Source organism: Streptomyces sp. NPDC050743 (assembly GCF_044456925.1).
GTDB lineage: Bacteria > Actinomycetota > Actinomycetes > Streptomycetales > Streptomycetaceae > Streptomyces.
The window spans coordinates 1-55,439 of sequence record NZ_JBITGJ010000052.1; the positions used below are offsets into that span (position 1 = coordinate 1).

53 protein-coding genes and 1 tRNA gene (2 of these 54 only partly in view) are annotated in these 55,439 nt (G+C 71.7%); 36 read left to right on the plus strand and 18 right to left on the minus strand.

Annotated elements, in window-relative coordinates:
* Positions 1–139 precede the first annotated feature (139 nt).
* Complete coding sequence (locus ACIBJF_RS34520; RefSeq protein ID WP_399179739.1) at positions 140–721, minus strand: 5-formyltetrahydrofolate cyclo-ligase; 582 nt, start codon at positions 719–721, stop codon at positions 140–142.
* A gap of 133 nt (positions 722–854) precedes the next feature.
* Here ACIBJF_RS34520 and galU point away from each other — a divergent pair, with 133 nt between their 5' ends.
* The 7 genes from galU (at position 855) to ACIBJF_RS34555 (ending at position 6,402) form a co-directional block, all read left to right on the plus strand.
* Positions 855–1,766: a UTP--glucose-1-phosphate uridylyltransferase GalU gene (gene galU, locus ACIBJF_RS34525; RefSeq protein WP_351807274.1), complete on the plus strand. Its 912-nt coding sequence runs from the start codon at positions 855–857 to the stop codon at positions 1,764–1,766.
* The gene (gene glp / locus ACIBJF_RS34530) at positions 1,763–3,085 is read left to right on the plus strand and encodes a gephyrin-like molybdotransferase Glp (protein ID WP_399179740.1); all 1,323 of its coding nucleotides are present in this window, start codon (positions 1,763–1,765) and stop codon (positions 3,083–3,085) included. Before galU ends, glp begins: the two co-directional genes overlap by 4 nt.
* 137 nt (positions 3,086–3,222) lie before the next feature.
* Complete coding sequence (moaC, locus tag ACIBJF_RS34535; protein WP_351807276.1) at positions 3,223–3,735, plus strand: cyclic pyranopterin monophosphate synthase MoaC; 513 nt, start codon at positions 3,223–3,225, stop codon at positions 3,733–3,735.
* On the plus strand, positions 3,732–4,232 hold the full coding sequence (locus ACIBJF_RS34540) for a molybdenum cofactor biosynthesis protein B (protein ID WP_399179742.1): 501 nt from the start codon (positions 3,732–3,734) through the stop codon (positions 4,230–4,232). Before moaC ends, ACIBJF_RS34540 begins: the two co-directional genes overlap by 4 nt.
* Before the next feature lie 20 nt (positions 4,233–4,252).
* Positions 4,253–4,876: a GNAT family N-acetyltransferase gene (locus tag ACIBJF_RS34545; RefSeq protein WP_399179744.1), complete on the plus strand. Its 624-nt coding sequence runs from the start codon at positions 4,253–4,255 to the stop codon at positions 4,874–4,876.
* A gap of 173 nt (positions 4,877–5,049) precedes the next feature.
* A complete protein-coding gene (glpR, locus tag ACIBJF_RS34550; protein ID WP_399179746.1) occupies positions 5,050–6,237 on the plus strand; it encodes a gephyrin-like molybdotransferase receptor GlpR in 1,188 nt (395 codons plus the stop codon).
* Between the two features lie 91 nt (positions 6,238–6,328).
* Positions 6,329–6,402: transfer RNA gene (locus tag ACIBJF_RS34555), tRNA-Ala, on the plus strand.
* 49 nt (positions 6,403–6,451) lie between these two features.
* On the opposite strand, the gene ACIBJF_RS34560 is transcribed toward ACIBJF_RS34555, so the two are convergent.
* Positions 6,452–6,928, minus strand: a complete 477-nt coding sequence (locus ACIBJF_RS34560) for a GNAT family N-acetyltransferase (protein WP_399179748.1) — start codon at positions 6,926–6,928, stop codon at positions 6,452–6,454.
* Between the two features lie 79 nt (positions 6,929–7,007).
* Between ACIBJF_RS34560 and ACIBJF_RS34565 the strand changes: the two genes are divergently transcribed.
* Positions 7,008–7,811, plus strand: coding sequence for an exodeoxyribonuclease III (locus tag ACIBJF_RS34565; protein WP_399179750.1), 804 nt, complete (start codon positions 7,008–7,010; stop codon positions 7,809–7,811).
* Here the strand turns inward: ACIBJF_RS34565 and ACIBJF_RS34570 are convergent.
* On the minus strand, positions 7,808–8,428 hold the full coding sequence (locus ACIBJF_RS34570; RefSeq protein WP_399179828.1) for a MerR family transcriptional regulator: 621 nt from the start codon (positions 8,426–8,428) through the stop codon (positions 7,808–7,810). The two genes, ACIBJF_RS34565 and ACIBJF_RS34570, sit on opposite strands and share 4 nt — an antisense overlap.
* 201 nt (positions 8,429–8,629) lie before the next feature.
* Between ACIBJF_RS34570 and ACIBJF_RS34575 the strand changes: the two genes are divergently transcribed.
* The 4 genes from ACIBJF_RS34575 to ACIBJF_RS34590 all read left to right on the plus strand — a co-directional run bounded on the left by ACIBJF_RS34575 (position 8,630) and on the right by ACIBJF_RS34590 (position 12,363).
* Positions 8,630–10,201 (plus strand): flavin-containing monooxygenase, encoded by a 1,572-nt coding sequence (locus ACIBJF_RS34575; RefSeq protein WP_399179751.1) that lies wholly within the window; start codon positions 8,630–8,632, stop codon positions 10,199–10,201.
* Positions 10,198–11,163, plus strand: coding sequence for an alpha/beta fold hydrolase (locus ACIBJF_RS34580; RefSeq protein ID WP_399179753.1), 966 nt, complete (start codon positions 10,198–10,200; stop codon positions 11,161–11,163). Before ACIBJF_RS34575 ends, ACIBJF_RS34580 begins: the two co-directional genes overlap by 4 nt.
* The gene (locus ACIBJF_RS34585) at positions 11,160–12,044 is read left to right on the plus strand and encodes an SDR family oxidoreductase (RefSeq protein ID WP_399179755.1); all 885 of its coding nucleotides are present in this window, start codon (positions 11,160–11,162) and stop codon (positions 12,042–12,044) included. Before ACIBJF_RS34580 ends, ACIBJF_RS34585 begins: the two co-directional genes overlap by 4 nt.
* Positions 12,045–12,138: 94 nt before the next feature.
* Positions 12,139–12,363, plus strand: a complete 225-nt coding sequence (locus ACIBJF_RS34590; RefSeq protein WP_399179756.1) for a hypothetical protein — start codon at positions 12,139–12,141, stop codon at positions 12,361–12,363.
* A 150-nt stretch (positions 12,364–12,513) separates the two neighbouring features.
* Here ACIBJF_RS34590 and ACIBJF_RS34595 read toward each other — a convergent pair whose 3' ends face one another.
* Positions 12,514–15,933, minus strand: coding sequence for a S41 family peptidase (locus tag ACIBJF_RS34595; protein WP_399179758.1), 3,420 nt, complete (start codon positions 15,931–15,933; stop codon positions 12,514–12,516).
* 172 nt (positions 15,934–16,105) lie between these two features.
* On the opposite strand from ACIBJF_RS34595, the gene ACIBJF_RS34600 reads away from it, so the two are divergent.
* The 6 genes from ACIBJF_RS34600 to ACIBJF_RS34625 all read left to right on the plus strand — a co-directional run bounded on the left by ACIBJF_RS34600 (position 16,106) and on the right by ACIBJF_RS34625 (position 21,852).
* Positions 16,106–16,753, plus strand: coding sequence for a TetR/AcrR family transcriptional regulator (locus ACIBJF_RS34600; RefSeq protein ID WP_399179759.1), 648 nt, complete (start codon positions 16,106–16,108; stop codon positions 16,751–16,753).
* A 109-nt stretch (positions 16,754–16,862) separates the two neighbouring features.
* Positions 16,863–19,088, plus strand: a complete 2,226-nt coding sequence (locus tag ACIBJF_RS34605) for an MMPL family transporter (RefSeq protein WP_399179760.1) — start codon at positions 16,863–16,865, stop codon at positions 19,086–19,088.
* Between the two features lie 128 nt (positions 19,089–19,216).
* Positions 19,217–19,732 (plus strand): YbaK/EbsC family protein, encoded by a 516-nt coding sequence (locus tag ACIBJF_RS34610; RefSeq protein WP_351807290.1) that lies wholly within the window; start codon positions 19,217–19,219, stop codon positions 19,730–19,732.
* A complete protein-coding gene (locus tag ACIBJF_RS34615) occupies positions 19,729–20,574 on the plus strand; it encodes an EamA family transporter (protein WP_399179762.1) in 846 nt (281 codons plus the stop codon). The genes ACIBJF_RS34610 and ACIBJF_RS34615 overlap by 4 nt, the downstream gene beginning before the upstream one ends.
* Before the next feature lie 57 nt (positions 20,575–20,631).
* A complete protein-coding gene (locus tag ACIBJF_RS34620; RefSeq protein ID WP_399179764.1) occupies positions 20,632–21,522 on the plus strand; it encodes an NAD(P)-dependent oxidoreductase in 891 nt (296 codons plus the stop codon).
* Between the two features lie 54 nt (positions 21,523–21,576).
* Positions 21,577–21,852, plus strand: coding sequence for a DUF1876 domain-containing protein (locus ACIBJF_RS34625; RefSeq protein ID WP_351206064.1), 276 nt, complete (start codon positions 21,577–21,579; stop codon positions 21,850–21,852).
* A 72-nt stretch (positions 21,853–21,924) separates the two neighbouring features.
* On the opposite strand, the gene ACIBJF_RS34630 is transcribed toward ACIBJF_RS34625, so the two are convergent.
* The 6 genes from ACIBJF_RS34630 to ACIBJF_RS34655 form a co-directional block, all read right to left on the minus strand.
* On the minus strand, positions 21,925–23,094 hold the full coding sequence (locus tag ACIBJF_RS34630) for a serine hydrolase domain-containing protein (protein WP_399179830.1): 1,170 nt from the start codon (positions 23,092–23,094) through the stop codon (positions 21,925–21,927).
* An 83-nt stretch (positions 23,095–23,177) separates the two neighbouring features.
* Positions 23,178–23,624, minus strand: a complete 447-nt coding sequence (locus ACIBJF_RS34635) for an organic hydroperoxide resistance protein (RefSeq protein WP_399179766.1) — start codon at positions 23,622–23,624, stop codon at positions 23,178–23,180.
* 128 nt (positions 23,625–23,752) lie between these two features.
* The gene (locus ACIBJF_RS34640; protein ID WP_399179767.1) at positions 23,753–24,220 is read right to left on the minus strand and encodes a MarR family winged helix-turn-helix transcriptional regulator; all 468 of its coding nucleotides are present in this window, start codon (positions 24,218–24,220) and stop codon (positions 23,753–23,755) included.
* A complete protein-coding gene (locus ACIBJF_RS34645) occupies positions 24,217–24,975 on the minus strand; it encodes an energy-coupling factor ABC transporter ATP-binding protein (protein ID WP_399179769.1) in 759 nt (252 codons plus the stop codon). The genes ACIBJF_RS34640 and ACIBJF_RS34645 overlap by 4 nt, the downstream gene beginning before the upstream one ends.
* Complete coding sequence (cbiQ, locus tag ACIBJF_RS34650) at positions 24,963–25,724, minus strand: cobalt ECF transporter T component CbiQ (RefSeq protein WP_399179770.1); 762 nt, start codon at positions 25,722–25,724, stop codon at positions 24,963–24,965. Before cbiQ ends, ACIBJF_RS34645 begins: the two co-directional genes overlap by 13 nt.
* 1 nt (position 25,725) lies before the next feature.
* Complete coding sequence (locus tag ACIBJF_RS34655) at positions 25,726–26,781, minus strand: energy-coupling factor ABC transporter permease (RefSeq protein WP_399179772.1); 1,056 nt, start codon at positions 26,779–26,781, stop codon at positions 25,726–25,728.
* 168 nt (positions 26,782–26,949) lie between these two features.
* Between ACIBJF_RS34655 and ACIBJF_RS34660 the strand changes: the two genes are divergently transcribed.
* A complete protein-coding gene (locus ACIBJF_RS34660) occupies positions 26,950–27,288 on the plus strand; it encodes an SsgA family sporulation/cell division regulator (protein ID WP_399179774.1) in 339 nt (112 codons plus the stop codon).
* Here ACIBJF_RS34660 and ACIBJF_RS34665 read toward each other — a convergent pair whose 3' ends face one another.
* Positions 27,289–28,950 carry a penicillin-binding transpeptidase domain-containing protein gene (locus ACIBJF_RS34665; protein ID WP_399179776.1) on the minus strand — a complete coding sequence of 554 codons (1,662 nt, stop codon included), beginning with the start codon at positions 28,948–28,950 and terminating at the stop codon, positions 27,289–27,291.
* A gap of 454 nt (positions 28,951–29,404) precedes the next feature.
* On the opposite strand from ACIBJF_RS34665, the gene ACIBJF_RS34670 reads away from it, so the two are divergent.
* Positions 29,405–30,514 carry a PP2C family protein-serine/threonine phosphatase gene (locus ACIBJF_RS34670; RefSeq protein ID WP_399179778.1) on the plus strand — a complete coding sequence of 370 codons (1,110 nt, stop codon included), beginning with the start codon at positions 29,405–29,407 and terminating at the stop codon, positions 30,512–30,514.
* A gap of 288 nt (positions 30,515–30,802) precedes the next feature.
* Here ACIBJF_RS34670 and ACIBJF_RS34675 read toward each other — a convergent pair whose 3' ends face one another.
* Positions 30,803–32,551, minus strand: a complete 1,749-nt coding sequence (locus ACIBJF_RS34675) for a dolichyl-phosphate-mannose--protein mannosyltransferase (protein WP_399179780.1) — start codon at positions 32,549–32,551, stop codon at positions 30,803–30,805.
* 135 nt (positions 32,552–32,686) lie between these two features.
* Between ACIBJF_RS34675 and rsmI the strand changes: the two genes are divergently transcribed.
* The 6 genes from rsmI to ACIBJF_RS34705 all read left to right on the plus strand — a co-directional run bounded on the left by rsmI (position 32,687) and on the right by ACIBJF_RS34705 (position 38,671).
* The gene (rsmI, locus tag ACIBJF_RS34680) at positions 32,687–33,535 is read left to right on the plus strand and encodes a 16S rRNA (cytidine(1402)-2'-O)-methyltransferase (protein WP_399179782.1); all 849 of its coding nucleotides are present in this window, start codon (positions 32,687–32,689) and stop codon (positions 33,533–33,535) included.
* Positions 33,536–33,867: 332 nt separating this feature from the next.
* On the plus strand, positions 33,868–34,269 hold the full coding sequence (locus ACIBJF_RS34685; RefSeq protein WP_399179784.1) for a hypothetical protein: 402 nt from the start codon (positions 33,868–33,870) through the stop codon (positions 34,267–34,269).
* Between the two features lie 47 nt (positions 34,270–34,316).
* Complete coding sequence (locus tag ACIBJF_RS34690; RefSeq protein WP_399179785.1) at positions 34,317–35,213, plus strand: TatD family hydrolase; 897 nt, start codon at positions 34,317–34,319, stop codon at positions 35,211–35,213.
* Positions 35,214–35,368: 155 nt separating this feature from the next.
* The gene (locus ACIBJF_RS34695; protein WP_399179787.1) at positions 35,369–36,805 is read left to right on the plus strand and encodes a ubiquitin-like domain-containing protein; all 1,437 of its coding nucleotides are present in this window, start codon (positions 35,369–35,371) and stop codon (positions 36,803–36,805) included.
* An 82-nt stretch (positions 36,806–36,887) separates the two neighbouring features.
* Positions 36,888–37,781, plus strand: a complete 894-nt coding sequence (gene rsmA, locus ACIBJF_RS34700) for a 16S rRNA (adenine(1518)-N(6)/adenine(1519)-N(6))-dimethyltransferase RsmA (protein ID WP_399179789.1) — start codon at positions 36,888–36,890, stop codon at positions 37,779–37,781.
* Positions 37,778–38,671, plus strand: coding sequence for a 4-(cytidine 5'-diphospho)-2-C-methyl-D-erythritol kinase (locus ACIBJF_RS34705; RefSeq protein ID WP_399179791.1), 894 nt, complete (start codon positions 37,778–37,780; stop codon positions 38,669–38,671). Before rsmA ends, ACIBJF_RS34705 begins: the two co-directional genes overlap by 4 nt.
* A 3-nt stretch (positions 38,672–38,674) precedes the next feature.
* On the opposite strand, the gene ACIBJF_RS34710 is transcribed toward ACIBJF_RS34705, so the two are convergent.
* On the minus strand, positions 38,675–39,280 hold the full coding sequence (locus tag ACIBJF_RS34710) for a Uma2 family endonuclease (protein ID WP_399179793.1): 606 nt from the start codon (positions 39,278–39,280) through the stop codon (positions 38,675–38,677).
* Between the two features lie 144 nt (positions 39,281–39,424).
* On the opposite strand from ACIBJF_RS34710, the gene ACIBJF_RS34715 reads away from it, so the two are divergent.
* The 4 genes from ACIBJF_RS34715 (at position 39,425) to ACIBJF_RS34730 (ending at position 46,389) form a co-directional block, all read left to right on the plus strand.
* Entirely contained in the window at positions 39,425–41,233 is a 1,809-nt protein-coding gene (locus tag ACIBJF_RS34715) for an ABC-F family ATP-binding cassette domain-containing protein (protein WP_399179795.1), read from the plus strand.
* A 528-nt stretch (positions 41,234–41,761) separates the two neighbouring features.
* Entirely contained in the window at positions 41,762–43,564 is a 1,803-nt protein-coding gene (locus ACIBJF_RS34720; protein WP_399179797.1) for a PQQ-binding-like beta-propeller repeat protein, read from the plus strand.
* An 81-nt stretch (positions 43,565–43,645) separates the two neighbouring features.
* Positions 43,646–45,481, plus strand: coding sequence for a PQQ-binding-like beta-propeller repeat protein (locus tag ACIBJF_RS34725; RefSeq protein ID WP_399179799.1), 1,836 nt, complete (start codon positions 43,646–43,648; stop codon positions 45,479–45,481).
* A gap of 224 nt (positions 45,482–45,705) precedes the next feature.
* Positions 45,706–46,389, plus strand: coding sequence for a LuxR C-terminal-related transcriptional regulator (locus ACIBJF_RS34730; RefSeq protein WP_399179801.1), 684 nt, complete (start codon positions 45,706–45,708; stop codon positions 46,387–46,389).
* A gap of 231 nt (positions 46,390–46,620) precedes the next feature.
* On the opposite strand, the gene ACIBJF_RS34735 is transcribed toward ACIBJF_RS34730, so the two are convergent.
* Positions 46,621–46,965 (minus strand): hypothetical protein, encoded by a 345-nt coding sequence (locus tag ACIBJF_RS34735; protein ID WP_399179802.1) that lies wholly within the window; start codon positions 46,963–46,965, stop codon positions 46,621–46,623.
* Between the two features lie 21 nt (positions 46,966–46,986).
* Positions 46,987–48,678: a sodium:solute symporter family protein gene (locus ACIBJF_RS34740; RefSeq protein WP_399179804.1), complete on the minus strand. Its 1,692-nt coding sequence runs from the start codon at positions 48,676–48,678 to the stop codon at positions 46,987–46,989.
* Positions 48,679–48,858: 180 nt separating this feature from the next.
* Here ACIBJF_RS34740 and galT point away from each other — a divergent pair, with 180 nt between their 5' ends.
* The 3 genes from galT to galK are packed head-to-tail and all read left to right on the plus strand — an operon-like array spanning position 48,859 to position 52,033.
* A complete protein-coding gene (gene galT, locus ACIBJF_RS34745; RefSeq protein WP_399179806.1) occupies positions 48,859–49,920 on the plus strand; it encodes a galactose-1-phosphate uridylyltransferase in 1,062 nt (353 codons plus the stop codon).
* Positions 49,917–50,879, plus strand: a complete 963-nt coding sequence (gene galE / locus ACIBJF_RS34750; protein WP_399179807.1) for a UDP-glucose 4-epimerase GalE — start codon at positions 49,917–49,919, stop codon at positions 50,877–50,879. The genes galT and galE overlap by 4 nt, the downstream gene beginning before the upstream one ends.
* Complete coding sequence (gene galK, locus ACIBJF_RS34755; RefSeq protein WP_399179809.1) at positions 50,879–52,033, plus strand: galactokinase; 1,155 nt, start codon at positions 50,879–50,881, stop codon at positions 52,031–52,033. The genes galE and galK overlap by 1 nt, the downstream gene beginning before the upstream one ends.
* Positions 52,034–52,100: 67 nt before the next feature.
* On the opposite strand, the gene ACIBJF_RS34760 is transcribed toward galK, so the two are convergent.
* A complete protein-coding gene (locus ACIBJF_RS34760; protein WP_399179811.1) occupies positions 52,101–52,520 on the minus strand; it encodes a hypothetical protein in 420 nt (139 codons plus the stop codon).
* A gap of 449 nt (positions 52,521–52,969) precedes the next feature.
* On the opposite strand from ACIBJF_RS34760, the gene ACIBJF_RS34765 reads away from it, so the two are divergent.
* Positions 52,970–53,743, plus strand: a complete 774-nt coding sequence (locus ACIBJF_RS34765) for a LuxR C-terminal-related transcriptional regulator (RefSeq protein ID WP_399179812.1) — start codon at positions 52,970–52,972, stop codon at positions 53,741–53,743.
* Here ACIBJF_RS34765 and tamR read toward each other — a convergent pair.
* On the minus strand, positions 53,702–54,199 hold the full coding sequence (gene tamR / locus ACIBJF_RS34770) for a MarR family transcriptional regulator TamR (RefSeq protein ID WP_365726829.1): 498 nt from the start codon (positions 54,197–54,199) through the stop codon (positions 53,702–53,704). The genes ACIBJF_RS34765 and tamR overlap by 42 nt on opposite strands.
* Before the next feature lie 88 nt (positions 54,200–54,287).
* Here tamR and ACIBJF_RS34775 point away from each other — a divergent pair, with 88 nt between their 5' ends.
* Positions 54,288–55,112 (plus strand): trans-aconitate 2-methyltransferase, encoded by an 825-nt coding sequence (locus ACIBJF_RS34775; RefSeq protein ID WP_399179814.1) that lies wholly within the window; start codon positions 54,288–54,290, stop codon positions 55,110–55,112.
* Positions 55,113–55,114: 2 nt separating this feature from the next.
* Positions 55,115–55,439: the 5' portion of a VOC family protein gene (locus tag ACIBJF_RS34780; RefSeq protein ID WP_399179817.1), read on the plus strand. 35 nt of this gene lie beyond the right edge of the window; 325 of the gene's 360 nt are visible here — the first part of the coding sequence; it begins with the start codon at positions 55,115–55,117; its stop codon lies beyond the right edge, outside the window.
* Positions 55,423–55,439 carry the 3' portion of a hypothetical protein gene (locus tag ACIBJF_RS34785; protein ID WP_399179819.1) on the minus strand. The gene runs 451 nt beyond the window's last position, so the window shows 17 of its 468 coding nt (coding positions 452–468); the start codon falls outside the window, past its right edge; its stop codon occupies positions 55,423–55,425. The two genes, ACIBJF_RS34780 and ACIBJF_RS34785, sit on opposite strands and share 52 nt — an antisense overlap.

The following is a 55,439-nucleotide window of genomic DNA, read 5'->3' on the forward strand; positions in this document are numbered from 1 at the left end:
GGGCCGGGGGGGTTCGCGCCAAGGGGGGCGCCCCCCCCCCCCCGCCCCCCCGGGCCCAAACCGCGGGCCCCCCCCCCCCCACCCCGCCCCCCCCCCCCCGGCGGGGGGGGGGGCCCGATCCGGTTTCCGGCCTGTCCCGTCAGGCGCCCGGGAAGCGGCGGACGCCGGAGGGCGTCACCACGGCGTGCACGGGCTTGTCGTGCGCCTCCGCCGGGACCTGCGCGACGACCTCCGTGTCGTACAACAGCACCACGAGCCGGGGGTGTGCGCCCGCGCGTTCCAGACGGGCCAGCACGCGGTCGTACGACCCTCCGCCGCGCCCCAGTCGCATCCCGCGCGCGTCGACCGCGAGCCCGGGCAGCAGGACGACGTCCGCGACCGTCACGGCGTCCGCGCCCAGACGCGCGCCGGAGGGTTCGAAAAGCGCCATTTTCCCGCCGTGTTGGACCCGCGCGAGGGAGCCCGGGCCGGCGTACTCGCCCCAGTCGAGGTCGTTGTCGGGCAGGAGCGCGGGCAGCAGCACCCGCACGCCCCGCGCGCGCAGTGCGTCCAGCAGCGCCCGGGTGCCGGGCTCGCTCCCCACGGAGACGTACGCCGCCACCGTGCGCGCGTGCGCCAGCTCGGGCAGCTCCAGGGCGCGCTCCGCCAGCGCGCGGCCCGTCTCGTCGACGTCATCCTCCGGCAACCTGTTCCTCACCGAGAGGAGCTCTCGCCGCAACATTCGCTTGTCAGGCTCGCTCGCGCGTCCGTCGTGTTCCACGGGTCGTTCTCGCACCCTTCTTGAATGCCGTCATAAAGGGTCAACCAACCGGAGCCACAGATTCCCCACAAAGGCACCGGATAAGGTTGCGGGCATGACTCAGTCGCACCCCAGGATCAGCAAGGCTGTCATTCCCGCAGCAGGTCTCGGCACCCGGTTCCTGCCGGCCACGAAGGCCACTCCCAAGGAGATGCTGCCGGTCGTCGACAAGCCCGCGATCCAGTACGTGGTCGAGGAGGCCGTGTCGGCGGGGCTCGACGACGTCCTCATGATCACCGGACGCAACAAGCGCCCCCTCGAGGACCACTTCGACCGCAACTACGAGCTGGAATCGGCGCTGGAGAAGAAGGGCGACGCCGAACGGCTCGCGAAGGTGCAGGAGTCGAGTGACCTGGCGACCATGCACTACGTGCGCCAGGGCGACCCCAGGGGCCTCGGTCACGCCGTCCTGTGCGCCGCCCCCCACGTCGGTCACGAGCCCTTCGCGGTGCTCCTGGGCGACGACCTGATCGACCCGCGCGACCCGCTCCTGCAGCGCATGATCGAGGTCCAGGAGCAGCACGGCGGCAGTGTGATCGCCCTCATGGAGGTCGCGCCCGAGCAGATCCACCTCTACGGCTGCGCGGCCGTGGAGACGACGGCCGACGGTGACGTCGTACGGATCACCGGCCTGGTCGAGAAGCCGGAACCGGCGGACGCCCCCTCGAACTACGCGATCATCGGCCGCTACGTCCTCGACCCGCACATCTTCGACATACTCCGCAAGACCGAGCCCGGCCGCGGCGGCGAGATCCAGCTCACCGACGCCCTCCAGCAGCTCGCGGCGGACGAGAAGGTCGGCGGACCGGTGCACGGCGTCGTCTTCAAGGGCCGCCGCTATGACACCGGCGACCGTGGCGACTATCTGCGTGCCATTGTCAGACTCGCGTGCGAACGTGAAGACCTGGGCCCGGACTTCCGGACCTGGCTTCGCAGTTACGTAGCCGAGGAGATGCAGCAATCTTGAGCAGCGCCGCGACCCGCCCCGCCGGCCCGGACGACCTGTGGTCGGTGGACGAGCACCTGGAGGACATCCTCTCGACCGTCCGCCCCCTCGAACCCATCGAGCTGCAACTGCTCGACGCCCAGGGCTGCGTCCTGGTCGACGACGTCACGGTGCCGGTGTCCCTGCCGCCGTTCGACAACAGCTCCATGGACGGGTACGCGGTGCGGGTCGCGGACGTGGCGGGCGCCAGCGAGGAGTTCCCGGCCGCCCTGGAGGTCGTCGGCGACGTCGCCGCGGGCGCGGCCCATCCGGTCCGGGTCGGCCCCGGCCAGGCCGCCCGCATCATGACCGGCGCCCCGCTGCCGCCCGGTGCCGAGGCCGTCGTCCCGGTGGAGTGGACCGACGGCGGGCTCGGCGAGGGCCCGGCGAGCGGGATGCGGGCGCGCAGCCTGGCCCCGGAGGGCGCCGAGGGACACGTGCGCGTGCACCGCCCCGCCGAGCCACGCGCGCACGTGCGCGCCAAGGGCAGCGACGTGAAGGCCGGTGACCGCGCCCTGGAGGCCGGGACGATCCTCGGCCCGCCGCAGATCGCGCTGCTGGCCGCGATCGGCCGCGGCACGGTACGCGTGCGCCCGCGCCCGCGCGTGGTCGTGCTGTCCACCGGCAGCGAACTCGTGCAGCCCGGCGAGGAACTGGGCCGCGGCCAGATCTACGACTCCAACAGCTTCGCCCTCACCGCCGCCGCGCGGGACGCCGGCGCCATCGCCTACCGGGTGGGCGCCGTCGCCGACGACGCCGAGACTCTCCGCTCCACCATCGAGGACCAGCTCGTCCGCGCCGACCTCATGGTCACCACGGGCGGGGTGAGCGTCGGGGCGTACGACGTCGTCAAGGAGGCGCTGTCGTACGCCGGCGACGAGGACGAGGCGGGTAGCGGCGTGGAGTTCCGCAAACTCGCCATGCAGCCCGGCAAGCCCCAGGGCTTCGGCTCCATCGGCCCCGACCACACACCGCTGCTGGCCCTGCCGGGCAACCCCGTGTCGTCGTACGTCTCCTTCGAACTGTTCGTCCGACCGGCCATCCGCACCCTGATGGGCCTCACGGACGTGCACCGGCCCCGTGTCCGGGCCACCCTGACGACCGACGAGGCGCTGCGTTCGCCCAAGGGGCGCCGGCAGTTCCTGCGCGGTGCGTACGGCGACGGCGAGGTGACCCCCGTGGGCGGCGCCGGCTCGCACCTCATCGCGGCGCTGGCGCACGCCGACGCGCTGATCGTCGTCCCCGAGGACGTGGAGTCCGTCGAGCCCGGCACCGAGGTGGAGGTCGTCCTGCTCGGCTGAGGCACGCGCGCGTGAGCGTGCGAGGGGCCCGACGGGGGTCCTGGGCCGGTGCCTGCGCGGACATGGCGGTACCGTGTCGCGCACAACAGGCCCGCGCACCGCACCGCGCCGGGCCCGGACCGGGAGCGGCACACAGCATGACTGAGTCTTTCCGGGGGGAGACCCCCGGACCCTCTGCGCAGGACGGACTGACGCACATCGACGAGGCGGGCGCGGCCCGCATGGTCGACGTGTCCGGGAAGGACGTCACCGCGCGCACCGCCCGCGCCAGCGGCCGTGTCCTGGTCTCGCCGCGCGTGGTCGAGCTGCTGCGCGGCGAGGGGATGCCCAAGGGGGACGCCCTGGCCACGGCGCGTATCGCCGGGATCATGGGCGCCAAGCGGACCCCGGACCTGATCCCGCTGTGTCACCCGTTGTCGGTGTCGGGTGTGAAACTGGACCTGTCGGTCGCGGACGACGCCGTGGAGATCCAGGCCACCGTGAAGACGACGGACCGTACGGGCGTCGAGATGGAGGCCCTCACCGCCGTGACGGTCGCCGCGCTCACCGTGATCGACATGGTCAAGGCGGTCGACAAGGGAGCGGTCATCACGGACGTGCGGGTGGAGCAGAAGACGGGCGGCAAGTCGGGCGACTGGAGCCGGGCATGACCTACCGGGCTCTGGTGGTCACCGCCTCCAACAGGGCTGCTGCGGGCGTCTACGAGGACAAGGGCGGCCCCTTGGTCGCGGACGGCCTGAAGAGCCTCGGGTTCGACGTCGACGGCCCGCAGGTGGTCCCGGACGGGGACCCCGTCGAGGCGGCCCTGCGCGCGGCAGTCGACGCCGGCTACGACGCGGTCGTCACCACCGGCGGCACCGGGATATCGCCCACCGACCGCACGCCCGAGGCGACCCGCGCGGTCATCGACTACGAGGTGCCGGGCATCGCGGAGGCCATCCGGGCGTACGGGCGCGAGAAGGTTCCCACCGCGGCGCTCTCCCGGGGCCTTGCCGGGGTGGCGGGCCGGACCCTGATCGTCAATCTGCCGGGTTCCACGGGCGGCGTGAAGGACGGCCTCGCCGTGCTGGAGCCCCTGCTGGTCCATGCCGTCGACCAGATCCGCGGCGGCGACCACCCCGGACCCAGCAGCGGGGGTGCGAGCTGAACAGCCCTTCCTGGCCTGTCGTGCTGGCGGACGGCGATGTCGTCCTCCGGCCGATAAGGCTGCGCGACCAGCGGGTCTGGCGCGAGGTGAACCGGCGCAACCGGGACTGGCTGCGCCCCTGGGAGGCGACGATTCCGCCGCCCACGCCGAGCGGGCCGGTCGCGCACCGGCCGACCTACCGCCAGATGGTCCGGCACCTGCGGTCCGAGGCCAACGCGGGCCGGATGCTGCCGTTCGTCATCGAGTACCAGGGGCGGCTCGTCGGCCAGCTGACGGTCGCGGGGATCACCTGGGGATCGATGTGCTCGGGGCATGTCGGCTACTGGGTGGACGAGGCGGTGGCCGGGCGCGGGGTGATGCCCACGGCCGTCGCGCTCGTGGTGGACCACTGTTTCCGCACCGTCGGACTGCACCGCATCGAGGTCTGCATTCGGCCCGAGAACCGGCCCAGCCGCCGGGTCGTGGAGAAACTGGGATTCCGCGAGGAGGGGCTCCGGCCGCGCTATCTGCACATCGACGGCGCCTGGCGCGACCATCTGGTCTTCGCGCTCACCGCGGAAGAGGTGCCCGACGGTTTGCTCGCGCGGTGGCAGCGGGCACGCTCCCAACAGCTGCGGCAGAAACCCCAGAGCACCGGAAATTGAATATGTGTTCGAAATTGATCGGTTGTTGACCGTCTCAGGGGCATTGAATTCCCACCTGGGGCGGTCCGCTGATCGCATGGGTCGCAAAAAAAGCTGGAAATATCAGCCGGATCGTGCGACACACCGACGCAATTGGCGGATGGCCTCATGCAAACCCCTCTACGGTGTGAGATGTGAGCAGCAGCGGCCTCATCTACGCAGTCATTGTCGGGGCCTGGGCCGCCTACTTGGTGCCGATGTGGCTCCGTAGGCAGGACGAGCTGAACGAGGCCCGTCCGACGGAACGCTTCAGCACCGCCATCCGGCTGCTGTCCGGACGGGCGGGAATGGAGCGCCGGTACGCCAAGGACCTGCGGGCACGCTCCGCCCAGGAGGGGGAGCCGGACACCGGCGACCCGGACGCCGTCACCGACTCGGTGGACGTCCGGGCCTTCGCCATGCCTCCGACCCGCCGTCAGGCGCCCGCCGACCCCGAACCCGAGGCGTCCGGGAGGACGGAACCGGCACGAGAACCCGACGCCGCTCCGGCGCGCAACTCCGGCTCCGTACCCGCGCAGAAGCGGGTGCCGTCCGCGCGCCAGGCGTCCTCCGCGCAGGCGGCCGCAGCACGCGCCCGGCGCTCGAAGGTCCTCGCGCGCCGCAGGCGCACCACCGTGGTTCTCTTCCTCGCCTTCACGCTGGGTGCGATCGTCGCCGCCGTCGGCGGGCTCGCCTTGCTGTGGGCACCCGCCGGGCCGGCCGTGCTGCTCAGCGCGTACATCGCCTACCTGCGCTCCCAGGAACGCCGTCGCTTCGCTTACCAGATGGACCGCCGGCGCGCCGAGATGGCCGCCCAGCGGCTGCGGGAGCGCGAGCGCCAGCCGCGCCGCCGCGCGCCCCTCGACGCGGGACCCGGCGCGGACGAATCGGAGGAAGCCCCTCAGGCCCAGACGGACACCGGGCTGGCCGCACTCGCCGCGGACCGGCGCGCCCTCGTCGAGCAGACGGACCACGCCGAGTGGGTCGACCAGCAGCGCGAGCGGCAGCGGCGGCCCGGCGGGGACAGCTGGGACCCGGTGCCGGTGCCCCTGCCGACGTACGTGACCGCGCCGGTCGCGCCCCGTGCCACGTCCGACGTGGATCTGGGGGCGCCCGACACCTGGAGTTCGGCGCGTTCCAGCTCGGTCGCGCCGGAGCAGGAGGCGAGCCGCACGCGGGAGCCCGGGGCGGACGAGCAGGCGCGCGCGTCCGGGGACAAGCCGGCCGGCGGCCGCAGTGACGCGCGCCGCACGGCCTCCGCGCGCCGGTCGCGCGAGCGCGGGCGCACCCCCCTGTTCGATCAGTACGAGGACGGCGACCGTCCGCGCGCGGCCAACGAGTGACGCCCGCCACACTTCCGGAAGACGCGCTGACCAGTCAGGGAGCGGATTTCCAAGCACCCCGATCGGGATGCTAAAGTTTCACTCGTTGCAAGGGCCTGTGGCGCAGTCCGGTAGCGCACCTCGTTCGCATCGAGGGGGCCAGGGGTTCAAATCCCCTCAGGTCCACGCAGCATGAAGCCCCAGTCGGCGAAAGCCGGCTGGGGCTTCATCGTGTCTACAGCTTCTTCGCGAAGCAGCGGCTCTCCTCGTGGTGGCGGTAGTAGCCGAACTTGGCGCACGGCTCGTAGCCGCCGGCGGTGTACAGGGCGATGGCCTCCGGCTGCTTGGTCCCGGTCTCCAGGACCATGCGGACACGGCCCGCCGCGCGTGCGTCCTCCTCCAGGGCGGCGAGGATCCGGCGGGCCAGGCCGCGGCCGCGCATCTCCGCTATGACGAACATCCGCTTCAGCTCGGCGTCGCCGTCCTCGTTGCCCTCCCCGTTGCGATCCTGGCTGCGCCAGCCCCCGGAGGCCACGGGGCGGTCGAACTCGTCGTACGCGATCAGATAGACGCCGTGGGGCGGGTCGAAGTCCGTCGTGTCGAGGACGGTGGCGTCGCCGTCGTCGCCGTACCGCTCGGCGTACTCGGCCTGGACCTCGTCGTTGAGCTTCACGGCGTCGGGGTGATCGAAACGAACGCGGCGTATATTCATGCTGGGTATCGTACTTCTATGCAGTCGGTGGGGCCTCGGGCTTTGAGAGCTCCGACCAGTGTGCCGGTATCGTGCCGGGGTGCTGACTGTGACCTCGGTTAATGTGAACGGGCTGCGAGCCGCCGCCAAGAAGGGCTTTGTGGAGTGGCTCGCGCAGACTGAAGCGGACGTCGTCTGCCTGCAGGAGGTGCGCGCCGAGCCGCACCAGCTGCCCGAGGAGGTGCGGCAGCCCGACGGCTGGCACGTCGTGCACGCCCCCGCCGCCGCCAAGGGCCGTGCGGGCGTCTCCCTCTACACCCGGCGCGAGCCCGACCGCGTCCGGGTCGGCTTCGGCTCGGCCGAGTTCGACGGCAGTGGCCGCTACGTCGAGGCCGACCTGCCCGGCGTCACGGTCGCCTCCCTCTATCTGCCCTCCGGCGAGGTCGGCACCGAGCGCCAGGACGAGAAGGTCCGCTTCATGGGCGAGTTCCTCGCTCACCTCAAGACACTGCGCGAGCGGGCCGCCGCCGACGGGCGCGAGGTGGTCGTCTGCGGCGACTGGAACATCGCCCACCAGCAGGCCGACCTCAAGAACTGGCGCGGCAACACCAAGAACTCCGGCTTCCTGCCCGAGGAACGGCAGTGGCTCGGGCAGGTGTTCGCGGCGGAGGACGGCGGCTACGTCGACGTCGTACGGGCCCTGCACCCGGACGTCGAGGGTCCGTACACCTGGTGGTCGTACCGGGGGCGGGCTTTCGACAACGACTCGGGTTGGCGCATCGACTACCAGGTCGCCACGCCCCATCTCGCCGGGAAGGCGGTCAAGGGCTTCGTCGAGCGCGCGGCCACCCACGCCGAGCGCTGGTCCGACCACGCGCCCGTGACGGTCGTCTACGACCTCTAGTCCCGCTTGCTGATCCGCCGGTCCAGCGCCAGCGAAAGTTCCGCCTCCACCACGCTCCGGGCCAGCGGGCGCAGGCGGTGGAGGTCCTCCTCGGGGGCGTGGCGGAGGACCAGGTCGGTGAAGAGCGCGGCCAGGGCGTCGGCGTGTTCGCGGACGCGGGCGCCGGCCGTGAGGACCTCGGCGAGCGGGATGCCCTCGCGGACCAGGGCGGAGGAGACGTCCAGCAGGCGGCGGCTGATGTGGACGATCTCGTCGCCGTCGGTGCCCAGATAGCCCAGTTCCATGGCGGCGGCGAGGTTCTCGGGGGTGACCTCCCCCTCGAAGCGGGCGGCGAGTTCCTCCGGGGTGAGGCGGACCGGCTCCTCCTCGGTGGGGGTGCCGACGCCGACCAGGTCGGCGACGTTGCGGCCCTGGTCGAGGGCTTCGGCGAGTTCCGCGATGCCGTTGAGGGTGTGGCCGCGTTCCAGTAGCGCGGCGATGGTGCGCAGACGGGCCAGATGGTGGTCGTCGTACCAGGCGATACGGCCCTCGCGGCGGGGCGGCGGGATCAGCTTGCGCTCGCGGTAGAAGCGCAGCGTGCGCACGGTGATGCCGGCCAGCCGCGCCAGCTCCTCCATGCGGTACTCGCGCCGTGCCCGCGGCCGTACCTCCGGGTGTTCCGCCGGGTGTTCTGCGTCCTCTGCCACGCCCGCAGCCTATGTTGTACCGCCGGTAACTTTCCTTCCCCCGACCCCTACCGCTCGGTACGGAGCTGCTCTACAGTCCCACTGCGCCAGTGTTCACTGGCAGAATCCAAGGCGATGCGTGGAGGCTTCGGGATGGCCGAGCACGAGCATGTACGGGTGGCGGTGATCGGGTCCGGGTTCGGCGGCCTGGGGGCCGCCGTGCGGCTGCGCCGCGAAGGGATCACCGACTTCGTCGTCCTGGAGCGGGCGGACAGCGTCGGCGGCACCTGGCGGGACAACAGTTACCCGGGGTGCGCCTGTGACGTGCCCTCCCACCTGTACTCCTTCTCCTTCGCACCCAACCCCGAATGGCCGCGCACCTTCTCCGGGCAGGAGCACATCCGCGCCTACCTGGAACACGTCACCGACCTCTTCGGACTGCGCCCGCACATCCGCTTCGGCTCCGAGGTCAAGCTGATGAGCTGGGACAACGACAACCTGCGCTGGAACATCGAGACCACGCGCGGGTCACTCACCGCCGACGTGGTCGTCTCCGCCACGGGGCCGCTGTCCGACCCGAAGATCCCCGAGATCCCGGGCCTGGCGTCCTTCCCGGGCAAGGTGTTCCACTCCGCCCGCTGGGACCACGACTACGACCTGCGCGGCAAGCGCGTCGCGATGATCGGCACCGGCGCCTCCGCCATCCAGATCGTGCCCTCCATCCAGCCGCGGGTCGGCCGGCTCACCCTCTTCCAGCGCACCCCGCCCTGGGTGATGCCCCGCATGGACCGCGCCATCAGCGGTGCCGAGCGCCGGCTGCACCGGTTCGTGCCCTTCACCACCCAGCTCAGGCGCGGCCTGCTGTGGGGCATCCGGGAGCTGCAGGTCCAGGCGTTCACCAAGCACCCCGACGAACTCGGCCTGGTCGAGCAGCTCGCCAAGCGCAACATGGCCCGCGCCATCAAGGACCCGGCCCTGCGCGCCAAACTCACCCCCGACTACCGCATCGGCTGCAAGCGGATCCTGCTGTCCAGCGCGTACTACCCGGCGCTGGCCAAACCGAACGTGGACGTCGTCGCCAGCGGGCTCAGCGAGATCCGCGGATCGACCGTCGTCGCGGCCGACGGCACCGAGACCGAGGTCGACGCGATCATCTTCGGTACCGGCTTCCACGTCACGGACATGCCGATCGCCGAGCGCGTGGTCGGGGCGGAGGGCATCACCCTCGCCGAGTCCTGGAAGAACGGCATGCAGGCGCTGCGCGGCGCCGCGGCCGCCGGTTTCCCGAACTGGATGACGATCATCGGACCCAACACCGGCCTCGGGAACTCCTCCATGATCCTCATGATCGAGTCCCAGCTGAACTACATGGCCGACTATCTGCGGCAGCTGGACGTCCTCGGCGGCCGTACGGCCCTCGATGCCCGGCCCACGGCCGTCGAGGACTGGAACCGCAAGGTCCAGGAGCGCATGAAGCGCACCGTGTGGAACACCGGCGGCTGCACCAGCTGGTACCTGGACGCGAGCGGCCGCAACACCACCATCTGGCCCGGTACGACGTCCGAGTTCCGGCGCACGACCCGGCGGGTGGACCTGGGGGAGTACGAGGTCATCCGCAAGACCGGCAAGACCGACGGCAAGCCGGCCGGTACGGCCGTGCAGAAGGCCGGTACGGCCGTGGAGAAGACGGTGGCCGCCGTGCCGCAGAGCGAGGGCGCCGCATGAGCCGGCTCGCCTCCGTGACCCCCGGACCGTACGCACCGCCCACCCCTTCCCGCGAACTCACCGTCGTCTCCGCCGACGGCGCGCGGCTGCACGTCGAGGTGCACGGCCCCGAGAACGCGCCACCCGTCGTCCTCTCCCACGGCTGGACCTGCTCGACCGCCTTCTGGGCGGCGCAGATACGGGATCTGGCGACCGACCACCGTGTGATCGCGTACGACCAGAGGGGGCACGGGCGCAGTCCCGCGAGCCCCGCGTGCACCACCCACGCGCTGGCGGACGACCTGGAGGCGGTGCTCGCGCAGACGCTCACGCCCGGAGAGAAGGCGCTGATCGTCGGCCACTCCATGGGCGGGATGACCGTCATGGCCGCGGCCACGCGCCCCCGCTTCCGTGACCACGCCGCCGCCGTCCTGCTGTGCAGCACCGGCAGCTCGCGACTGGTGCCGGAGGCGCGCGTGGTGCCGCTTGGCGCCGGGCGCGTGCGCACCTGGATCACCGGGCGCATTCTCGGCTCGCGCGCCCCGCTCGGACCGGTCACGCCGGTCGCGATGCGCATCCTCAAGTACGCCACCATGGGCGCCGGTTCGGCACCGCACATGGTGGAGGCGTGCGCGCGGATCGTGCACGCCTGTCCGCGCGCCGTACGTCACGCCTGGGCGCGTGTGCTCGAGGCGCTCGATCTCGACCACGGCGTACGGGAGTTGCACGCGCCCACCGCGATCGTGCACGGCGCGTCCGACCGGCTCACGCCCCCCGTGCACGCCCGCGCGCTGGTCGCCGCGCTGCCGCACTGCGTCGGCCTGACCGAGCTGGCAGGCGTGGGCCACATGACCCCGATCGAGGCTCCCGACCTGGTGACCAGGAGGATCCGGGAACTCGTCACCGCATACGTCACCGTCACGGGAGCCGATCCCGCGGACGAGCACGGTTCCACCCCGGCGCAGATCAAGGAGGGCGCATGAGCAGGGTCAGCCTCGAAGGACAGGTCGCGGTCGTCACCGGAGCGGCACGCGGTGTCGGTGAGCTGCTGGCGCGCAAGCTCTCCGCGCGCGGCGCGAAGGTCGCGCTGGTCGGCCTGGAGGAGGAGGCGCTCAAGGACGTCTCCTCGCGCCTGCACAGCGACAGCGCCTACTGGTACGCCGACGTCACCGACCACGAGACGATGAGCCGGGTCGCGCAGGAGGTGAAGGCGCGGTTCGGGAAGGTCGACATCGTGGTCGCCAACGCCGGTGTGGCGACGGGCGGTCCGTTCGTCGACTCCGATCCGCAGGCCTGGCGGCGGGTGATCGAGGTCAACCTGATCGGTTCGGCGGTGACCGCGCGGGCGTTCCTGCCGGTGCTGGTGGAGAGCCGGGGCTATCTGCTCCAGGTCGCCTCGCTCGCCGCGATCACGCCGGCGCCGATGATGACGGCGTACTGCGCGTCCAAGTCGGGCGTGGAGGCGTACGCGCACAGTCTGCGCGCCGAGGTCGGCTACCAGGGCGTGCGCGTCGGTGTCGCGTACCTGTCCTGGACCGACACCGACATGGTGCGCGGCGCCGACCAGGACGAGGTCATGCGCGAGCTGCGGCAGCGGCTGCCGTGGCCGTCCAACAAGACCTACCCGCTGGGGCCGGCGGTGGACCGGCTGGTCGCCGGGATCGAGCGGCGCTCGGCGCATGTGTACGGGCAGTGGTGGCTGCGCGGCATGCAGGGCGTGCGCGGTTATCTGCCGGCGCTCATCGGGACGGTCGGGCAGCGCGAGATGAAGCGGTTCGCGCCCCGTCTTCAGGGGATGCGCTCCGGACTCGTCGGTGCAGGTGGGGCGGCCGACGAGGCTGCGCGCGCTACGCACCGTGACTGATCCACATGCGTTCCGTGGTCGCCCGTGTGAATCTGGTCGAGGCCCCACTGAGGGGCCGAATTCTCCACCTCACCCACCACGGGAGTGAACCCACATGGGTATGAAGGACAAGGCCAACGACTGGCAGGAACAGGGCAAGCAGAAGCTCGGCGAGGCCCGTGAGCGGGCCGGCCAGCGTGGCCAGCAGCAGCCCCCGCGTGGTCAGCAGCAGCCGCAGCGTGGCCAGCAGCAGCCCCAGCGCGGTCGCGAGAACATGCGCGACATCGAGGACACGGAAGCGGAGATGGAAGACCGCTTCGACCGGGACTACGACGCGTAGCCGCTGCGTTCGGCTTCGGCCGGTTCGGCGTGGGGCGCCCTTCTTCGTGGAGGGTGCCCTGCGCCTTTGTCCGGGGGCGTTTCGATGCTTTGGCGCGTACGGCTGCGTGGGGGCTTGTCGCGCAGTTCCCCGCGCCCCCCAATTGCCCGGTCACTCGGCCCGTGGCGGCAGATCGGGGCGGGAGCGGTCGGGGACGTCGCTGTAGTCGGGGGGGATGGCGGCCGGGTTGGATTCCAGGAGCTCCAGGGCGAGTTGGACCGCGTCGGTCAGCTGGGCGTGGCGGCCTTCCGCCCAGTCCAGGGGGGTGCGCATGATCTCCAGGTCGGGGGTGACGCCGTGGTTCTCCACGGACCAGCCGTAGGCGTCGAACCAGGCCGCGTTCATCGGGACCGTGATGACGGTGCCGTCGCCCAGCCGGTGCCGGCCGGTCATGCCGACCACGCCGCCCCAGGTGCGCTGGCCGACCACCGGGCCCAGTTTCAGCAGCTTGAAGGCGGCCGTGATCATGTCGCCGTCCGAGGAGGTCGCCTCGTCGGCGAGGGCGACCACCGGGCCCCTCGGCGCGTTCGAGGTGTACGACACCGGCTGCGCGTCCCGCGTCAGGTCCCAGCCCAGGATCGTCCGGGTCAGCTTCTCGATGACGAGTTCGCTGATGTGCCCGCCGGCGTTGCCGCGCACGTCCACGATCAGGGCGGGCCGGGACACCTCCATGCGCAGGTCGCGGTTGAACTGGGCCCAGCCGGAGCCGCCCATGTCAGGGATGTGCAGGTAGCCGCACTTGCCGCCGCTGAACTCCCGTACGACCTCGCGGCGTTTGGCGACCCAGTCCTGGTAGCGCAGCGGCCGTTCGTCGATGAGCGGGACGACGGCGACCCGGCGGGCCCGGCCCGGCTCGCCTTGTGCCGGGAGGAACGTCAGCTCCACGGTCGTCCCTCCGGAGCCGGCGAGCAGCGGATACGGACCGGTCACCGGATCGACCGGGCGGCCGTCGACGTGGGTGAGGACCGCGCCCTCGCGGATGCCGGTGCCGGCCAGCGGTGAGCGGGCCTTGGAGTCGGAGGAGTCGCCGGGCAGGATGCGTTTGACGACCCAGACCCCGTCCCGGCGCACGAAGTTGGTGCCGAGCAGGCCCTGCCAGCGCTGGTAGTGGGGCGGGCCCTCGTTGCGGCGGGCGGCGGTGACGTAGGCGTGCGAGGTGCCCAGTTCGCCGAGGACCTCCCGCAGGAGATCGGCGAACTCGTCGGGGGAGGCGACCCGTTCGACGAGGGGGCGGTACTGGTCGAGCACCGCGTCCCAGTCGATGCCGCACATGCCCGGGTCCCAGAAGTAGGCGCGGATGATCCGGCCCGCCTCGTCGAAGGCCTGGCGCCACTCGGCGAGCGGGTCGACCACGTGCAGGATGCGGCGCAGGTCGATCCAGACGGTCGTGTCGCTGTCGCCCATCTCCGTGGCGGGCACCGCGCGCAGGTCGCCCTCGTCCACCACGACCAGCCGGGTGCCGTCGCCGCTGACCGCGAACCAGTCGAGGTGGTCGACCAGTTCGGACTTCTTCGCCTTGGCGAGGTTGAAGTACTCCAGGGTCGGACGGCCGCTGATGTCGGCCGGGTTGGCGAAGGTCTCGCCGAGCGCGCCGGAGATCGGCCAGCGCAGCCAGACCAGTCCGCCGCCGGCGACCGGGCACAGCGCGGAGTACTTGGAGGCGATCACCGGGAACGGCGTGACCCGCATCGCCAGGCCCTCCACCTCCACGGTCACCGTGCCGGCCTCGCCCGTCTCCTCCTCGACCGGATCGAGCCCGCCGGCCGCCGGACGGCCCTCGGGGTTCAGGGCGAAGGGGGACGGGGTCGCCGAGTTCAGCGGCACGAGGTACGGGCGGCAGCCGAGCGGGAAGGACAGGTCGCCGGTGTGGACGTCGTACACCGGGTCGAAGCCGCGCCAGGAGAGGAAGGCGAGATAGCGGCCGTCGCGGGTGAAGACGGGGTTCTCGTCCTCGAAGCGGCCGTTGGTCACGTCCACGATCAGCCGGTCCTTGATGCGGGCCAGCTTGATCTGGCGCAGGGAGCGGCCGATGCCCGGGTGGGACCACGCGAGCCAGGCGCCGTCCGGGGAGAAGGCGAGGTCGCGCACGGGGCCGTTGATGGACCGGATCAGCTCGGTGACCCGGCCGCCGGCGGCTTCGGCGGACGCGGCGCCCTGGCTTTCGGTGGCTTGCGCGGGTCCACCGGCCTGTTCGTCGGCCGTCTCGTCATCGCTGCTCGCCGCACCCTGAGCGGCGCTCCCCGCAACCTCCCCCTCCCCCTGGCCCTGGCCCTCGGCCTCTTCCTCCCCGTCCCCCTCCTCCGCCACGTCGATCAGCAGCAGTCGCCCGTCGTGCGAGGCGACCGCCAGCCGTTCGCCCTCGGGATCGCAGGCCATCTCCAGGACGCGGCCCATCAGGCCGCCGGCCAGCCGGCGGGGCGCACGGTCGCCGGTCGCGCGGGGGAGCTGGGCGATCTCGACGGCGTCCTCGCCCTCGGCGTCCGTCACATACGCCACCTGGCCGGTCGTGCCCAGCATCTCCGGCAGCCGTACCCGTACGCCGGGCGTGTCGGTGATCGTACGGGCGGGGCCGTCGCGGTGGGTGAGCCAGTACAGGCTGCCGCGTACGACGACGGCGCTGGCCCGGCCGGTCTCGTCCACGGAGATGCCGTCGACGTTCTGCGCGGCCGGCACGTGGTAGCGGCGGCGCCCGGTGGCCGGCCCGGCCAGGCGGATGTCCAGCTTGCGCGGTACGGCGCCCGGGGAGAAGTCGTCCACCAGCCACAGATCGCCCGCGCACTGGTAGACCACCCGTGTGCCGTCGCCGGCGGCGTGCCGGGCGTAGAAGGCGTCGTGGTCGGTGTGGCGGCGCAGGTCGGTGCCGTCGTACGCGCAGGAGTAGAGGTTGCCGACGCCCTCGTGGTCGGAGAGGAAGGCGATGCGGCCCGCGACGAACATGGGGCAGGCCAGATGCCCCTCGATGTCGGGCAGCAGGCGCTGCCCGTGCAGCCAGAGGCGGCCCATGGCGCCGCCCCGGTACCGCTTCCAGGAGGCCGGCTCGTGCGGCGGGGTGCCGGTGAGCAGCAGGGTCTTGTGGACGCCGTCGATGTCGGCGACCTGGATGTCGGCGACCGGTCCCCAGGGCAGTTTGCGGCCGGGGTCGCCGTCGGTGGACACCTTGTAGGCCCAGGTGAAGTACGAGAAGGGCTCGCCGTGGGAGGCGACGGCGAGGATGTCGCACTTCCCCTCCTCGTCGGGGGGCGTCCAGCCGCAGACCTGTGTGTCGGTGCTGCCCCAGTACGTCAGCTGCCGTGCGGGGCCGCCCTCGACGCCGACGAGGTGGATCTCGGGGACGAGACTGCGCCAGCTGGTGAACGCGATCCGGCTGCCGTCGGGGGAGAAGCGCGGGTGCCCGTCCTTCGTACGGTCCGCCGTGAGCCGCCAGGCCCGGCCCGGGGCGTCGAGTGGGGCAAGCCAGACGTCGTCCTCGGCCACGAAGCACACCAGGTCGCCGCTGAGGTGGGGGAAGCGCAGATAGCTCACCCTCCCCATGCTTTTCCGCCCGCTGGGGCCCAGCAACTTGTGCGGCTCCCGCGGTCGCGGACTTATGCGCCGCTCACGTTCGTGACCCAACACACGTACGAAACGGTTTCGTTTCGCATGCTCTCAGGGTATGTTCATGGTGGTACGAAGCAGGAAGCTCCGGAGCGGGAAGGTGAGTGGCATGACCGAGGTCGCATCCAAGGGCGCGGCGTCAGCCGCTCCGGGGGAGCCGGTGCTTGCACCGGGGCGTCGCAGCCGGATCACGCCCGAGCGCGAGGCCGAGCTGTACGAGGCCGTGCTCGACCTGCTCCGGGAGGTCGGCTACGACGCGCTCACCATGGACGCCGTCGCCGCCCGCACCCGGTCCAGCAAGGCCACGCTCTACCGCCAGTGGGGCGGCAAGGCCGAGCTGGTCGCGAAGGCGGTGCGGCACAACAAGCCGGGCGGCTCCGCCGACGGGGTCGACACCGGGTCGCTCAGAGGCGATCTGCACGCCCTCACCCTGCGTTCCGACGACTGCGAGATGGAGCAGAACTCCGCGCTGATGCGGGGCCTGGCGATGGCCGTCCACGGCAATCCCGACCTGCTGAAGGCGTTCAAGGCACATCTCATCGAGCCGGAGCTCGCGGAGTTCCGCCGGGTGCTGCAGCGGGCGATCGACCGGGGCGAGGTCCGTGCGGACAACCCCGCGATCGACTACGTGATGCACATGATGATCGGCGGGTTCGCCGCCCGCTCGCTCATCGACGCACAGCCGCCCACGCAGGCCTTCCTCCTGTCGTACATCGACGCCGTGGTCCTCCCCGCCCTCGGCGTCACCACCAGCTGACCACCCTCTGGTCCCCGAGCAAGCCCACCATCTGACGTCACCGCTCACGTCGTCGGGCTGATCACCCCTGCCCTGATGAACCCCACGACCTGACCGGGAGTACGCCTCCGTGGCCACGTTTCTGTACAAACTCGGCCGTCTCGCCTTCCGGCGACGGCACTTCGTCGCCCTCCTGTGGGTCGCGCTGCTCACCCTGGCCGGGGTGGGCGCCGCCTCCGCGCCGCCCGCCGGCAGCACCTCCTTCTCCATCCCCGGCACCGAGGCCCAGAAGGCCTTCGACCTGCTGGAACAACGCTTCCCCGGCATGAGCGCCGACGGCGCCACCGCCCGCGTGGTCTTCAAGGCGCCCGGCGGCGAGAAGATGACCGACCACGACAACAAGGCGGCCGTCGAGAAGACGGTCAAGGAGCTGCGCAGCGGCTCCGAGGTCGTCTCCGTCGCCGACCCCTACGCCGGGCACGCCGTCAGCGGGAACGGCACGATCGCCTACGCCTCGGTGAAGTACAAGGTCTCCGGCATGGAGCTGGAGGACTCCTCCAAGGACGCCCTGAAGGAGGCCGCCCAGCACGCGCGCGACGCCGGGCTGACCGTCGAGATCGGCGGTGACGCGCTCACCGCGACCCCGGAGACCGGCTCCAGCGAGGTCATCGGCATCGGGATCGCCGCCGTCGTCCTCGTCATCACCTTCGGCTCGCTGCTCGCGGCCGGATTCCCGCTGCTCACCGCCCTCATCGGCGTCGGCATCGGCGTCTCCGCCATCACCGCGCTCGCCAGCGCCCTGGACCTCGGCTCCACGACCTCCACCCTGGCGTCGATGATCGGCCTGGCCGTCGGCATCGACTACGCCCTCTTCATCGTCTCCCGCTACCGCGCCGAACTGGCCGAGGGCCGCGAGCGCGAGGAAGCGGCCGGACGCGCCGTCGGCACGGCGGGCTCGGCGGTGGTCTTCGCCGGACTCACCGTCGTCATCGCCCTGGTCGGCCTGTCGGTCGTCAACATCCCGATGCTGACCAAGATGGGCGTCGCCGCGGCCGGCGCCGTCGCCATCGCCGTCCTGATCGCGCTGACACTGATCCCGGCGCTGCTCGGCTACGCGGGCCGCAAGGTCAAGCCGGCGGGTGAGAAGAGCAAGCTGCTGGGCGGCGGCCGCAGGCCGAAGAAGCCCGGCCGCCCCAACATGGGCACCCGCTGGGCGAGCTTCGTCGTACGGCGCCCGGTCGCCGTCCTGCTGCTCGGCGTGCTCGGCCTCGGCACGGCGGCGATCCCGGCCACCTCCCTGGAACTGGGCCTGCCCGACGACGGCTCCCAGCCCACCTCCACCACCCAGCGCCGCGCCTACGACCTGCTCTCCGAAGGCTTCGGGCCGGGCTTCAACGGCCCCCTGATGGTCGTGGTCGACGCCAAGGACAGCGCCCATCCCAAGCAGGCGTTCACCGAGGTCGGCGACCAGATCAAGGGCCTGAAGGACGTCGTCACCCTCACCCCGGCCGTGCCCAACAAGGCCGGCGACACCGCGACGATCACCGTCGTACCCAAGTCCAAGCCGTCCTCGAAGACGACCGAGGACCTGGTGCACGCCATCCGTGACAAGGGCGCGGACATCGCCGCGAAGACCGACTCCACGGTCCTGGTCACCGGATCCACGGCGATGAACATCGACGTCTCGCAGAAGCTGAACGACGCGCTCCTGCCCTACCTCGCGCTGGTGGTCGGCCTGGCCTTCCTGCTGCTGATCGTGGTCTTCCGCTCGGTCCTCGTCCCGCTGAAGGCGGCCCTCGGCTTCCTGCTCAGCGTGCTCGCGGCCCTCGGCGCGGTCGTCGCGGTCTTCCAGTGGGGCTGGCTGTCGGGCCTGATGAACGTCGAGCAGACCGGCCCGGTCATGTCGATGATGCCGATCTTCATGGTGGGTGTCGTCTTCGGCCTCGCGATGGACTACGAGGTCTTCCTCGTGACCCGGATGCGGGAGGCGTTCGTGCACGGCGAGAAGCCCAGCCAGGCCGTGGTCACCGGCTTCAGGCACGGCGCACGGGTCGTGACCGCCGCCGCCGTCATCATGATCGCCGTCTTCTCCGGCTTCATCGGCTCCAGCGAGGCGATGGTCAAGATGATCGGCTTCGGCCTCGCGATCGCCGTGTTCTTCGACGCGTTCATCGTCCGCATGGCCATCGTCCCGGCGGTCCTCGCCCTGCTCGGCAAGCGGGCCTGGTGGCTGCCCAAGTGGCTCGACCGCGCCCTGCCCAACGTGGACGTCGAGGGCGAGGGCCTGCGTACGCGGTCCGCCGCGGCCGGCAAGGACGCCGACCCCGACGAGGAGAGGGAGCTGGTACGGGCCTGACGTACCGCTCCTGAGTCAGAGCGGCCGGTGAGGGTGCCCGTGGGGACGGGGCTGCACCCTCACCGGCTTTCCGTTCCCGCTCGAAAACCTCGTGAGCGGGCCTCGGACGATGGCGTAGCGTGCCCGGCATGACGACGACAGCCGCCACTGACGCCGACGAGTCCGGAGCCCACCCCCGTTTCGCCGAAGCCCTGCGCGCCCTCGGGCTCGCGGACCTGCTGGCCCACACCAGGAGGTTCCCGGAGGCCACCCGGACCGCCCCCGAGGCCGCCGCGGCCATCGGGTGCGAACTCAGCCAGATCTGCAAGTCGCTGATCTTCGCCGCCGACGGGGTGCCCGTGCTGGTCCTCATGGACGGGGCCTCGCGCGTGGACGTGGAGCGGGTGCGGGAGGAACTCGGCGCCGGCGAGGTCACCCGGGCCGGTGCCGGGGTCGTACGCGAGACCACCGGGTACGCCATCGGCGGCGTGCCGCCCTTCGGGCACCGCACCCGCACACGGGTCCTCGCCGACCGTTCGCTGCTCGCCCACGACGTGGTGTGGGCGGCCGCCGGAACACCGCACACCGTCTTCCCGATCGAGCCGAAGGCACTGGTGGCCCACGCCGGTGCCGACCTGGTGGACGTGCGCGAGCAGACCGCGTGACGCCGCTCGTCACGGCCGCCGTGCTGCTCGCCGCCGTGACCCACGCCAGCTGGAACGCCATCGCGCACCGGATCACCGACAAACTGGTCGGCTTCACCCTGATCTCCGGGGGCGGGATGCTGATCGGGCTCGCGATCGCGCCGTTCGTGGCCTTCCCGGCGGGGGCCGCCTGGCCGTATCTGCTGGCCTCGGCGGTCGTCCACATCGCCTACTACGCGCTGCTGATGACCTCCTTCCGGCTCGGCGACTTCGGGCAGGCGTACCCCATCGCGCGCGGCAGCGCCCCGCTCGTGGTCACCGTGCTCGCCGCCGTGTTCGCGCACGAGGTGCCCGGCGACCGGGCGCTGGCCGGGATCGCCGTGTCCTGCGTGGGCCTCATCGGCGTCAGCCTGTGGGGGCTGCGCGGAAGCCGGCCGAACTGGGCGGCGATCGGCGCGGCCCTCGCGACCGGCCTGACGATCGCGGCGTACACGGTCATCGACGGCCTGGGCGTACGTGCCGCGCACTCACCGCTCGGGTACATCGCCTGGCTCATGGCCCTCGAAGGAGTGGTGATCCCGGCCTGGATGTGCGCACGCGCGCGTGCCGACACCGTCCGGCTGCTCCGGCCGTACGCCGCCCTCGGCCTGATCGGCGCCGCCCTGTCCGTCACCGCTTACGCCCTGGTCCTGTGGGCCCAGACCCGCGCCGAACTCGCCCCGATCGCCGCCCTGCGCGAGTCCTCGATCATCGTCGGGGCCGCGATCGGCGCGGTCTTCTTCAAGGAGCGTTTCGGCGCGCCTCGGATCGCGGCGGCCGGGCTGCTGGTGGTGGGCATCGGGTTGATGATGCATGCGGGGTGAGCGGGTAGCCCGGTAGGGAGAACCACTGGGCAGGAACCGGACGACAGGGAGCCGTCAATGACCGACAAGCCGACCGTCAGCGTGCTGGGCACCGGCATCATGGGGGCCGCGATGGCCCGGAACCTGTGCCACGCCGGGCTGGAGGTCCGGGCGTGGAACCGCACGCGGGAGAAGGCCGAGCCGCTCGCCGCGGACGGCGCGCGGATCGCCGGCACCCCCGCGGAGGCCGTCGAGGGCGCCGACGTCGTCCTGACCATGCTGTACGACGGCAACACCGTCCTGGACGTCATGCGCGAGGCCGCGCCGGCGCTGCGGCCCGGCACGGTGTGGGCGCAGTGCACCACCGCCGGGATCGAGCTGGTCACCGACCTGGCCGCCTTCGCCGATGAGCACGGACTCGTCTTCTACGACGCACCCGTCCTCGGTACCAGGCAGCCCGCCGAGGCCGGTCAGCTGATCGTGCTGGCCGCCGGGCCGCAGGAGGGGCGGCGGACGGTCGCGCCCGTCTTCGACGCGGTCGGCGCGAAGACCATGTGGACCGGGTCCGACGGCGGCGCGGGCAGCGCCAGCCGGCTGAAGCTGGTCGCCAACAGCTGGGTGCTCGCGGTCACCGCGGCGGGCGGCGAGGTCCTCGCCCTCTCCCGGGCCCTCGGCGTGGACCCGCAAGGGTTCTTCGACCTCATCGAGGGCGGTCCGCTCGACATGGGGTACCTGCGGGCCAAGGCCGCGCTGGTGCTCGACGGCGAGCTGACCCCGCCGTCGTTCGCCGTGGCCACCGCCGAGAAGGACGCCCGGCTCATCGTGCAGGCGGGCGAGCGCGGCGGCGTACGGCTGGACGTCGCCGCCGCGGCGGCGCAGCGGTTCGCCCGCGCCGCCGCCCAGGGGCACGCGCACGAGGACATGGCCGCCGCGTACTTCGCCAGCTTCGAGGACCAGGCGTCGACATGACGGGCCGGGGTACCGGGCGCACCCTGGAAGCAAGGGTTTTCGGAGGTGATCGTCATGATGCACACCGCTGTGGGATGGCACGTCGAGCTTGAGTTCAAGGAGGACGATCAGCACACGAAGGCGGCGGCTTTGGTGCGCTTGCCCGACGGAAGCGAGGTACGGGCGCACGGCCACGCGACGCGGCACCGCGTCGACTCCAACCAGCCAAGGGTCGGCGAGGAGATCGCCGGCGCACGTGCCCTCAACGAACTGGCCATGCAACTGCTGACCAAGGCACACGACGAGATCGACGCGGCGTCCGGACGGACCTCGCACACGATCAACGTGTGACAGCGCGCGTGCGCCCAGGAGCTCGCTCCGGGGCGCACGATCCTGCGTGAGCGCCCCCGCGAGCGTGAGCGCCTATGCGAGCGCCGTGCGCACCGCCCGCACCAGCGCCTGCGCCCGCGGGTCCGCCGTCACGCTCTTCCGGAAGCCGTTGGTGACATAGCCGAAGGCGATGCCGGTCTCCGGGTCGGCGAACGCGAGGGCGCCGCCCCGGCCCGGATGCCCGAACGAACCGGGCGAGAGCAGGGGGGACGCCGCGCCGTGCAGCATGTAGCCGAGACCGAACCGTGTTCCGACCACCAGGACCCGGTCCGGACCGGCGGACTGCTCGGCGCGGGCCAGTTCCCTCGTCTGCGGGGTGAACAGCCGGGCGCCGCCGTCCACCTCGCCGATCAGCGAGGCGTAGAAGCGGGCCAGCCCGTCGGCGGTGGCGATGCCGTTGGAGGCGGGCAGGGCGGCCGCGCGGTAGGCGGGGTCGTTCTCGTCGGGCAGCGGGGTGATCGCCGCGAACGCGCGCCGGGTCAGCGACTCCGGGTCGGCGTAGGCCTCGGCCACCGCGCGCTTGGGACGGGTCCTCAGGCCACCCGCTGCCTCGGGAGGCTCGACCGGGCCGACGCGGCCCACGCGCGCGTGCTCCGACTCCGGCAGGCCGAGCCACAGGTCCGCGCCGACGGGGCCGGCGATCTCCTCCGCCAGCCACTCGCCGACCGGGCGGCCGGTGATCCGCCGGATCAGTTCGCCGGTGAGCCAGCTGTAGGTCTGGGCGTGGTAGCCGTGGTCCGTGCCCGGCTCCCACACGGGTGCCTGCGCGGCGACGGCCGCGGCGCCCAGGTCGGGGTCGGCGGCCTCGGCGGGGGTCAGCGGGCGGTCCAGCACGGGCACGCCCGCGCGGTGGGCGAGCAGGTGCCGGACGAGGGTGTGCTCCTTGCCGGCCGCCTTGTACTCGGGCCAGTACGCGCCGACCGGGGCGTCCAGGTCCAGTTCGCCGCGCTGGTGCAGGAGCAGCAGCGCGGCGGCGACGACACCCTTGGTCGCCGAGCGCACGATCTGCGCGGTCCCGTGCTGCCACGGGGCGCCGCCGGCCGTGCCGTCGACGTCCTTCGTTCCGGCCCACAGGTCGACGACCTTGTGGCCGTCCTGGTAGACGGCGACGGCCGCGCCGCGCTCGCCGAGCAGCGCGAAGTTCGCTGCGAACGCCTCCCTGACCGGCTCGAAGCCCTCGGCCACTGTGCCGTTCACGTCCACGCCCGCCGTCCCTTCGGTCACTGTCCCATCGCCTGCGACAGTGCGTGCAACACCGGCTGCGCGCCTGTGATTCCTCGGTGGGATCAGCCCAGCAGGATCGTTACATCGATGTTGCCGCGCGTGGCGTTGGAGTACGGGCAGACCTCGTGCGCGGCGTCCACCAGCCGGGCCGCCACGTCCGGGTCCAGCACCGGCAGGGAGACGCTGAGGGCGACCGCGAGGCCGTAGCCGCGCGTCCGGTTCGGGCCGATGCCGACCTTGGCGGCCACCGTGGAGCCGGTCAGGTCATAGCCCGCGCGGTTGCCGACAAGGATCAGCGCGTTGTGGAAGCAGGAGCTGTAGCCGGCCGCGAAGAGCTGTTCCGGGTTGGTGCCGTTGCCTTCGCCGCCCAGCTCCGGAGGCATCGCGACCTTCAGCTCGATCTGACCGTCCTGGCTGGTGACATAGCCGTCGCGGCCGCCGTGGGCGGTGGCCTCGGCGACGTACATGATCTTCGTCGGACGGGTGTCGACAGCGGTGTCCTCGGTCATGGCCGGCCTCCCCCGGAACAAGTGGCGCGCAAGTACATCGTGCACAAGGTACTGGCCGGTATGTCAGGAGGCGGCAGCAGGGGTGGCAACCGTGGGTAACGTGGGATCAGCGCGAGATCAGCGCGGGATCAGCGCCCTCGGTCGGCCGCGGCGCCAGCGCGTTCGGTGAGTTTCCACAACGCCTCCCGCAGCGCCGCGACCTCCTGCGCGCCGAGGCCCGTCGTGGTGAGAAGGGCGCCCGGTATGCGCGCCGCGCGCTCCCTGAGTTCCTCACCGCGCCCGGTGCACGCCACCAGCACCGAGCGCTCGTCGTCGGCGGCGCGCTCCCTTCGGACCAGACCCGCCCCCTCCAGCCGCTTCAGCAACGGCGAGACGGTCCCGTAGTCCAGGCGCAGGGCGCGCGCCAGCTCCTTCACGCTGGTCTCACCGCGCTCCCACAGCACCAGCAGCACGAGGTACTGCGGGTAGGTGAGCCCGAGGTCGTCCAGAAGCGGACGGTACGCGGCGGTCACGGCCCGCTGTGCGGCGTACAGCGCGAAGCACAGCTGGTCGTCCAGCAGCAGCGACCCCTCGGCGGCGCGGTCCTCGTTCGTCACGCGCCCATTGTCACGGACTTCGGGTCGAAGCCGATCGGCAGCTCCAGCCGGTGGGCCCGCATCAGGTGCTTGTCGGACAGGAGTTCGCCGGTCGGGCCGTCGGCCGCGATCACGCCGTCGCTGAGGATCAGGGAGCGGGGGCACAGCTCCAGGGCGTACGGGAGGTCGTGGGTGACCATGAGGACGGTGACGTCCAGGGAGCGCAGGATGTCGGCGAGTTCGCGGCGGGAGGCCGGGTCGAGGTTGGAGGACGGCTCGTCGAGGACGAGGATCTCCGGCTCCATGGCGAGCACGGTGGCCACGGCCACGCGCCGGCGCTGCCCGAAGGACAGGTGGTGCGGCGGGCGGTCGGCGAAGTCCTGCATGCCGACCCGCTCCAGGGCCGTACGTACCCGCTGCTCCAGAGCCGCGCCCCTGATCCCGGCCGCGGCCGGTCCGAACGCCACGTCCTCGCGCACGGTCGGCATGAACAACTGGTCGTCCGGGTCCTGGAAGACGATGCCGACCTTCTGCCGGATCGCGGCCATGTGCCGCCCCCCAACGGGCAGTCCGGCGACCGTCACCGTGCCGGTGCCGCCGCCCAGGATGCCGTTGAGGTGCAGCACCAGGGTGGTCTTGCCGGCGCCGTTCGGGCCGAGCAGTGCCACCCGTTCCCCGCGGGCGATGGTGAAGTCGACGCCGAACAGGGCCTGGTGGCCGTCGGGGTAGGCGAAGGCCAGTCCGGCCACTTCGAGCGAAGGTGTCACAGAATCCATCCCAGCAGACAGACGGCGAGGGCGGCGCAGGGGAGGGTGAGGGCGTACGACCACTGCGTGCGGGACGCGGTCACCTCGTCGATGACCGGCATCGAACCGGCGTAGCCGCGGCTCACCATGGCCAGGTGCACGCGCTCCCCGCGTTCGTAGGAGCGGATGAACAGCGCGCCGGCGGACTTGGCGAGCACGCCCCAGTGCCGCACGCCCCTGGCCTCGAAGCCGCGCGACTCGCGGGCGATCCGCATGCGGCGCATCTCGTCGGTGACGACGTCGCCGTAGCGGATCATGAAGGAGGCGATCTGCACGAGCAGCGGCGGCAGCTTCAGCCGCTGCAGCCCGAGCAGCAGTTCGCGCAGTTCGGTGGTGGCGGCCAGCAGCACGGAGGCGGCAACGCCGAGCGTGCCCTTGGCGAGCACGTTCCAGGCGCCCCACAGCCCGTTCACGCTGAGCGAGAGGCCGAGGACATGCACCCGCTCGCCCTCCGCCACGAACGGCATGAGCACCGCGAACGCCACGAACGGCACCTCGATCAGCAGCCGCTTGAGCAGGAAACCGGCGGGCACGCGCGCGTGGCGCGCGACGAGGGCGAGCAGGCCGGCGTACACCGCGAACGCCCACATCGCCTCGCGCGGCGTCGACACGACGACCAGCACGAACAGGAAGGCGGCGGCGAGTTTGGTGTGCGGCGGGAGGCCGTGCACGGGTGAGTGTCCGTGCCGGTAGAGCCTGTGGGCGTGTCCGGCTCCCATGTCAGGCACCCGTGTCGGCGGGGGAGACGTCCTCGGTCCGCCGTCGGCGCACCGCCCAGAACACCGCGCTGCCCGCCACGACCGTGGCGCCGACGCCGATCACGCCGGCGAGACCGCCGGACAGCCGGGCGTCGGAGACGTTCCTGACGCCGTAGTCGGCGAGCGGGGAGCCGGCGGCGGCGTGCCTGTCCTGCTTCTCGTCGATGCCCTGGTCGTGCGCGACCTTCTCCAGGCCATCGGGGTTCGCGGAGGCGTAGAAGCTGACGAAACCGGCGAGCACCAGCGACGCGACCAGGCCCGTCATCCACAGCGCGCGCCGGGAGGTGCGCGCCGCCATGGGTGCCGTGGGCGCTCCCGCAGGCGCCGGAGCGTCCACCAGCGCGCCGTTCACGCGCAGCTTGAGCCGCTGCCGCAGGCCGCGCGCGCCGTGCACGAGATCCGGGCGCACGGCGATCACCGCGCTCACCGTGAGCGCGGTGATGACGGCCTCCCCGACGCCGATCAGCACATGCACGCCGATCATCGCGGTCGCGACCTTGCCGATGGACACGTCCGTCGTCCCGCCGATCGCGTAGAGGAGCGTGAAGACGACGGCGGCGGCCGGCACGGACGCCAGCGCGGCCAAGAAGGAGGCGACGGTCACCGAGCGCCGCTTGCGGGGCAGGACGGCGAGCAGCGCGCGGAAGACGGCGTACGACACGACGGTCGTGGTGATCGCCATGTCGGTGATGTTCACGCCGAGCGCGGTGAGCCCGCCGTCCGCGAACAGCACGCCCTGCATGAGCAGCACCACGGACACGCAGAGCACGCCCGTGAAGGGGCCGACCAGGATGGCGGCGAGCGCTCCGCCCAGCAGGTGGCCGCTTGTTCCGGCCGCGACGGGGAAGTTGAGCATCTGTACGGCGAAGATGAACGCCGCCACCAGACCGGCAAGCGGGGCTGTCCGTTCGTCGAGTTCACGGCGGGCGCCGCGCAGGCTCACCGCGAGGGCGCCGGCGGCGGCCACTGCGGTGACGGCGGAGGTGGGGGCGTCGATGAATCCGTCAGGTACATGCACCGTTTGATTTTAGGCCCTTGTTGCGAATGCTTTGCAAGAGAGAGAAGGTCTCGAATCCCGATAAGATGCGAATCACCCAACGAGTCATAAATAGGGAAATATGGGACATTGGAGAAGAAGCGGAGGCGTAGCTTTCGCTTATGTCACTCAGGGTGAAAGGGCGGTCCGATGTCTGTGGTCGAGCAGTACGCACGCGCCCATATCGTCACGGACGAGGAGGACCCGGGGGCCGTACCGGTCGTGTTGCGCTACGACCCCGACTCCGATCCACGCTCGGTCCGGGTCGGCCTGCCGGGCCCGCACGAGTGGACCTTCTCCCGCGCCCTGCTCGAACGGGGCCTGCGGACACCGGCCGAGAGCGGCGCGGTACGGGTGTGGCCGTGCGGGCGCGTCCAGGCCGTCGTCGAGTTTCACTCCGACAACGGTGTCGAAGTGGTTCAGTTCGAGTCGAAGACACTGGTGAGGTTCCTGCGCCGGACGTACACGGCGGAGCCGGTACGGGCTTGATCAGCCCATCTTGAGCAGGGACGCCACGATCGGCCCGGCCGTGTCGCCGCCGTGGCCGCCCGCCTGGACCACACCGGCGGCCGCGAGGTCGCCCTTGAAGGCGGTGAACCAGCCGTTCGGCTTCTTCTGGCCGTCGACCTCGGCGGAACCCGTCTTGGCGCCGTAGTCGCCGCTCATGCCCGCCATCGCCTTGGCGGCCGTGCCGTAGTCCGCCGTGAACCGCATGACGTCCTTCAGCTGGGACTGCGTCTTCGCGGACATGGTGCGCGACGCCTTCGCCAGCGTGCGGTGGTCCACGTCGGGGGACACCAGGTACGGCTGGTGGAAGGCGCCCGACTCCACGGTGGCCGCCACCGACGCCATGTTCAGCGGGTTCATGCGCACCCCGCCCTGCCCGATCAGCGAGGCGCCCATCTGCGCGCCGCTCTGCACGGGGACGGAGCCGTCGAAGGAGGGGACGCCGATGGCCCAGTTGTTCATGGACAGGCCGTAGACCTCCTGGGCCTCCTTCGTCAGGTCGCTGTTGGACAGCTTCGGCGCGAAGTCGATGAAGGCGTTGTTGCAGGAGGCCCCGAAGCTCTGCTTGAACGTGCCCTTCTTGATCTCGGAGTCGCCGTCGTTGTGGAACGTCCAGCCGGCCAGCTTGTACGTCTTGGGGCAGGGGTGCGAGGCGTCCGGGGTGATGAGGTTCTTCTCGAACAGCATTGTCGACGTCACGATCTTCATCGTGGAGCCGGGCGCGAGGGAGCCCTGGAAGCCGACGTTGAAGCCGTGCTCGCTGTTGGCGACCGCGAGGATCTCGCCGGTCGAGGGCCGCACGACGACCACGGAGGCCCGCGAGCGCTTGCCGACCTGCTGCTCGGCCGCCGCCTGGAAGGTGGGGCTCAGCGTCGTCCGCACCGTGCCCGGCGTGCCCTTGCTCAGCTCCACCAGCGTCTTGTCGGACAGCCCCGCCTTCTGCGAGGCCTTGCCGCGCACCACGCGCAGCTCCACGCCCGCCTTGCCGCCCGCCGTCTTGCCGTACTTCTCCCGCAGCCCGTCCAGCACCGGCGCCAGGGACGCGTACTTGGCGGCCGTCAGCTCGCCTCCGTCACGGTCCAGCGCCTTGATCGGCGGGGTGCCGGACCCGCCGGTGACGAGCGTGTCGCCGTCCTTCAGATCCGGGTGGACGACCGAGGAGTGCCAGTCGACCAGCGGCTTGCCGTCGCTCGCCCGCCGCACCACCGTGAGCGAGGAGCCGTAGGCCAGCGGCTTGCTGAGGTTCTGGTACGACACCGTCGCCTTGACGGAGAAGGGCACCTTGGCGCCCGTGGGCGTGCCGGCGGTCAGCGTGACGCCCTTCACATGGGCGTCCTTGGTGTAGCCGGTCAGCAGCTCGGTGGCGGCGGTGGCGTCGTCGGTGGCGGCGGCCGCCTCACCGATCCTGCCCTGCCGCCACGCGGTGAGGAAGCGGGTGGAGGCCGTGCGGACCTCTGCGGCGCTGAGCGGGCCGGTCTTGACGGTCTTGTGGTTGACCGAGGCACTCTCGCCTGCGGCGGCACCGCCGCCGGTCAGCGCGTAGACGGCGAACCCGGCGCCGCCGACGACGAGGGCGATGACCCCGCCGACCACGGCGGGCCCGGTCGTCTTCCGTCGCTCGGCGACGCGCCTTCTCTTGCCCACAGCCTCAGTTCCTCCGTGCCTTCCCCAGGGTCCCCGCAGCCCTCACACTCCCCAACGACGGCACTCACCTTAAGGTCCCCGCCTCGGCGGGTGATCCCGGCGGCGAATCCGTAGCGCACTTGCGACAATCCGCACGGGACGAGGCCCGCCGGAAACCGTACTCACACCCAGGTGTCCGGCCACATCCGCGACCGCCACGAGTCGATCGGGATCGCGGTGCCCGAGTACAGGGACCAGAAGTCGAGCGCAGCCGGGCTAGCCGCCCGAGTCGTCCTCTACCGGCGGTTCTCCAGCGACCGCCAGAACTTCCTTGTAGCCGCTGCCCACCTTGCCATCGTCCGTGTGGACCACCAGGGCTGTCAGCGGTGGGTCGCCTGCAACATCATGGGGCGAGCTGCGACTCGCCGCTCGTATCGTGAAAAGAGACAGAGCTGCGGGACAAGGCAGGGAAGTCATGAAGGTACCGGCGATCGACTACGCGGCGGTGTTCCAGGCCCTTCCCGGGGCGGTGGCGCTGGTGACCCCGCAACTGATCTACGCGGACGCCAACGCGGAGTTCTTGCGCCTGCGGGGCCTTCCACGCGAACAAGTGATCGGTCACTTCGTGCCCGAGGACCACCCCGAAAAAGCCCCCGCCGAGCCTCTCCTGCTCAGAGTCCTGGCGTCACTGCGCCAGGCGGCGGGAACCGGTGAGCGCAGCATCGTGGCGTTGCAACGCTACGACATGGAGGACCCCGACCAGCCCGGAGTGTGGCACGAGCGGTACTTCAACATGACCAACATCCCTGTGTTCGGACCGGATGGGCGGGTGGCGCTGCTGCTGCACCGGGCGGAGGACGTCACCGAACTCATCCGCACCCGTGAAGTCGCGCTGGCCTTGCAGGAATCCATGCTGCCCGCTCTGCGCCCGGCAGGCCGGCATCAGGCGGCCGTACGCTACCGGCCCGCCGCCGAAGCACTGCATGTGGCCGGCGACTGGTACGACCTGGTCGACCTGCCCGGCGACCGCATCGCCGTCGCCGTCGGCGACGTCGTCGGCCACGGCCTGCCCGCCGCCGGCGTCATGGGACAACTGCGCAGCGCCCTCACCGCCGCCTGCCTCGTCGCCCCAGGCCCCGCCCGCGCTCTGGAAGTCCTCGGGTTGTACGCGCGAACCCTCGACGGCGCCGAGAACACCACCGTGGCTTCGGCATTCATCGACTGGGAGACCCGCACCATCACCTACAGCAGCGCCGGCCACCCCCCACCCGGGCTTCTGCAGAGGGACGGGACCGTCGAGTTCCTCGACCAGGCCACCGACCCGCCACTGGCCGCCCGCCCTCAGCACGCCACCCGGATCCAGGCTGTCGCGCCCTTCCGCGAGGGCGCCGTTCTCGCGCTTTACACCGACGGCCTGATCGAACGCCGCGGTGAGGACATCGACTCCGGCCTCGCCCGGCTCGCTGACTCGCTGGCCCGCCACCGGGCAGACGACCCCGACGTCCTCGCCGACGCCGTGCTCGACGACCTTCTCCCACCCGGGGGCGCCACCGACGACACCGCCCTGGTCATCGTGCGCCTGTGAATCCGGCCCGCCGCGTTCGTCTTTTCGTTCGCCCCTCGCCGACATCAGCGACGTGCCTGGTTACGGATGGCGGCGCGCCCCGCGCCCGGAGCAGACCTGGGGAAGCCAGGTTCTGTGACGGCGTTTCCGCTGGTGGTAGGCAGGCGGCCGCGCGGTCTGCAAACCTGCCGACCGTGCCGGCAGGGCCGTCTCCGGGCCGTCTGAGGGTGGCCGATGACGACCTCCGACAGCCAGCAACGACCAGGACGGCCCGGCGTCCTGCCGGGCCGTCCTGGCGCGTGTGCCCGGCTAGACCCAGGTGTCCAGCCACATCCGCGACCGCCACGAGTCGATCGGGATCGCCGTGCCGGTGTACAGGGGCCAGAAGTAGATGAAGTTCCAGGCGATCAGCAGCACCAGGACGCCCGCCGCCGACGCGCCGATCACGCGGCGGGTGTCGGAGGAGCCCGGTGGGCCGATGATCGCGCCGATCATCATCGCCACCGCCAGGCACAGGAACGGCAGGAAGACGACCGCGTAGAACAGGAAGATCGTCCGCTCCTGGTACATGAACCAGGGGAGGTAGCCCGCCGCGATGCCGCACGCGACGGCACCGGCGCGCCAGTCGCGGCGCAGCGCCCACCGCCACAGCACGTACAGGATCGCGAAGCAGGCCGCCCACCACAGCAGCGGTGTGCCGAGCGCCAGCACCTCGCGGGCGCACTTCTGGCCCGAGCTCGCCGGGCAGCCGTCGGCGCCGGGGTTCGGGGACTCGTAGAAGTACGACACCGGGCGGCCCAGCACGATCCAGCTCCACGGGTTGGACTGGTAGGTGTGCGGGGAGGTCAGGCCGACGTGGAACTTGTACACCTCGTGCTCGTAGTGCCACAGGCTGCGCAGCCAGTCCGGCAGGAAGGTCCAGCTGCCGCCCCTGCCGTCGGTGGCCGCCCAGTTGCGGAAGTAGCCGCCGGTGCCGTCCGTCGGGGAGAGGATCCAGCCGGTCCAGGAGGCCAGGTAGACCGCGATCGCCACCGGGACCGTCGCCAGGAAGGCGATGCCGGTGTCGTACTTCAGTGCCGCCACGTACGGGTGCCGGGCGCCGGCCGTCTTGCGCGCGCCCACGTCCCACAGCACCGCCATCACACAGAACGCGGCCAGGATGTACAGGCCGTTCCACTTGGTGCCGAGGGCCAGGCCCAGCATCAGCCCTGCCGCCCAGCGCCAGGGGCGCAGGCCGAAGCGGAACGTGTCGGCGACGCGCTCGTCCGGGCGGACCCGGCCGTCGGCGTCCACCGGCAGCGCCGCGGCCAGTCTCTCCCGCGACCGGTCCCGGTCGATGACCAGACAGCCGAACGCGGCCACCACGAAGAACATCAGCACGCCGTCGAGCAGCGAGGTCCGGCTCATCACGAAGTGCAGGCCGTCCACCGCCATCAGCGCGCCCGCCAGGCAGCCGAGGAACGTCGAGCGGAACATCCGGCGCCCGATCCGGCACAGCATCAGCACGCTCAGCGTCCCCAGCAGCGCCGTCATGAACCGCCAGCCGAACGGGTCGAACCCGAAGATCAGCTCACCGAGCCCGATGACGTACTTGCCGACCGGCGGATGCACGACGTACGCCGCGTCCGTCGGGATCGGGAGATGGCCGTGCGTTTGCAGCACCAGGTCGTTGGCGTTCTTGTCCCAGTTGACCTCGAAGCCGCGGTGGACGAGCGCCCAGGCGTCCTTGGCGTAGTACGTCTCGTCGAATATCACCGCGCGCGGGCTGCCCAGGTTCCAGAACCGCATCAGGCCCGCCATCAGCGTCACCAGCAGCGGGCCGCCCCAGCCCGACCAGCGCGTGATCCGCTCGGCGAGGACCGGCGGCACGCCGAGCACCTGCCACAGCCGCGGGCCCGGCTCGGCGTACGGGGGCACCAGCCGGCCGCGGACGTCGCCCGAGGGCGCGTCCTTGGCCGGTACGTACCCGAATCGGCGCAGCCGCTGCTGCCACGACGGCCGCTGGTCGTGCGGCGCCTGGCCCTGCCGGAGGTCCATGGAGGACGCGGTACTGGTCACCCGCGCCATGGTAGGGAACCGTTCTGTGCGAGTCCCGTGCATGTGGGGTACCGGTCGGGTACCAGTCGGGATGTGGTCGTTCTCCGGGGTGCGGGGGCGGGCCGCGCGGTGGGCGGCGGCTGGGAGGATGGGGGTGTGACTGGAACCCTTGTCCTGGCAGGTACCCCCATCGGCGACATCGCGGACGCGCCGCCCCGGCTGGCCGAGGAGCTCGCCGGCGCCGACGTGGTGGCCGCCGAGGACACCCGGCGGCTGCGCCGGCTCACCCAGGCCCTCGGCGTCACGCCCAAGGGCCGCGTCGTGTCGTACTTCGAGGGCAACGAGTCCGCCCGGACGCCGGAGCTGGTCGAGGAGCTGCTCGGCGGCGCGCGGGTGCTGCTCGTGACCGACGCCGGGATGCCGTCCGTCTCCGACCCGGGCTACCGGCTGGTCGCGGCCGCGGTGGAGAAGGACATCCGGGTCACCGCCGTACCGGGGCCGTCCGCGGTGCTCACCGCGCTCGCGCTGTCCGGGCTGCCCGTCGACCGCTTCTGCTTCGAGGGCTTCCTGCCGCGCAAGGCCGGCGAGCGCCTGTCCCGGCTCCGGGAGGTCGCGGCCGAGCGGCGCACGCTGGTCTACTTCGAGGCCCCGCACCGGCTCGACGACACCCTCGCCGCCATGGCCGACGTCTTCGGCGCGGACCGGCGGGCCGCCGTGTGCCGGGAGCTGACCAAGACGTACGAGGAGGTACGGCGCGGCCCGCTGGCCGAGCTGGCGGCGTGGGCCGCGCAGGGGGTCCGCGGGGAGATCACCGTGGTGGTGGAGGGGGCGCCGCAGAGCGCCCCTGAGGAACTGGACGCCGCGGAACTGGTCCGCCGGGTACGCGCGCGTGAGGAGGCCGGGGAGCGGCGCAAGGAGGCGATCGCGGCGGTGGCCGTGGAGGCGGGGGTGCCGAAGCGGGTCGTTTTCGACGCTGTCGTTGCAGCGAAGCGTGTCGGTGAGTGACCGGGTTCGTTCGCCTGGCGGTTCGGGGGGTGTGCGCCGTTGGCGGCCGCGGGTCTGGGGGTGTGTTCGCGCAGTTCCCAGCGCCCCTTGCGGGTGCTGCGGAAATCCCTCTGAGCAGGGATCTTCTCTTGTGAGCGGACGGGCCATGGGACGGCAAAAGGCTGTCGCAGATGGCAAAGGGAAACGGGGCCGATCGGGGCCTTTTCTGCAAGGAAGACTCAAATCGCCTCCAACACTCGACAGCTCTGGTGCGTTCGCGCTGGTGAAGGCGTCCACTGGGTGAAGAGACGCCCCGTCGCGGGGCGCTTGTCCAGCGGACAAGAGGAGCTGGCATGAGTGAGATCGCAGGGCAGACCGGCCTGCGCGGCACGCCCACAGCCGTCGTTCACGAGTCGTATTCGTTCGCCTGCATGCGATGCGGGCACGGCTGGGAGCAGTCGTACGAGATAGAGCACCACACGGACGCCGACGGCCAGGAGTTCGTGCTGTACGTGGCGGACGGCCGGGTCGTGCCGTCGCCGCTGAGCCGGCCCGGCTGCCAGAACTGCGACGGTCACGTCGTGCGGATCATGCGCGCGGGTCAGGTCTCGTCGGTGCGCGGCGCCGCCGAGCGGCACCACGCCGTGCCGCAGGCCGGCCCGGTCGAGGCCCCGCGGGTGCCCACGGAGGCCCAGGAGCCGCACCACTGGCACCTGTCCGATCTCCTGCACCCGTTCCAGCGCAAGACCGGCTGAGCGGATCGGCGGCCGGCGCGGGTCTGCCCCTTTCGTAGGATCGGGGCATGCCTTCGAACGCCGGCCAGACCTCCAAGGGCGACAAGAGCGCCGCACCGCCGCTTCCGGCGCCGCTGCGCGTTCCGGTCGCCGACTCGCACACCCATCTCGACATGCAGTCCGGCACGGTCGAGGAGGGCCTCGCGAAGGCCGCGTCGGTGGGGGTGACGACCGTCGTCCAGGTCGGCTGCGACATCAAGGGCTCGCGGTGGGCCGCCGAGATCGCCGCGGCCCACGACAGCGTCCACGCCGCCGTCGCCCTCCACCCCAACGAGGCCCCGCGCATCGTCCACGGCGACCCCGACGGCTGGTCGCGGCAGGGCGCTCGCGAGCCGGGCGGGGACGCGGCGCTCGACGAGGCCCTCGCCGAGATCGACCGGCTCGCCGGGCTGCCCCAGGTCAGGGGCGTCGGAGAGACCGGGCTGGACTACTTCCGCACCGGCCCGGAGGGCAAGGCGGCCCAGGAGCGGTCCTTCCGCGCCCACATCGAGATCGCCAAGCGGCACGGCAAGGCGCTCGTCATCCACGACCGGGACGCGCACGCCGACGTCCTGCGCGTCCTGAAGGAGGAGGGCGCCCCCGAGCGCACGATCTTCCACTGCTACTCCGGCGACGCCGAGATGGCGCGGATCTGCGCCCGCGAGGGCTACTTCATGTCCTTCGCCGGCAACGTCACCTTCAAGAACGCCCAGGACCTGCGGGACGCGCTCGCCGTCGCCCCGCTGGAGCTGGTCCTCGTGGAGACCGACGCGCCCTTCCTGACTCCGGCGCCGTACCGCGGGCGCCCCAACGCGCCGTATCTGATCCCCGTCACGGTGCGCGCCATGGCCGCCGTGCGCGGCATCGACGAGGACGCGCTGGCCACGGCCCTCGCCGCCAACACCGCCCGGGCCTTCTGCTGCTGAGCCCTGTCGCGTTACCGGACCGCCTGTTCGAGTAGTGGACGCACGCTCGACGGGCAACAGTACGTAGTCGCGTCGCTTTGGAGAGTGACGAACGCTCCGCTAGGTTCTGGGGTCCCGATCCGGACCCCCCTCTGGCACCTCTGGAGCGTGTCGGCGTGAGCAAGTCGCAGAACGAGACGTTCGAGCCGTATGAGCCGCACGAGCCCTACGGCCCCGACACTTCCGTGCACACCGCGGAGACCCTGCCGTACGGGATGTACCCGGACACCTACCGGCCCGCCTACGAGGCGCAGGCGTACCTCGTCACCGAGCCGGCGCCGCCCCGGCGGGGCGTGAGCGGCGCCCCGCAGGCGGACCACGCCCGGAGCGCGCGGGATGCCGGGAGCGCGCGGGACGAGGACGGTGCGTCGGAGGCAGACGGGGCGTGGGAGGGCGAGCCGGCCGCCGGCGCGAGCGGGCGGGGCGCGCGCCGGCGCAAGCTGCGCTGCGTCGAGCGCCCGGATTCCGCCATGCGCCGACTGCTGCCGCAGGCGCTGGTCGTGGCCTTCCTCGCCGGCGGCACCACCGCGTTCGTCGCCGAGGACAAGGCGATCGAGCTGACCGTCGACGGCCGCCAGCGCACTCTGCACACCTTCGCCGACGACGTGCACGATCTGCTCGCCGAGCAGGGCGTGCGCGTGGGGGCGCACGACATGATCGCGCCCGCCCCCGACGCGGAGCTCGCCAGCGGAGACGCGGTCGCCGTGCGCTACGGGCGCCCCGTCCGGCTCACGCTGGACGGCAGACGGCGCGAGGTGTGGACGACCGCGCACACCGTGGAAGGGGCGCTGGAGGAGCTGGGGGTGCGCGCCGAGGGCGCGTACCTGTCCGCCTCGCGCTCCCAGCCCATCGGACGCGCCGGGTTCGCACTCGACGTCCGCACCGAGCGTGCCGTCACGATCACGGCCGACGGCCGGAGCCGGACCATCCGCACCAACGCGGCCACCGTCCGCGAGGCCGTCGAGGAGGCCGGGATCGGCCTGCACGGCCAGGACACCACCTCCGTCCCGCCGGACAGCTTCCCCCGCGACGGACAGACCGTGACCGTGCTGCGGATCAGCGGCACCCGGGAGGTCCGCGAGGAGCTGATCCCGTTCAAGACCCAGCGCAGGGAGGACCCCACCCTCTTCAAGGGCGCCGAGGTCGTCGCCCAGCCCGGGCGGCCCGGACTGCGCCGCGACACCTACGTCCTGCGCATCGTCAACGGCGTCCACGACAAGCCGCGCCGGGAGACCTCCGAGGTGGTGCGCAAGCCGCGCAAACAGATCGTGCGGGTGGGCACCAAGCCGCTGCCGACCTCCGTGGCCGGCACCGGCCACCTGAACTGGCACGGTCTCGCCGCCTGCGAGTCCGGCGGCCGCCCGCACGCGGTCGACCCCTCCGGCACGTACGGCGGGCTCTACCAGTTCGACACCCGCACCTGGCACAGCCTCGGCGGCAGCGGCCGCCCCCAGGACGCCTCGGCGGAGGAACAGACCCTGCGCGCGAAGAAGCTGTACAAGCGGCGGGGGGCGACGCCGTGGCCGCACTGCGGGGCGCGGTTGCACGGTTAGCGGGCACCGGCGACGGACCCACCCCGGCCGCAGCGCCGGGCGGCCGGCGAACCGGCCGGGCAGACCCCCGTACCCTTGTCCCGTGAGCAGCCCCACCCCCGACGCCCTCCTCGGCCCCGCCGACATCCGCGAGCTGGCGGCAGCGCTCGGTGTCCGCCCCACCAAGCAGCGCGGCCAGAACTTCGTGATCGACGCGAACACGGTCCGCCGTATCGTCCGCACCGCCGAGGTCGGCCCCGACGACGTGGTCGTCGAGGTCGGCCCGGGGCTCGGCTCCCTCACGCTCGCGCTGCTGGAGGTCGCCGACCGGGTCACCGCCGTCGAGATCGACGACGTGCTCGCCGGCGCCCTGCCCACGACGATCGGGGCGCGCATGCCGGCGCGCGCCGACCGGTTCGCGCTCGTCCACTGCGACGCGATGCACGTCACCGCACTGCCCGACCCCCCGCCGACGGCGCTGGTGGCGAACCTCCCCTACAACGTCGCCGTCCCCGTGCTGCTGCACATGCTCGACACCTTCCCCAGCATCGAGCGCACCCTCGTCATGGTGCAGTCCGAGGTCGCCGACCGGCTCGCCGCCGCCCCCGGCTCGAAGGTGTACGGCGTGCCGTCGGTGAAGGCCAACTGGTACGCCGAGGTGAAGCGGGCCGGGGCCATCGGCCGCAACGTCTTCTGGCCCGCGCCGAACGTCGACAGCGGGCTGGTGTCCCTCGTCCGGCGGGCCGAGCCGATCAAGACGACCGCCTCCAAGGCCGAGGTCTTCGCCGTCGTCGACGCGGCCTTCGCACAGCGCCGCAAGACCCTGCGGGCGGCACTGGCCGGCTGGGCCGGGTCCGCCGCCGCCGCCGAGGCCGCCCTGGTCGCGGCCGGTGTCTCGCCCCAGGCCCGCGGCGAGTCGCTGACGGTGGAGGAGTTCGCGCGGATCGCCGAACACAAGGACGCACGGAGCACCGAGCACGAGGAGAGCGGCGAGTGAGCGTCACGGTCCGGGTACCGGCCAAGGTCAACGTCCAGCTCGCGGTCGGCGCCGCGCGCCCCGACGGGTTCCACGACCTCGCCAACGTCTTCCTCGCCGTCGGCCTGTACGACGAGGTCACCGTCACCCCGGCCGACGAGCTCCGCGTCACCTGCGCGGGCCCGGACGCCGCCCAGGTCCCCCTGGACGGCACCAACCTCGCCGCGCGCGCCGCGATCGCGCTCGCCGGGCGCCGGGGCATCGAGCCGGCCGTGCACATCCACATCGACAAGGACATCCCGGTCGCCGGCGGCATGGCCGGCGGCAGCGCGGACGGCGCGGGCGCGCTGCTCGCCTGCAACACGCTGTGGAACGCCGGCGCCTCCCGCGCCGAACTGCTCTCCATCTGCGCCGAGCTGGGCAGCGACGTGCCCTTCAGCCTGGTCGGGGGCGCCGCTCTCGGCATCGGGCGGGGCGAGCAGCTGACGGCCCTGGAGGTCGGCGGCACCTTCTGCTGGGTGTTCGCGATGGCCGAGCGGGGGCTGTCGACCCCGGCGGTCTTCCGTGAGTTCGACCGGCTGGCCGAGGGGCGGGAGATCCCCGGGCCGGTGGCCTCGGCGGACCTGCTTCAGGCGCTGGCGAAGGGGGACGCGGAGGCGCTGGCCGCAGCCGTGTCCAATGATCTTCAGCCCGCGGCGCTGTCCCTGTTCCCGGAGCTCGCCGACACGCTGGACGCGGGGCGCGGGGCGGGTGCGCTCGCCGCGCTGGTCTCGGGCTCCGGGCCTACGACAGCCTTCCTGACGCGCGATGCCGAGTCGGCGGAGAAGGTGGCGGCGGCCCTGCGGGCGTCCGGCACGTGCAGGTCGGTGCGGACGGCGGCGGGGCCGGTGGCGGGCGCGATGGTGGTTTGAGGGTCAGCGTTTGCCGATGGTGGTCAGGTCGATGTCGATGGGGTAGGGCTTGTCGACCTTGATCCGGTCGCGATGCATGCCCATGTGCACGTAGGACTTGGTGAGTGGGTCGAGCTCGTAGACATGGATGACGGGCCCGCCGGTGGTGCCGTTCTGTTCGACGCGCCAATAGTTGGGGATCCCTGCGGCGGCGTACTTCTGCGGTTTGGTCGTACGGTCGCGGGATTCCGAGTCCGGCGAGACGACCTCCGCGGCGAGCAGGACGTCCTCGGCCTGAAACTTGGTCTGGTCCAGCCCGGTGACCGCCTCGGCTCGGACCACGCTGACATCGGGTTCGGGCCCGTTACGGTTGTCAAGGATGACAGTCATCTCCCGCTCGACACTGAATTCCGGGACGAGAGAGCTGCGCAGGCCGTCGACCAAGAGGTCGATCGCAAGGAAGTGGAAGCGGCGCTGCGGACTCACGAAAACCAGACTCCCGTCGATCAGCTCGGTGTGCGGCGGGAGATCCGGCAGTGTGAACAGGTCGTCCACGGTGTAGCCGTCCTGGGGCGGCACCGGCCACTGGACGCGGTGCTCTACGGACTCGGCGGTCATGGTTCCTCCCATGGACGGGATCCTGCTGCCTGCCCTCCACGGTAGCGGCCGCCTCCTGATCACGTCATCACAAAGAGTGACCAACCCCTCGCGCCCCGCCTTCACCCCGGCAGGCCCTACGCTAGAAGGCTGACCGACCCCGCGCACAGGAGTGAAATGGCCGTCAACCTGGTCAATGTCGAGAACGTCAGCAAGGTGTACGGCACCCGTGCCTTGCTGGACGGCGTCTCGCTCGGTGTGTCGGAGGGGGACCGGATCGGGGTCGTCGGACGCAACGGCGACGGCAAGACCACCCTCATCCGCATGCTCGCCAAGCTGGAGGAGGCCGACACCGGACGCGTCACGCACTCCGGCGGCCTGCGGCTCGGCGTGCTCACCCAGCACGACTCCCTCGACCCCGCCGCCACCGTCCGCCACGAGGTCATCGGCGACATGGCCGACCACGAGTGGGCCGGCAACGCCAAGGTCAGGGACGTACTGACCGGGCTGTTCGGGGGGCTGGACCTGCCCGGGTTCCCGAAGGGGCTCGACACCGTCATCGGGCCGCTCTCCGGCGGCGAGCGGCGCCGTATCGCGCTCGCCAAGCTGCTCATCGAGGAACAGGACCTGATCGTCCTCGACGAGCCCACCAACCACCTCGACGTCGAGGGCATCGCCTGGCTCGCGAAGCACCTGCAGAACCGACGCTCGGCGCTGGTGTGCGTCACCCACGACCGCTGGTTCCTGGACCAGGTCTGCACCCGCATGTGGGACGTGCAGCGCGGCGACGTGCACGAGTACGAGGGCGGCTACTCCGACTACGTCTTCGCGCGTGCCGAGCGCGAGCGCATCGCGGCCACCGAGGAGGTCAAGCGCCAGAACCTGATCCGCAAGGAGCTGGCCTGGCTGCGGCGCGGCGCCCCCGCCCGTACGTCCAAGCCGCGCTTTCGGGTGGAGGCCGCCAACGAGCTGATCGCGGACGTGCCGCCGCCCCGGGACAGCTCGGAGCTGATGAAGTTCGCCTCCTCGCGGCTGGGCAAGACCGTCTTCGATCTCGAGGACATCACCGTGCAGGCCGGGCCGAAGGTGCTGCTCAAGCACGTCACCTGGCAGCTCGGTCCCGGTGACCGGATCGGTCTCGTCGGCGTGAACGGCGCCGGCAAGACCTCCCTGCTGCGCGCCATGGCCGCGGCCGCCCGCACCGAGGGCGAGGAGCAGCCGGCCGGTGGCCGTATCGCCGTCGGCAGGACCGTCAAGCTCGCCTACCTCTCCCAGGAGGTCGCCGAACTCGACCCCACCTGGCGGGTCCTGGAGGCCGTGCAGCAGGTCCGCGAACGCGTCGACCTCGGCAAGGGGCGCGAGATGACCGCCGGGCAGCTGTGCGAGACGTTCGGCTTCAACAAGGAGAAGCAGTGGACGCCGGTCGGTGACCTGTCGGGTGGCGAGCGCCGCCGCCTGCAACTGCTGCGGCTGCTGATGGACGAGCCCAACGTCCTCTTCCTGGACGAGCCCACCAACGACCTCGACATCGAGACCCTCACCCAGCTGGAGGACGTCCTCGACGGCTGGCCCGGCTCGATGATCGTCATCTCCCACGACCGCTTCTTCGTCGAGCGCACCACGGACCGGGTCTTCGCCCTCCTCGGCGACGGCACCCTGCGGATGCTGCCGCGCGGCATCGACGAGTACCTGGAGCGCCGTCAGCGGATGGAGGAGGCCGTCGCCGCGCAGGCCGCCGCCGCGGCACCCAAGCCGGCCACGCAGGAGAAGAGCGCCGCCGACCAGCGCGCCGCCAAGAAGGAACTCCAGAAGATCGAGCGCCAGTTGGACAGGATCTCCGAGAAGGAGTCCAAGCTCCACGCCCAGATCGCCGACAACGCCACCGACTTCGCGAAGGTCGCCGACCTGGACGCCCAACTGCGCGACCTCGCCGGCGAGCGCGAGGAACTGGAGATGCGCTGGCTGGAGTTGGCGGAGGACGCGTAACGGGGGCGGGTGCGGGGCGGCGGGGGCCCCGACGCGGATACGGCGCGCGGGCTGGAGTGCGGACGGGGGCGCGCGCGGCCGAGCGGGGCTCTCGGTCTGGTCGTGTGCGCTGCCGACCACGGCGCCCGGCCCGGTAGTGCGCGCCGCCGAGCGGGGCTCTCGGTCTGGTCGTGTGCGCTGCCGACCACGGCGCCCGGCCCGGTAGTGCGCGCTGCCTGATCGCGCATCCCTCTGGGCGTCAACCAGCCACCGCACACCCCCTCTTCACCACCCGCACCCCTCACCGCGCCGGCGTCCGCCCCCGGCGCGCGGGGCCATTGCGTGCGCTGCGTGAAGGGGGCGTGAAGGCGCGTAACGGCCGCATCACGGGCCGGTCGTCCCTTGGGAACAGCGCCGGATCCGGGCCCGTGTGCTGTCGGTACCGAGTGATAGAAAGGGCCGTCTGAGAATCGTCTGAGTAACGACCCAGGGTCCGTCAAGAACCTCAGGGCGTGGCGAAAAATCAGTGAACGAGGGGGAAGAGCGCTGATGACCCAGCCGCCCAACCAGCCGCCGCAGGGCGGATTCGGAGCACCGCAGGACCAGCCGCCGCAGGGCGGCGGTTTCGGCGCCCCGCAGACGCCACCGGCCCCGGGCGGTTTCGGCGCCCCGAGCACCCCGTACGGCACCCCGGGCGCCCCCCAGGGCGTGCCCGCCGCGCCCGGCGTACCTCCCACGCCACCGCCGCCGGCCCAGCCGCCCGCCGCCCCGCCGCAGCCGGGCTACGGCTACCCCCAGCAGCCGGGCCCGTACGGCGCCCCCGCCCCGGGCCCCTACGGCTATCCGCAGCAGCCGGGCCCGTACGGGGCGGCGCCGCAGCCCGGGTTCGGGCAGCCGCAGCAGCCGCCGTACCCGGGCGCGCCCGGTGCCCCGCCCGGGAAGAAGCGGACCGCGCTGATCATCGGTGCCGCGGTGGCCGCACTGCTCGTCATCGGCGGCACGGTGTACGCGGTCACGAGCGGCGGCGGCGACGGCGGCAAGAAGAAGCCGGTCGCCCAGCAGAGCGACGACGACAAGCCGTCCGCCTCCGGCTCGCCGAGCGCGTCGAGCGGCGGCGGTGACGACCCGGAGAACCTCAACGAGGGCCACAAGGCCGGAGAGGCGAAGGTGCTCTGGTACAAGTCGGCACCGGACGCCCCCGGTTCGGGCGCCGACGCGCCCGGCATGTGGATCACCGGCAAGGCCGCGGTGAAGGCGGCGTACAAGCAGGTCTTCGCCTACGGCGTCGGCGACGGCAGGCCCGTGTGGGGACCTCTCTCCTTCCCCCAGAAGATCTGCGCGGTCACCCCGCAGAAGTCGGCCGACGACAAGGTCGTCGTGGCGTACATGAGCGGCGCGGGCGACGACGCCAAGTGCAATCAACTGCAGCAGATCGACCTGGGCACCGGCGAGAAGGGCTGGAGCGCCAAGGTCGCCGACGGCGGGCTGTTCGACAGCGCGCTCAACGTCGAACTGGCCGTGAGCGGCAGGACGCTGATGGTGGGCCGGTCCGAGTCGGGTACGGCGTACGACATCGACAGCGGCAGGAAGCTGTACGACAAGACGAAGTACGGCGCGGCCTGCTTCCCGGCCGCGTACGCGGGCGGTACCGACCGGCTGATCCAGGTGTCCTCCTGCGGTGCCGGCGGCAGCAACGCGCACGACGAGATCCAGGAACTGGACCCGGCCACCGGCAAGGTGCGCTGGACCCAGCCGGTCAAGAAGGGCTGGCAGGTCACCCGGACGTTCTCCGTGGACCCGCTGGTGGTCTATCTGACCAACCAGGACAAGAAGGCCTGGAACATCTCGACGTTCACCAGGGACGGCAAGTTCCGCTCCGAGGTGAAGGTCGACGAGAAGTTCGCCCCCCGCTGCGGCTGGGCGATCCTCGAACGCGACCTGCAGGGCTGCCAGGGCGTCGCCGCGGACGCCGACACGCTGTACCTGCCGACGGACGCCACCAGCACCGCCAACGAGATCGTCGCCATCAGCCTCTCCACCGGCAAGGCGCGGTGGCGGGCCAAGTCCCCGGCGAACGAGCCGATGTACCCGCTTGAGGTCGAGGGCGGCAGGCTCGTCGCGTATGTGCAGCCGTCGTACGACGCGGGCGGCCAGGTGGTGTCGATCCCGGCCACCGGCTCCTCCCACACCACGACCAAGCTGCTGCAGAACCCGCAGGGCACCGCCGAGATCGAGGACACCTTCTTCGACAGTGTCGTGGACTGGGCCGACGGGCGGTTCTTCATCTCCACCGGCCGGCTGTCCGGCAGCGACCAGTCGAAGGAGAAGCTGATCATGGCCTTCGGCAACTGAGCCGCCGTCCCGGCTCAGTCCCCGTCCCGACCGAATCCCCTTCGCCGTCCGGCCCTTTCGGCCTCACCGAGGTACCTCCCCATGACCCAGCCGTCCCCTCCGCCCCCGAACCAGCCCCCGCAGCAGGGCGGTTTCGGCCCTCCGACCGCGCAGCCCCAGCAGCCTCCCCAACCCCCGCAGCCGCAGCCCGGCTACGGCTACCCGCACGCCGCGTCGGCTCCGCAGCCGCCGCAGCCGCAGCCGCAGCCCGGCTACGGCCGGCCGCAGGTCCCGCCGCCCGCGCAGCCCCCGCAGCCCGGCTACGGCTACCCGCAGGTCCCGCCGCCCGCCCAGCCGCCGCAGCCCGGTTACGGCTACCCCGGTGCGCCGCAGCCACAGCCCCCGGCCGGCTACGGCCAGCCGCAGAACCCGTACGCGCAGCCCGCGCAGCCGGGTTACGGCTACCCGGGCGGGCCGCCGGCCCCGATGCAGCCGCAGCCGGTGCAGGGCGGCGGCGGGCGGAACAACACCGCGCTGTTCATCATCGTCGCGGCGGTCGTCGCGATCGCGCTGATCGTCGGCGGCGGCATCTGGTACGCCCACTCCTCCGGGGACGACGCCAAGAAGCACGACGCCGCCTCCTCCGGCGGCGGCAAGAACGGCAGCGGCGGGACCACGGGGGGCGGCGGCAAGGAGAAGGCGCCGGCCGACCCCGCGGCCGAGGTGCTGTTCAAGGTTGCGCTGCCCACCACGGACGACGTGGTGAGCACCGCGGGCTCATGGCTGACCGACAAGGTGTACGCCAAGAGCGGCGTCGCCGAGATCGTCGGTTACGACCCGGTCAAGGGCGGCAAGCTGTGGACGATCAAGCTGCCCGGCCCGGTCTGCGCGGCCAGCAGGCAGGTCACGTCCGACGGCCGGACCGCGATCACCTACCAGCCCAAGTGGGACACGAAGAAGAGCTTCGCCGGATGCTCGCAGATCGCCGCGATCGATCTCGACGCGGGCAAGAAGCTGTGGACGAAGTCGGTCAAGTCCGGTGACTACCCGATCAGTTACCAGAATGTGACGGTCGGTCAGCACACTGTCGCCGTCGGCGACACCAGCGGCGGTGCCGCCTTCGACATCGACTCCGGCAAGGCGCTGTGGCTGCCGAAGCCGGGTGACGACTGCTACGACGCGGGGTACGGCGGCGGCGCCAAGCTGGTCGCGGTGCGCAGCTGCGGAGACTTCGACAACGCCCGGCTGCTCATCCAGACCCTCGACCCGAAGACGGGCAAGGTGCTCTCCGAGTACAAGATGGACCCGGGCATCGACGAAGCCTCCGTCGTCTCCACCGACCCGCTGGTGGTGGCCGCCGCCGTGGGCGACAGCACGGAGGTGTCGGACTACTTCTCCATCGACGGCAAGACGGGCAAGCTGCTCGCTCACATCTCCGCGCCGTCGAGCACGTACGCCGGCAAGTGCGAGGGCATCACCCGCGTCGAGGACTGCCACGGGGTCGTCGTCGGGAACGGCAAGCTCTACCTGCCGACCGCGGAGCACGACGGCTCCTCCGGCCTCAGCCAGACCAACTCGATCGTCGCCTTCGACCTCGCCACCGGAAAGCCGACGGGCCAGCGCGCCGACGCCGGCGACGACAGCACGCTCTCCCCGCTGCGCATGGACGGGAGCAATCTGCTCGCCTACAAGCCGCCGACGTACAACAAGGGCGGTCAGGTCGTCAGTATCGACGGCGGCAGCTTCAAGACGACCAAGCTGCTGGAGAACCCCGCCGAGAAGAACGTGCGGGAGGCGGAGAGCAACTTCCTGCCCGACAGCAACGAGTTCCTCTTCCGCGACGGCCGCCTGTACATGGCGCAGGTCTTCGCCCGCCGGAAGGGCGTGTCGTCGATCGGCGAGCAGGACCTGGTGCTGGTGTTCGGCACGGGTGGCTGACGCCGCGCCGTCGACGCGGCGGTCTCGCCCGAATGGGTGACTTACCGAGAAGTGCCCCGGATTTCATCGATCCGGGGCACTTCTCATCAAGAGGGGCAGCGCGAGGTCGAACAAGCGTGTAGCTTCCGGGGGCATGAAGGGCGAGGAGCCGGGGGCCCTCTGGCCTTGTGTGTCGGTGGGCGTCCATAGTGGGGCATCCATGGGGGGGACTGGGGGGTTGCTCTATGGGAGTGCGGCTCATGGTCGTCGACGACCATCGCCTGCTCGCGGAGGCGCTCGCGTCGGCACTCAAGCTGCGCGGGCACCGGGTGCTCGCCGCGGCGGCGCCGGCCGCGGGCGCGGCGGACCTGGTGATCGCGCGGGCGCCGGAGGTGTGCCTGCTGGGTACGGCGGCGCCGGCCGAACCGGGTGTGTTCGACCCGGTGGTGAAGATCAAGCGGGAGCGGCCGCAGGTGGCGGTGCTGGTGCTCGGCCCGGTGCCCTCGCCGCGCGGCATCGCGGCGGCCTTCGCGGCCGGGGCGTCGGGGTACGTACGGCACGACGAGCGGATCGAGGGCGTCGAGCGGGCGATCATGAAGGCGCGGGCGGGGGAGGCGGCGGTGGCGCCGCAGTTGCTGCAGGGGGCCTTCGGGGAGCTGCTCAATCCGGCCGCCCAGCCCGATGACGAGGCGCAGCGGCTGCTGTCGATGCTGACGCCGCGCGAGGTGGAGGTGCTGGTCAGGGTGGCCGACGGGGAGGACACCCAGCTGATCGCGGCGGGGATGGGGATCGCGCCGAGTACCGCCCGTACCCATGTCCAGCGGGTGCTGATGAAGCTGGGGGTCGGCTCCCGCCTGGAGGCGGCGGCGCTGGCCGCGCGAACGGGGTTGCTGGACCGGGCGGGACCGGTGGCTTCCGCTCCCGAGTAGGCGGCCCGCACTGGCGCGGGCCGGGGATGAGGTCGCTCACCGGCGCCGGCGGGGTGCCCACCCCGAGGGGTGCCCCCGGCGCCCACCCGTGCCGCCGGGGTCCCCCAGGCCCTTGAGGCACTGGGGGAGGCACGACTGCCGGCAACTACGGCGGCGCGGGGCTGTACCGATGTGCGGCTCCGCCGCGCGGGCGCGCCCGGCCCCCACGCCCCCGCGGCCGGAACAGGCGCTCTACTCCCCCTGCCGCTCCTCCGGCAGCCCCTGAGGAGGAAGCGGCGGCGGAGTGGGCCGGAGCTTCAGCCAGGCCAGGAAGAAGATGCCCAGCAGGAGCATGCCGATCCCGGTCCAGAGGTTGATGTTGACGCCCTGGGCCTTGTCGATGGCGGCCTGGGAGTCGGTGATGCCGGTGACCGTGACGATGACGCCGTACACCACGAACAGGCCACCGATGATGCGGCGCAGGTCGAAGATGCGGGCGGCCGTCGTGGACTTGCCCTCCAGCTCGGTGACTTCCCGCGCCACCTCGTCCTCGGTGTAGTGGTGGCGGCGGCCGGGGTGCTCGGGGTGTTCAGACATGGTTTCCTCGATCCTCCCGCGTCAGAACGAGAACGGGACGTAGCAGACGGCGGCCAGGACGACCGCGCCCCAGCCCAGCAGGGCCGGCCGGCGGTACCAGGCCTCGTCACCGGGCGCGGGCGGTTCGGACATGCCGGGGGACCGGGTGCCGTAGACCAGGCCCTGCAGCTCGTGGGCCGGCTTCGGCCTGGTGAACAGGGACACCGCGACCATCACGACCGCGCCGGCGACGAAGCCCGCGATCGCGGAGACGAAGTTGGCGCCCTGGTCGGAGGGGAGGGAGATGATCCCCTTCTTGTAGAACACGAAGTAGTTGATCATCGCGGTCACGGTGCCCGCGAGCAGGCCCCAGAAGCCGGACTTGGCGGACGCGCGCTTCCAGAACATGCCGACGATGAACACGACGAACATCGGCACGTTGAAAAAGGAGAACAGCGTCTGCAGGTAGCTCATGATGTTCGAGAACGAGGACGCCAGGAACGCCGTGCCGATGGAGGCGAGGACGCCGATCACGGTGATCAGACGGCCGAACCGGACGTAGTACCCGTCCTCGCGGCCGCGCACCACGTACTTCGCCCAGATGTCGTTGGTGAACACGGTGTTGAAGGACGACACGTTGGCGGCCATGCCGGCCATGAACGCGGCGAGCAGACCGGTGACGGCGATGCCGAGCACGCCGTTGGGCAGCAGCTCCTGCATCAGGAAGGGGATGGCGTCGTTGTACTGGTAGCCGGAGCCCGCGGTGCCGAACTTCGGGATGAGCGCGGCGGCGACCAGGCCCGGGATCATCACCAGGAAGACGATGAAGATCTTCGGGTAGGCGGCGATCAGCGGGGTGCGCTGACCGGCGGAGAGGTTCTTCGCGGACAGCGCGCGCTGCACCTCGGCGAAGTTGGTCGTCCAGTAGCCGAAGGACAGCACGAAGCCGAGGCCGAGGACGATGGTCAGCCAGTTCGCGCCGAGCGGGTTGACGTGGCCGATGCCGGTACCGCCCCACGCGGTGGTGAAGTTGGCGCCGTGCGTCGCGGTCAGCTTGTCGGTCAGCCCGCCCCAGCCGCCGACCTTCTTCAGGCCGAGGACGGTGATCGGGATCAGGGCCGCCAGGATCACGAAGAACTGGAGCACCTCGTTGTAGATCGCCGAGGACAGGCCGCCCAGCGTGATGTACGCCAGCACGAACGCGCCGGCGACCACGATCGCGACCCACTGCGGCCAGCCCAGCAGCGCCTCGACGACGATCGCGAGGGCGTAGAGGTTGACGCCCGCGATCAGGATGGCGGCGAACGCGAACAGGATCGAGCTGAGCAGGTGGGCGCCCCGGTCGAAGCGCAGCAGCAGGAACTCGGGGACCGAGCGGACCTTGCTGCCGTAGTAGAACGGCATCATCACCAGGCCCAGGAAGACCATGGCCGGGATCGCGCCGATCCAGTACCAGTGCACGGTGTACGCGCCGTACTGGGCGCTGTTCGCGGCCATGCCCAGGATCTCGGTGGCCGCCAGGTTCGCCGAGATGAAGGCGAGGCCGGTGATCCAGGCGGGCAGCGAGCGTCCGGAGAGGAAGAAGTCGAGGCTGGTCTTGACGGAGCGGCGGGCAGCGAAGCCGATGCCCAGCACGACGACGAAGTAGATCGCCAGGATCGTGTAGTCCAGCCAGTTTGTGGGGAGCCGTAGTGCCGCCGCCATATACAGGGGACTGTCTGTGGGGGTTTGCATAAGAACTCGCTTCGTTGCGCGAACTGATCCAGAGCGGAACCTACGCCTCCGCGTTCAGAAATTGAACACTTCTGTTGACGTTCTTTGTTTGATTGTGATGGTCCTGGATGTTGTCGAGTTGTGGTCTGTTATGTTTGATTGTGTTGAGTGATTGGGTGCGGGACGTAGAGGAGTCCGGCGTTGAAGAAGACCTCGACACGGCTGGCCGACGGTCGTGAGCTCATCTACTACGACCTGCGGGACGACACCGTGCGCGACGCCGTCGACCGCCGCCCGCTGGAGCGGACCCATACGACGTCCGAGATCCGCCGCGACGAGCTGCTCGGCGACTCGGTCGCCGTCGCCTCCCACCGCCAGGGCCGCACGTACCATCCGCCGGCCGACGAGTGCCCGCTGTGCCCCACGCGGGGCGACCGGCTGAGCGAGATCCCGGACGCGTCGTACGACGTCGTCGTCTTCGAGAACCGGTTTCCCTCCCTCGCCGGCGACTCCGGCCGCTGCGAGGTCGTCTGCTTCACCTCCGACCACGACGCCTCCTTCGCCGACCTGACCGCCGAGCAGGCGCGCCTGGTGCTGGACGCGTGGACGGACCGCACGTCGGAGCTGTCGCATCTGCCCTCGGTCGAGCAGGTCTTCTGTTTCGAGAACCGCGGTGCCGAGATCGGCGTGACCCTGGGCCACCCGCACGGTCAGATCTACGCATACCCCTTCACCACCCCGCGCACCGCGCTGATGCTCCGCTCGCTGGCCGCGCACAAGGAGGCGACCGGCGGCGAGAACCTCTTCGACGCCGTCCTGGAGCGGGAACTCGCCGGTGGGCGGGTCGTCCTCGAGGGTGAACACTGGGTGGCGTTCGTGCCGTACGCGGCGCACTGGCCGTACGAGGTACACCTGTACCCCAAGCGGCGCGTGCCCGATCTGCTCGCCCTGGACGAGCCGGCACGCACAGAATTCCCCCAGGTCTATCTGGAACTCTTGAGGCGCTTCGACCGTATCTTCGGCGAGGGGGAACCTCCGACGCCCTACATCGCGGCCTGGCACCAGGCCCCGTTCGGCGCGCTGGAGGAGTTCGAGGGGGTCACGCGGGACGACTTCGCGCTCCACCTCGAGCTTTTCACCATCCGCCGCACTTCCGGCAAGCTGAAGTTTCTCGCGGGTTCCGAGTCCGGCATGAGCGTGTTCATCAACGACGTGCCGCCGGAGCGCGCGGCCGAGCGACTGCGAGAGGTAGCGAGTTCATGAAGTACCTGGTGACGGGTGGCGCGGGTTACGTCGGCAGTGTCGTGGCCCAGCATCTGCTGGAGGCCGGCCACGAGGTCACCGTCCTCGACAACCTCTCCACCGGCTTCCGCGAGGGCGTGCCCGCCGGGGCGGCCTTCGTCGAGGGCGACATCCGAGACGCCGCCAAGTGGCTCGACCCCACCTACGAGGGCGTGCTGCACTTCGCCGCGTCCTCGCAGGTCGGCGAGTCGGTGGTGAAGCCGGAGAAGTACTGGGACAACAACGTCGCCGGCTCCATGGCGCTGCTCGGCGCGATGCGCGAGGCGGGCGTCCGCAAGCTCGTCTTCTCCTCCACGGCGGCGACCTACGGCGAGCCGGACGAGGTCCCGATCGTGGAGAGCGCCCCGACGAAGCCGACCAACCCCTACGGCGCCTCCAAGCTGGCCGTCGACCACATGATCACCAGCGAGGCGAACGCCCACGGCCTGGCCGCGGTCTCCCTGCGCTACTTCAACGTGGCCGGCGCCTACGGCGCGCACGGCGAGCGCCACGACCCCGAGTCGCACCTCATCCCGCTGGTCCTCCAGGTCGCCCAGGGCCGCCGCGACGCGATCTCCGTCTTCGGCGACGACTACCCGACCCCGGACGGCACCTGCGTGCGCGACTACATCCACGTCGCGGACCTGGCGGAGGCCCACCTGCTGGCCCTGGCCGCCGCCACCCCGGGCGAGCACCTGATCTGCAACCTCGGCAACGGCGAGGGCTTCTCCGTCCGCGAGGTCATCGAGACGGTCCGGCAGGTCACCGGCCGCCCGATCCCGGAGATCGTGGCCCCGCGCCGCGGCGGCGACCCGGCCGTCCTGGTCGCCTCGGCGGAGGCGGCCCGCGAGAAGCTGGGCTGGAACCCGTCCCGCGCGGACCTCGCGGGCATCGTCGCGGACGCGTGGGAGTTCGCACAGCACATCGCAAGGGAGCAGTAGTGGGGGCACAGCAGGTCGCGGAGCGCTTCGCCGAGCTGTACGGCGCCGAGCCGGAGGGAGTGTGGGCGGCACCCGGCCGCGTCAACCTCATCGGCGAGCACACCGACTACAACGACGGCTTCGTGATGCCGTTCGCGCTGCCGCACCGGGCGATCGCGGCGGTCTCCCGCCGCACCGACGGCGTCCTGCGCCTGCACTCGGCGGACGTCGAGGGCGGCGTCGAGGAACTGCGGCTGGACGCCCTGGCCCCGCAGGGCGACGACGCGTGGACGGCGTACCCGGCGGGCGTGGTCTGGGCGCTGCGCGAGGCGGGCCACGGCGTGACCGGAGCGGACGTCCACCTGTCCTCGACGGTCCCGACCGGCGCCGGCCTGTCCTCCTCGGCGGCCCTGGAGGTGGTGATCGCGCTCGCCCTCAACGACCTGTTCGGACTGGGCCTTCCGGGCTGGAAGCTGGCCCGGCTGTGCCAGCGCGCCGAGAACGTCTACGTCGGCGCGCCCACCGGCATCATGGACCAGACCGCGTCGGCCTGCTGCGAGCAGGGCCACGCGCTCTTCCTGGACACCCGCGACCTGTCCCAGCGGCAGATCCCCTTCGACCTCGCGGCCGAGGGCCTGCGCCTGCTGGTCGTGGACACCCGGGTCAAGCACGCCCACAGCGGCGGCGAGTACGGCAAGCGGCGGGCCGGCTGCGAGAAGGGCGCGGCGCTGCTCGGCGTCGACGCCCTGCGGGACGTGCCGTACGCCGAACTGGACGCGGCCCTCGCCCGCCTGGGCGACGAGGAGGAGGTGGTCCGCTTGGCCCGCCATGTGGTGACGGAGGATCACCGGGTCGAGCGGGTCGTCGACCTGCTCCGCGCCGGCGAGACCCGCGCGATCGGCCCGGTGCTCACCGAGGGCCACGCCTCCCTGCGCGACGACTTCCGCATCTCCTGCCCGGAGCTGGACCTGGTCGTGGACACGGCCCTGGCGGGCGGCGCGCTCGGCGCCCGGATGACCGGCGGCGGCTTCGGCGGCTCGGCGATCGTCCTGGCGGAGGCGGCCGAGGTCGACACCCTCACCAAGGCGGTCGAAGAGGCCTTCGCGGCAGCGGGCTTCACCGCTCCGCGGGTGTTCGAGGCGGTGCCGTCGCCGGGCGCCGGCCGACTGGTCTGACACCCGCCCCGGCCACGACAGGCACCGGCCCCGCACACGCTCGGCGTGTGCGGGGCCGGTGTTGTTGCTAGTAGTTGGGGTTGCCGTCCCAGCTGGACTCGTCGCAGCCCAGGATCGTGCTGCCCTCGGCGACGCAGACCTGGATGCGCAGCGCCACGATGCCGCGGTTGTCCTGCAGGGAGGTCGGCCACGTCTGCTCGGTGTCGGCGCCGGTGTAGACGTAGTGCCACGCGTAGCTGTGCACCGTCCTGCTCGGGTCGACGGACTGCACACGCAGCTGGGCGTGGTGGCCGTCCGGGCGCGTGTCGGCCAGCGTCAGGTAGATCTGGGGGGCGATGTAGTGGCCGTCGTAGGTGAAGGTCGCGGAGCCCTTCGCCCCGGTGACGCTTGCGCCGACGTCACCGGCCGCCGCGGGGCTCGCGGCGAAGGCGACGGCGCCGAGGGCGGCGGCACCCACGGTGAGGATGCGGCTGAGCTTCTTCTTCAAGGTTCACTCCGTCTTCAAGATCGGTTGACGCGCCGCAAGAATCGTAAGAGAGGCATGTCCATGACCATCGGCGAGAGAATGATCTTGTGATGGACATAACAACGCGGTCGGCCCGGAGCGGATCACGTCGGGCTTTGTCGACTTCCGCCTCAATATGAAACATGCGGCACATCAAAACCGCGCTGGACGGCCAGTTCTGCAAATCTCCTTCCGCTGCGTGCTCCCGTCCGTACTCTGTGGAACAGCACCGGTGGGGGCCGGTGCTGATCAGGGGGCGAGACAGGCGGGTACGGAACCCGCGGTGGGGGTAGCAGTTTCCGCGACGGCGGCGGCCGCGCGGTGCGTGTCCTTTCCGTGGATGTCCGTGCCCGCGCGGGTCGTCGTTCTCCGGGCCCTTTCCGGACCTTGGTTGTCCCCTGCTCCGCGCGGAGCCTGGGGAAGGGGGTTTCGTGGTTCGTATCCGAGTCCTGGTCGTCGACGACCACCGCATCTTCGCCGAGTCGCTCGCGGCCGCCCTGGCCGCCGAGCCGGACGTCGAGGTCTCCGCGGCCGGCAGCGGCCCGGCCGCGCTGCGCTGCCTGGAGCGGGCGGCCGGTGAGGGCCGCCGCTTCGACGTGCTGCTGGTCGACGCCGACCTGGGCGCCCAGGTGCCCGGCACCCGCCCGGCCGTTCCCGTGCCGGTGCAGAGGGGCGGCGAGGAGGGGCTGGTCGACGGGATCTCGCTCGTCGCCGGGGTCCGGGCCGCCCAGCCTGCCGTGCGGATCGTCGTGCTCGCCGAGAAGGACGACTCCCGGCGGGCGGCGCTCGCGCTGCAGGCCGGTGCCTCCGGGTGGGTCGCCAAGGACTGCTCGCTGTCCCGGCTGCTGACGGTGATCCGGGGCGTGCTGCGCGACGAGACCCATCTGCCGCCCGCCCTGCTCACCGGCGTGCTCAGGGAGCTGACGGCCGCCCGCCGGCACCGCACCGAGAGCGAGCGGCTGGTGGAGTCCCTCACCCCGCGCGAGCGGGAGGTGCTGCGCTGCATGGTCGCGGGCCTCGGCCGCAAGGCCGTCGCCGAGCGGCTGTTCCTCTCCCCGCACACCGTGCGCACCCACATGCAGAACGTCCTCGGCAAGCTGGGCGTCCACTCGACCCTGGCCGCCGTCGCACTCGCCCGCCGCGCGGGGGTCGGACCGGCCGAACTAACCGGGGATGTTGTCGAACGGGGCGGTCAACTGGCGTAGCAGACCGGCCAGTTCCGCGCGCTGGGCGCGGGACAGCTCGGCGAGGATCGCCCGCTCCTGCTCCAGCAGGCCCGCCAGCGCCTGGTCGGCGCGGTCCCGGCCGGTGTCGGTCAGCCGGACCAGCACACCCCGCCGGTCGCTCGGGTCGGGCAGCCGCTCCACCAGGCCCTTCTTGGCCAGCCGGTCGATCCGGTTGGTCATCGTGCCCGAGGTGACCAGGGTCTGGGTCAGCAGCTGACCGGGGGAGAGCTGGTACGGCGTGCCCGCGCGCCTGAGCGCGGTCAGCACATCGAACTCCCACGGCTCCAGCTGATGCTCGGCGAAGGCGAGCCGGCGCGCACGGTCCAGATGCCGGGCGAGCCGGCTCACCCGGCTGAGCACTTCCAGCGGGTCCACGTCGAGGTCCGGACGTTCCCGGCGCCACGCTGCGACCAGCCGATCGACCTCGTCCTCCATGGAGATCAGTGTAGTGGTTGTGTCGACGTGAAGTCTCTTGATATCAACTTTCTTGACATCGAGATAAATGGGGGAGGACAGTGGTGCCATGACGACCCCCATCTGGGACCCCGGGCAGTACCTGCGGCACGCCGGTCACCGGGCCCGTCCCTTCGCCGACCTCCTCGCCCGCGTCCCCGCCCTGCCCACGGGGCCGCCCGCGGGGCGGCCCCGCATCGCCGACCTCGGCTGCGGCCCGGGCAACGTCACCGCCCGGCTCACCGAACGCTGGCCCGCCGCCCACGTCACCGGCTACGACAACTCCCCGGAGATGCTCGATACGGCCCGCACCGAGTACGAGGGCCCCACGGCCGGCGGCGGACGGCTGGACTTCGCCCACGCCGACGTGCGCACCTGGGTGCCCGGGGAGCGTCACGACCTGATCGTCTCCAACGCGACCCTCCAGTGGGTGCCGGACCACGCCGACCGCTTCGCCGACTGGATCGCCGGGCTGAGGCCGGGCGGCGCCTTCGCCTTCCAGGTGCCCGACAACATCGACGCCCCGCTGCACGCCCTGATGCGCGAACTCGCCGGGAGTCCCCGCTGGAAGTCCCGCCTCGCCGACGTCCTGCGCCGCACCGACTCCGTGCACACCCCCGGCGCCTACCTGGACCGCCTCGCCCGCCTCGGCTGCGCGACCGACGTGTGGCAGACGACGTACTTCCACGTCCTGCAGGGCGAGGATCCCGTCCTGGACTGGGTGAAGGGCACCGGCCTGCGGCCCGCGCTGACCGCGCTCGCCGACGACCCCGAGGCGCGCGAGGGGTTCCTGGCCGAGTACCGGGACCTGCTGCGGCAGGCCTACCCCCGCGCGCCGTACGGCACGGTCCTGCCCTTTCGCCGGCTGTTCGCCGTCGCCGTGAAGGAGGGCTGAGCGTGCTCGCCGCGGTCGATCATGTGCAGCTGGCGGCCCCGCCCGGGTCGGAGGACGCGCTGCGGGCGTACTACGTCGACATCCTCGGGATGACGGAGATCCCCAAGCCGCCCGTCCTCGCGGCGCGCGGCGGCTGCTGGTTCCGGGCCGGGGCCGTGCAGCTCCACCTGGGCGTCGAGGAGGACTTCCGGCCCGCGAAGAAGGCCCACCCGGGGCTGCGGGTGACGGACATCGAGGCGTACGCGGCCCGGCTCACCGCCAGGGGCGCGAAGGTGACCTGGGACGACAACCTCCCCGGCCATCTCCGCTTCTACTCGCAGGACCCCG

What these genes read in the sequence shown, in the direction of transcription:
- ACIBJF_RS34520 (WP_399179739.1), bottom strand. Translation starts at nt 721, where the DNA reads ATGTTGCGGCGAGAGCTCCTCTCGGTGAGGAACAGGTTGCCGGAGGAT.
- galU (WP_351807274.1), top strand. Translation starts at nt 855, where the DNA reads ATGACTCAGTCGCACCCCAGGATCAGCAAGGCTGTCATTCCCGCAGCA.
- moaC (WP_351807276.1), top strand. Translation starts at nt 3,223, where the DNA reads ATGACTGAGTCTTTCCGGGGGGAGACCCCCGGACCCTCTGCGCAGGAC.
- ACIBJF_RS34540 (WP_399179742.1), top strand. Translation starts at nt 3,732, where the DNA reads ATGACCTACCGGGCTCTGGTGGTCACCGCCTCCAACAGGGCTGCTGCG.
- ACIBJF_RS34560 (WP_399179748.1), bottom strand. Translation starts at nt 6,928, where the DNA reads ATGAATATACGCCGCGTTCGTTTCGATCACCCCGACGCCGTGAAGCTC.
- ACIBJF_RS34570 (WP_399179828.1), bottom strand. Translation starts at nt 8,428, where the DNA reads ATGGAGGAGCTGGCGCGGCTGGCCGGCATCACCGTGCGCACGCTGCGC.
- ACIBJF_RS34575 (WP_399179751.1), top strand. Translation starts at nt 8,630, where the DNA reads ATGGCCGAGCACGAGCATGTACGGGTGGCGGTGATCGGGTCCGGGTTC.
- ACIBJF_RS34580 (WP_399179753.1), top strand. Translation starts at nt 10,198, where the DNA reads ATGAGCCGGCTCGCCTCCGTGACCCCCGGACCGTACGCACCGCCCACC.
- ACIBJF_RS34585 (WP_399179755.1), top strand. Translation starts at nt 11,160, where the DNA reads ATGAGCAGGGTCAGCCTCGAAGGACAGGTCGCGGTCGTCACCGGAGCG.
- ACIBJF_RS34590 (WP_399179756.1), top strand. Translation starts at nt 12,139, where the DNA reads ATGGGTATGAAGGACAAGGCCAACGACTGGCAGGAACAGGGCAAGCAG.
- ACIBJF_RS34595 (WP_399179758.1), bottom strand. Translation starts at nt 15,933, where the DNA reads ATGGGGAGGGTGAGCTATCTGCGCTTCCCCCACCTCAGCGGCGACCTG.
- ACIBJF_RS34600 (WP_399179759.1), top strand. Translation starts at nt 16,106, where the DNA reads ATGACCGAGGTCGCATCCAAGGGCGCGGCGTCAGCCGCTCCGGGGGAG.
- ACIBJF_RS34610 (WP_351807290.1), top strand. Translation starts at nt 19,217, where the DNA reads ATGACGACGACAGCCGCCACTGACGCCGACGAGTCCGGAGCCCACCCC.
- ACIBJF_RS34620 (WP_399179764.1), top strand. Translation starts at nt 20,632, where the DNA reads ATGACCGACAAGCCGACCGTCAGCGTGCTGGGCACCGGCATCATGGGG.
- ACIBJF_RS34625 (WP_351206064.1), top strand. Translation starts at nt 21,577, where the DNA reads ATGATGCACACCGCTGTGGGATGGCACGTCGAGCTTGAGTTCAAGGAG.
- ACIBJF_RS34635 (WP_399179766.1), bottom strand. Translation starts at nt 23,624, where the DNA reads ATGACCGAGGACACCGCTGTCGACACCCGTCCGACGAAGATCATGTAC.
- ACIBJF_RS34645 (WP_399179769.1), bottom strand. Translation starts at nt 24,975, where the DNA reads ATGGATTCTGTGACACCTTCGCTCGAAGTGGCCGGACTGGCCTTCGCC.
- cbiQ (WP_399179770.1), bottom strand. Translation starts at nt 25,724, where the DNA reads ATGGGAGCCGGACACGCCCACAGGCTCTACCGGCACGGACACTCACCC.
- ACIBJF_RS34660 (WP_399179774.1), top strand. Translation starts at nt 26,950, where the DNA reads ATGTCTGTGGTCGAGCAGTACGCACGCGCCCATATCGTCACGGACGAG.
- ACIBJF_RS34670 (WP_399179778.1), top strand. Translation starts at nt 29,405, where the DNA reads ATGAAGGTACCGGCGATCGACTACGCGGCGGTGTTCCAGGCCCTTCCC.
- ACIBJF_RS34685 (WP_399179784.1), top strand. Translation starts at nt 33,868, where the DNA reads ATGAGTGAGATCGCAGGGCAGACCGGCCTGCGCGGCACGCCCACAGCC.
- ACIBJF_RS34690 (WP_399179785.1), top strand. Translation starts at nt 34,317, where the DNA reads ATGCCTTCGAACGCCGGCCAGACCTCCAAGGGCGACAAGAGCGCCGCA.
- ACIBJF_RS34710 (WP_399179793.1), bottom strand. Translation starts at nt 39,280, where the DNA reads ATGGGAGGAACCATGACCGCCGAGTCCGTAGAGCACCGCGTCCAGTGG.
- ACIBJF_RS34715 (WP_399179795.1), top strand. Translation starts at nt 39,425, where the DNA reads ATGGCCGTCAACCTGGTCAATGTCGAGAACGTCAGCAAGGTGTACGGC.
- ACIBJF_RS34720 (WP_399179797.1), top strand. Translation starts at nt 41,762, where the DNA reads ATGACCCAGCCGCCCAACCAGCCGCCGCAGGGCGGATTCGGAGCACCG.
- ACIBJF_RS34725 (WP_399179799.1), top strand. Translation starts at nt 43,646, where the DNA reads ATGACCCAGCCGTCCCCTCCGCCCCCGAACCAGCCCCCGCAGCAGGGC.
- ACIBJF_RS34730 (WP_399179801.1), top strand. Translation starts at nt 45,706, where the DNA reads ATGGGAGTGCGGCTCATGGTCGTCGACGACCATCGCCTGCTCGCGGAG.
- ACIBJF_RS34735 (WP_399179802.1), bottom strand. Translation starts at nt 46,965, where the DNA reads ATGTCTGAACACCCCGAGCACCCCGGCCGCCGCCACCACTACACCGAG.
- ACIBJF_RS34740 (WP_399179804.1), bottom strand. Translation starts at nt 48,678, where the DNA reads ATGCAAACCCCCACAGACAGTCCCCTGTATATGGCGGCGGCACTACGG.
- galE (WP_399179807.1), top strand. Translation starts at nt 49,917, where the DNA reads ATGAAGTACCTGGTGACGGGTGGCGCGGGTTACGTCGGCAGTGTCGTG.
- tamR (WP_365726829.1), bottom strand. Translation starts at nt 54,199, where the DNA reads ATGGAGGACGAGGTCGATCGGCTGGTCGCAGCGTGGCGCCGGGAACGT.
- ACIBJF_RS34775 (WP_399179814.1), top strand. Translation starts at nt 54,288, where the DNA reads ATGACGACCCCCATCTGGGACCCCGGGCAGTACCTGCGGCACGCCGGT.